This is a genomic window from Caenimonas aquaedulcis (assembly GCF_015831345.1).
In the GTDB taxonomy this organism is placed as follows: Bacteria; Pseudomonadota; Gammaproteobacteria; order Burkholderiales; family Burkholderiaceae_C; genus Ramlibacter; species Ramlibacter aquaedulcis.
Genome location: NZ_JADWYS010000001.1, coordinates 1,240,557 through 1,295,916, shown reverse-complemented (window position 1 = coordinate 1,295,916; position 55,360 = coordinate 1,240,557). Strand labels below are relative to the sequence as shown.

Genomic DNA, 55,360 nt, shown 5'->3' with positions numbered 1-55,360 from the left:
GCGGCGGCAACAACATCGGCACCGAGATGGTGGTGCGCGCGCCCGCGGACGGCTACACCATGCTGCTGGTCAACCCGGCGAATGCGATCAACGCGACGCTGTACCCCAACCTGGGCTTCAACGTCCTGAACGACCTCGCGCCGGTGGGCGGGATCATCCGCGTGCCGAACGTGATGACGGTGACGAAGAATTTCCCCGCGAAGACGGTGGCGGAGTTCATCGACTACGCGAAGAAGAACCCCGACAAGGTGAACATGGCGTCGTCCGGCTCGGGCACGTCGGTGCACCTCTCGGGCGAGATCTTCAAGTCGATGGCCGGCATCCAGATGAAGCACATCCCCTACAAGGGCGCGGGCCCGGCGACGGTGGACCTCATCGCCGGCCAGGTCGACGTGATCTTCGACAACATGCCGTCCATCATCGCGCACATCCGCTCGGGCGCGGTGCGCCCGCTGGGCGTGACCACGGCGCAGCGCTCGCCGACGCTGCCCGACGTGCCGGCGATCGCGGAGACCGTGCCCGGGTACGAAGCGAGCGCGTGGTTCGGCATCGCCATGCCCAAAGGCACGCCGCCGGCCGCGATCGCGCGCATGAACCGCGAGCTCAACGCCGCCCTCGCGGACCCGGAGATGAAGGTGAAGCTCGCGAACCTGGGCGGCGTGCCGATTCCCGGCACGCCCGAGGAGTTCTGGGCGCTGCACCGCATGGAGACCGACAAGTGGTCCAAGGCGGTGAAGGAATCGGGCGCCAAGGCGGAATAGTGGGCGGCCAATATCTCGCGCCGCGCGAGGTCCGGACGCAGCGGTTGCTGCTGCGTCCCTTCGTCCTCGCGGACCATGCGCGTTACGCGAGGTTCAGCGCCGACCCGGAGGTGATGCGCTACATGGGCACGGGCGTGGTGAGCACGCCCGAGATGGCGTGGCGCAGCATGTCGGCGCTGCTCGGCCACTGGGAGATGCTGGGCTACGGCATCTGGGCCATCGACCTGCCCGGCACGGGGGTGATCGGGCATGCGGGGTACATCGACGTACCGGGCTGGCCTGGCTTCGAACTGGGGTGGATGCTCGGGCGCGAGTATTGGGGGCAGGGTTATGCGCGCGAAGCGGCGGCCACCGCGCTGGAGATCGCGTACGCAACCCTGAAGCGCGATCGCGTGATCAGCCTCATCCGGCCGCCGAACGCAGCTTCGATCAAGTTGGCGCTGGCGCTGGGGGCGGTCGGGGAGGGGTCGACGGACTTGCTGGGGAGCCCGGCGGAGGTGTACGTGCATCAGCCATGAAAGCCATACATGCGTATGGTTGAAAATATGGGATTGCGTTAAACTCGAGGCATGAACTTTGAGTGGGACGACGGGAAGAATGCGGCGAACCTGGCCAAGCACCATGTCTCCTTCTTCGAAGCCCAGTTCGCATTCGCCGATCCGCATCGCGTCATCACCAAGGATCTGGATCACAGCAGGGTCGAAGAGCGCTTTTATTGCCTGGGGAAGGTCACAGGCGGTGTCCTCACTGTCCGCTTCACGTATCGAAAGGGTGTGATCCGAATCATCGGCGCCGGATTCTGGCGCAAAGGAAAGGCAGTTTATGAAAAAGAAAATCACTTACACCGATGAGCCGATGGGGGCCATGGAGGTCATTCCCGACTTCCTGCCGCCGCCCTCCGAGTTGGCGTTCCGGGAAGAGGGAGTCAAGGTGACTCTCGCGCTGAGCAGGAAGAGCGTGGATTTTTTCAAATATGAAGCCTCCAAACACCATACGCAGTACCAGCGAATGATTCGCCGGCTCCTTGACGCTTATGTGGAAGCACAGGAACGGCCAGCGAACGCGCGGCCGAGTCCAAAAACGCGCAAGCGCGCCGCGGCATAGCTGCGGTTTGAGTGGTGAATTAAGCGCCTGAATGAATTCAGGTGCCCCGGCGATTTCGTCGAAGTTAAGCACTGCCCATTGCGTGCTGGCCGCTTACTTTTGCGACGGCTGGAGCGGCCTGGCTAAAAGGTGATCGCCTTCAATGAGGTGAACTGCACCCGCCGATCAATGCTTTTCTTGCCTTCCATAAGACACCACATTCGGCGCGTGCGAGATTGAGCATCTTGATCAACAATATGAGCACAATCGTCGCGAGTCCGATGCTGGAGTTGCGGCTCGCTTGCCTACGCTCAGTGGTGAGTCTATTGCTCTACGTTGCTTAAAACGCACTTATACCGGCAAATGTTCAATTTTTTGGTTACGTCACTTGATGGAGCCTGGGAACAACCAGGTTACGAATATGAACGCGGTAGGTTCCTCGAGTTCACTAGCGACGACATTGCTGCAAGCTTTCGTGAGCTAAAGGCAGCGCAGCTTAAGGCATTATTGGATATGCCTTGCCTCTTCGCATATGAAGGTACAAGCGAAGCGATGCGAGTCGGCCGTTTGAAAAGCGTCAAGTTGAGAAACGATGGTCGGCTGCTTTTTGTGGTTCCTGAGATCGATCCCGCTGTTCCGCCGATCCCATTCGAAGCTATCAAGCCGCTACAAACTGCGCTCGACATTCGAAACTGGGAACTCAATCGTACGCATTGGGCAATCAAGGACGAAGACCTATATCAAGTATTGGCCGATGCGGGCATCGGCCAACCAGCCGTGGTTTCGCTAAGAGTTGTAAAGGCGGACTTGCCGCCGCCCGCTAAGGCTTCGTTCCAGGCCGATACAGTCGGGGCGTTCATTGGACACGTCCTAAGCCTGAATCACGGTGGAAGGGAGGTTTTTTATCGCGGTCACTCCAACCGGACCAAATACCGTCTCGAACCGTCGATCTTTCGGAGGGACGAGCATGGCAACTACATATACAGGGATGCCGAAGACCGCATGTATCGTGAGCTGTTAGTTTCCAATTCAATTGACTTTCAGGGGGATGTCTATACCTTGGACCGGCTTGTGAGAATGCAGCACTACTCGTTGCCGACGCGTTTGCTCGACATCACTTCAAACCCTCTGATTGCTTTGTACTTTGCCTGTAAGAGCAACCTCGACCAGGACGGCGAAGTCATAGTCTTCTCGATAGACCGCCAGAAGATCAAGTACTTTGATTCAGACACTGCCAGCTGCCTCGCGAACCTAACCAGGCTGCCCAAGACGTCGAAGGACGAATTAGATTTCAGTAGCTTAGAGGTTCGAAAATTTAATAAGCAGCAGTCCTTAAAACAACTCCTTCATTTCATCAAAGAAGAGAAACCGTTCTTTGAACCTCGTCTAGACCCAGGTCACCTCCGTTCTATCGTGTGTGTGAAGGGAAAGCACACTAACAACCGCATTGCCTTTCAGTCAGGCGCGTTTCTTCTATTCGGCTACGACGTCACCTTAGATGAGGGTGGTAATACCGAAATTGCTGTGCAACGCATCGCGGTGATGAACAAGAGCGGCGTATTAAAGCAGTTGGACCAACTAAATATCAACGAAAGCACTGTGTTCCCCTACATTGAGAACTCTGCGAAATACATCGCGCAGAAATTCGCATTTCAAGACCCCCAAAAACATGTTTAGGATTACCAACTGCGGGAAGCTGGACGCTCTCGCTTTCTTTAGAGGAGACGAAAAGGCCGATGTGCGCGCTGAATTCACATTCGGAGCGCACTACGATTCAGTACGTCCGACTGATACTTTGTTGTCTTGGAGGTGGAAAAGCATCTGATCCACCGGTCCGAGCCTCCTTTATACAGAACCGAACGGAATCACAGCCGGGGATTCCTCTGGCTTGTTCCGAAGGGCGGCAAGGAACGTGTCATACACGGCCCTAATTGCTTCTTCATTTCGGGATTTTGCGGGCACTTTCGACTTGAGGTGCACAATTGCGTCCGCCGCCGAACGCGTATTAAAGTTTGCGCTCTTTTGATGAAGAATTATGACGCTTGTGATCGCTGCCACCGCGGTAGCATTGGCCCGCACAACGTCAGTTAGAAATTCCTGCGCCGCCATGATCGCGGCTGACTGATCATTAGCCATGAGTTTCTCTCCAAAATGCGTCAGTATCACTCGGCCGCAGCGGGGGAGAGGCGCTGGTCGGGGTGGAAGGCGGCGGGTTCCGTCGTACGATCATTCTCATGACTGTCGAAATTCCCAAGGACCTTCGGCCGCAGGCCATCCAATCCATCGAACGCTACTTCCAGGAGAACATGGATGAACGCATCGGCAACATAGCCGCCGGGGCGCTGCTGAATTTCTTTGTCGAAGAGATCGGCCCCTTGATCTACAACCAGGCCGTCGCCGACGTCCAGGAGCGGCTGCAAGCGCGGGTGTCCGAGCTGGACATCGAGCACCACGAGGACCCGTTCCAGTATTGGCGCAAATTCGATGCCGGCAAGAAGGGCAGGAAGTGAACGCCGGCCTGCCCCTTAGCCCGGCGCGCCCGCGCCGGGGGAGGAACTCAAGGCGCGCAGTTCTTCTTCGCTGAATCCGGCCTGCTTGCGGGCGGCTTCGTTGAAGGGCGGGTAGAGTTTGGGCGCGTCGTAGCGCCGCGCCACGACGTCGTAGTGCGCGACAGGATCCAGCCCTTCGCGTTCGCACAGCCAGCGGTACCAGTGGTTGCCCACCGCGACATGGCCGATCTCGTCGCGCAGGATGATGTCCAGGATGTCGACCGCGCGATCGGCCTCCGGCGTCTTCACCCGGCGCAGCTTGTCCTGGATCTGGGGCGTGGCATCGAGGCCGCGCGCCTCCAGCGTGCGCGGCACCAGCGCCATGCGCGCGACAACATCGTCCTTCGTCTTCTCGCACATGCTCCAGAGGTTGTCGTGGGCCGCGAAGTCGCCGTAGGCGTGACCGAGCGTGGCGAGGTGCTCGCGCAGCAAGGTGAAGTGCAAGGCCTCTTCACCCGCGACGCGTATCCAGTCCAGGTAGTAGGCGTCCGGCATGCCGTCGAAGCGCCACACGGCGTCCAGCGCGAGGTTGATCGCGTTGAATTCGATGTGGGCGATCGCGTGCAGCAGGGCGGCCAATCCCTCGGCCTTGAAGGGCGAGCGGCGCGCGACCTGGGACGGATGGATGAGTTCGGGCCGGGAAGGGCGCCCCGGAATCGGCTCGCGCGGCTCGGCGGGCCGGTCGGATGCTATTGAAAACGAAGCGGCCGAGCCTTGCAGCTCGCGGGCTTGCAGTGCTTTCAGCTGAGGATCGGCAATGCAGAGCACCTGCAGCGCACGTTGGCGAAGCTCCATCCCTACAATTCTAGGTTGCACCCATTTCCTGAAAGCATTCGATGGCGATTTATGAACTCGAGGGCAAGGCGCCCAGGCTCGGCCCCGGCGCATGGATCGCGGACAGCGCCGAGGTGATCGGCGACGTGGAACTCGGCGAGAACGCCAGCGTCTGGTTCGGCACCGTGATCCGCGGCGACACCGACACCATCCGCATCGGCCGCAACACCAACATCCAGGACCAGTCCATGCTGCACGCCGACGAAGGCGTGCCGCTCACGCTGGGCGACAACGTGACGGTGGGCCACCAGGTGATGCTGCACGGCTGCACGATCGGGGACGGCTCGCTCATCGGAATCCAGGCGGTGGTCTTGAACAAGGCGAGGATCGGCCGCAACTGCATCGTGGGCGCGGGCAGCGTGGTGACGGAGAACAAGGAGTTCCCGGACAACTCGCTCATCGTGGGCAGCCCGGCCAAGGCGGTGAAGACGCTCACCGACGACCAGGTCAAGCTGCTCGTTCGCCTGTCCGAGCACTACGTGGGCAACGCGAAGCGCTACCAGAAATCCTTCAAGAAGATCGGCTGATGTCAGAGTTGCACAAGTTTTTGTTCGACGGGCTGCCCGTTCGGGGCTGCATCGTGCGCCTCACCGACGCGTGGCAGGAAATCCTCGCGCGGCGCGATTCCAACACGACCACCGGACCCTGGCCCGCGCCCGTCGCCGAACTGCTCGGCGAGATGGCCGCGGCCGGCGCGCTCATGCAGTCGAACATCAAGTTCAACGGCGCGCTCGTGCTGCAGATCTTCGGCGACGGGCCGGTGAAGGTCGCGGTGGCCGAGGTGCAGCATGACCTCGGCCTGCGCGTGACGGCCAAGGTCGTCGGGGACGTCGGCGTGGACGCGCGCCTCGCCGAAATGGTGAACGTGCACAACAAGGGCCGCTGCGCGATCACGCTCGACCCCAAGGACAAGTTCCCCGGGCAGCAGCCCTACCAGGGCGTGGTGCCCCTGCATGGCGACCACGGCGAGAAGATCGGCAAGCTGAGCGAGGTGCTGCAGCATTACATGCTGCAGTCCGAGCAGCTCGACACCACGCTCGTGCTGGCGGCGGACGGCAAGGTCGCGGCGGGTCTTCTCATCCAGCGGCTGCCGACGCAGGGCGAGGGCAACCTGGCCGGCAGCCTCGTGAGCAAGGCCAACGAGGACGAGATCGGCCTGAACGAGGACTACAACCGCATCTCCATCCTCGCATCCAGCCTGACGCGCGAGGAATTGCTGGAGCTGGACGTGGACACCATCCTGCAGCGGCTGTTCTGGGAGGAGAAGGTGCTGCGCTTCGAGCCCAGTACGCCGCGCTTCGAGTGCACCTGCAGCCGCGACCGCGTCGGCAACATGATCCGCGGGCTCGGCCGCGCGGAGGCGGACGGCATCGTCGAGGAACGCGGGGAGATCGAGGTGGCCTGCGATTTCTGCGGCCGGCAGTACCGCTTCGACGCCGTCGACGCGGCGCAGCTGTTCACCGCGGCCGGTGACCAGCCGCCGGTAAGTCCGACCGTCCAGTAGTCAGCGGCCCGTGAGCCCGGTGAAGAGCCGGTGCTCGCACTCCGGGTCGCCGCACTTCTCGCAGTTCCAGACCCAGGGCCGTGAGGGCTGCCCGCGATGGCCCCCCGCGGCCGACAGCGCGTCGATGGCGGCCAGCGCGTTCTCCACTCGCTGTGGCCCGCTGCCGTAAATCACCCGGTAAGGCACGCGCGCCGCGTTCAGGGCGTCGCGGATCAATGCGTCGACCGGTTCGCGCACATGCGGCCCGTCGCGCTGCAAGCCGTCGGCAACCCAGGCGATGTCCAGGCCGGTGAGCAGGGTCGCGTCGTAGCCGCGCAGCCGCTCCAGCGCGAAGCGGTAGAGCGTGCCGTCCTCGAAGAGCATCGCGCTGTAGATCGCGACCATCACGGCGGTGGTGTCGCTGATGACGACCTGCGCGCGCGCAGCCGCCTCGTCCACGCGCCGCTCCTGCTCCTGCGCGATCGGCAATTGCTCTTCCGGCCGCGGCGTGCGGCCCTCACGCGCGCACCATTCGCGCAACACCTCGCCCACCACCTCGACCGTGCGGTCCTGCGCCCGCAAGGCGAGCGCGAGCTCGCCGGACAGCTGCGTCTTGCCGGTGCTTTCCGCGCCGAGCAGGGCGATCCTCATGCCTTGCGCGCCCATTCGCGCCAGCCCACCACGCACAGCGCGATGAACACGGCGTAGAGCCCGACCGTGAGCCACAGGCCCTTGTAGAGGAACAGCCCGACGCTCACCGCGTCGACGACAAGCCACACCGCCCAGTTCTCGATGAACTTGCGCCCGAGCAGGTACTGGCCCACGAGGCTGGCCGCTGTGGGGAAGGCGTCCCACCACGGTACGTCCGTGTCGGTGTAGTGCGCGAGGAAGAGGCCGGTGACGGGCCAGAGCACGAGGCATGCCGCGACGGTCCAGGCGGTGCCGCGCGGACTCAATCGCGCGATGCGCAGCGGGCTGCCGTCGTCCCGCCGGCCACGCAGCCACTGGAACCAACCCCACAGCGCCACCACCGCGAAGAAGATCTGCAGCGATGCGTCGCCATACAGCCTGCTGCGCCAGAACAGCGCGAAGTACATGAGCGAGGTGACGATGGCGAGCGGCCAGCCCCAGTGGATTTCGCGGATGTTGCACCACACCATGGCGAGCGACAGCGCGACGGCCGCGATTTCCAGCCAGGTGGTGGGCGAGCCCCACAGCGTGAACGCGGGGACGAAGAGGAGATCGGTCATCGACCCGCTAGCAGCAAAGGCTCACTTGCCAACGTTCACGAAGATTTCGTTGGGCTTGACCATGCCGAGTTCCATGCGCGCGCGTTCCTCGACCATCTCCAGGCCTTCCTTCAGGTCGCGCACTTCGGAGGCGAGGCGGTCGTTGGCCTGTTGCGCCTGCAGGTTCGCGGAGCGCTGCGCGTCCAGCTTGCGCTGCAGCTCCGCGACATTGCCGACGCTCCCCCGACCGAACCACAGCTGCGCGTGCACGATGGCGAGCAGCGCGACGAGGATGGCGGGGATGAGCCGGTTGCCCAAGGTATCGGCTTACCTGAGGTTGTAGAAGGCCGAGCGGCCCGGGTAGGACGCGACGTCGCCGAGGTCTTCCTCGATGCGCAGCAGCTGGTTGTACTTGGCCATGCGGTCCGAGCGCGAGAGCGAGCCCGTCTTGATCTGGCCGGCGTTGGTGCCCACCGCGATGTCGGCGATGGTGCTGTCTTCCGTCTCGCCGGAGCGGTGGCTGATCACCGAGGTGTAGCCCGCGCGCTTGGCCATCTCGATCGCGGCGAAGGTCTCCGTCAGCGTGCCGATCTGGTTGATCTTGATGAGGATCGAGTTCGCGATGCGCTTTTCGATGCCTTCGCGCAGGATCTTCGTGTTGGTGACGAAGAGGTCGTCGCCCACGAGCTGCACCGACTTGCCCAGCTTGTCGGTGAGCAGCTTCCAGCCGTCCCAGTCGGATTCGCCCATGCCGTCCTCGATGCTGATGATCGGGTACCTGGTCGTCCACTCGCCCAGGATGTCGGCCCAGGCGCCGGCCTCCAGCGTCTTGCCTTCGGCTTCCAGGTGGTAGCGGCCGTCCTTGAAGAATTCGCTGGCGGCGCAGTCCAGGCCGAGCGCGATCTGCTCGCCGGGGCGGTAGCCCGCGGCTTCGATGGCCTGCAGGATGAGGCCGATGGCGGCTTCGTGGTTTTCGACGTTCGGCGCGAAGCCGCCCTCGTCGCCCACGGCCACGCTCATGCCCTTGCCGTCGATGATCTTCTTGAGCGCATGGAACACTTCCGCGCCGTAGCGCAGCGCTTCGCGAAAGCTCGGCGCGCCCACGGGGATGATCATGAGCTCCTGCAGGTCGAGGTTGTTGTTCGCGTGCGCGCCGCCGTTGACGACGTTCATCATCGGCACGGGCAGCTGCATGCCGCCCATGCCGCCGAAGTAGCGGTACAGCGGCAGGCCGGATTCCTCGGCGGCCGCGCGGGCCACCGCCATGGAGACGGCGAGGGTCGCGTTGGCGCCCAGGCGGCTCTTGAAGTCGGTTCCGTCGAGGTCGATGAGGGTCTTGTCGAGGAACGCCTGCTCGGAGGCGTCGAGGCCCAGCACGGCCTCGGAAATCTCGGTGTTGATGTGCTCGACGGCCTTGAGCACGCCCTTGCCGCCGTAGCGCGACTTGTCGCCGTCGCGCAGTTCGATGGCTTCGCGTGCGCCGGTGGAGGCGCCCGACGGGACCGCGGCACGGCCCATGGTGCCCGATTCCAGCAGCACGTCGCATTCGACGGTGGGGTTGCCGCGCGAGTCCAGGATCTCGCGGCCGACGATGTCAACGATAGCGCTCATGCAGGGTTCTCTTCTTCAAGGTTGTGGATGCGTTCAGGCCTGGAAGCTGTTTTCCAGGAAGCCGTTTTTCTTGGTGACGCGGTCGAGCGCGACGAGGGTTTCGAGCAGCGCCTTCATGTGCTTGAGCGGCACCGCGTTGGGGCCGTCGCTCAGGGCCTTGGCCGGGTCGGGGTGCGTTTCCATGAACACGCCCGCCACGCCGACGGCGATGGCCGCGCGCGCGAGCACCGGCACCATCTCGCGCTGGCCGCCGGAGCTCGTGCCCTGGCCGCCGGGCAATTGCACGGAATGGGTGGCGTCGAAGACGACCGGCGCGCCGGTCTCGCGCATGATCGCGAGCGAGCGCATGTCCGAGACGAGGTTGTTGTAGCCGAAGCTCGCACCGCGCTCGCACGCCATGAAGCTGTCTTCGGGCAGGCCCTTTTCCTTCGCGGCGGCACGGGCCTTGTCGATCACGTTCTTCATCTCGTGCGGCGCGAGGAACTGGCCCTTCTTGATGTTCACGGGACGGCCCGATTGGGCGACGGCGCGGATGAAGTCGGTCTGGCGGCACAGGAAGGCGGGCGTCTGCAAGACATCCACCACCTTGGACACTTCGGCGATCTCGGCTTCCGAGTGGACGTCGGTGAGGATGGGCAGGCCGAGATCCTTCTTCACCTTCGCGAGGATCTCCAGGCCCTTCTGCATGCCCGGGCCGCGAAAGCTGGAGCCCGAGGTGCGGTTGGCCTTGTCGTAGCTGCTCTTGAAGATGAAGGGGATGCCGAGCGACGCGGTGATTTCCTTGAGGGCGCCGGCGGTGTCCATCTGAAGCTGCTCGGACTCGACGACGCAGGGGCCGGCGATCAGGAAGAACGGCTTGTCCAGCCCGATGTCGAAGTGGCAGAGCTTCATGTCAGGCCACCGCCTTCAACGACTTGTTCCCCGCGGCCTGGTGATCCAGCGCCGCCTTGATGAACGAGTTGAAGAGCGGGTGGCCGTCCCAGGGGGTCGACTTGAACTCGGGGTGGAACTGCACGCCCATGAACCAGGGGTGGACGTCCTGGGGCAGCTCGACGATCTCGGTGAGCTGCTCGCGCTGCGTGAGCGCGGAGATCACGAGCCCCGCCTGGCGCAGCTTGTTGAGGTAATTGACGTTGGCTTCGTAGCGGTGGCGATGGCGCTCGGTCACCACGTCGCCATAGATCTTGTGCGCGAGCGTGCCCCGCGCGACGTCGGAGCTCTGCGCGCCCAGGCGCATGGTGCCGCCGAGGTCGGAGTTGGCGTCGCGCGTCTTGATGGTGCCGTCGGCGTCCTTCCACTCCGTGATCAGTGCGATCACCGGGTGGGGCGTGTCGGGTTCGAATTCGGTGCTGTTGGCGTCCTGCAGGCCCGCGACGTCGCGGGCGTATTCGATCGTGGCGACCTGCATGCCCAGGCAGATGCCCAGGTAGGGCACCTGGTGCTCGCGGGCGTAGCGGGCCGCGGCGATCTTGCCTTCGATGCCGCGCTTGCCGAAGCCGCCCGGGACCAGCACGGCGTCGTACTTGGCGAGCTTGGGCAGGGTTTCGGAGGTGATGGTTTCGGAATCGAGGTAGTCGATCTTCACGCGCACATGGTTCTTCATGCCCGCATGGCGCAGCGCTTCGTTGAGCGACTTGTAGCTGTCCGACAGGTCGACGTACTTGCCGACCATGGCGATGGTGACTTCGCCCTGCGGATGCTCGGTTTCGTACACGAGCTCGTCCCAGCGCTTGAGGTTGGCCGGCGGTGTGTTCAGGCGCAGCTTGTCGCAGATGAGGCCGTCGAGGCCCTGCTCGTGCAGCATGCGCGGGACCTTGTAGATCGTGTTCACGTCCCACATGGAGATCACGCCCCATTCGGCGACGTTGGTGAACAGGGAGATCTTCGCGCGCTCGTCCTCGGGGATGGCGCGGTCGGCGCGGCACAGCAGCGCGTCGGCGGAGATACCGATCTCGCGCAGCTTCTGCACCGTGTGCTGCGTCGGCTTGGTCTTGAGCTCGCCGGCGGCGGCAATCCAGGGGACGTAGGTGAGGTGCACGAAGGCCGTGTTGTTCGCGCCCATGCGCAGGCTCATCTGCCGCGCGGCTTCGAGGAAGGGCAGGGATTCGATGTCGCCCACCGTGCCGCCGATCTCCACGATCGCGACATCCGCCGCGCCGGGTTCGCCGAAGCGCGCGCCGCGCTTGATGAATTCCTGGATCTCGTTGGTGATGTGCGGGATGACCTGTACGGTCTTGCCGAGGTAGTCGCCGCGGCGCTCCTTCTCCAGCACCGACTGGTAGATCTTGCCGGTGGTGAAGTTGTTCACCTTGCCCATGCGGGTGGTGACGAAGCGCTCGTAGTGGCCCAGGTCGAGGTCCGTTTCGGCGCCGTCGTCGGTCACGAAGACCTCGCCGTGCTGGAAGGGGGACATGGTGCCCGGATCGACGTTGATGTACGGATCCAGCTTGATGAGAGTGACTTTGAGGCCGCGCGATTCAAGAATCGCTGCGAGGGAGGCTGAGGCGATCCCCTTGCCGAGGGAGCTCACCACACCGCCTGTGACGAAGACGAATTTGGTCATGTCATGCCGGAAGTCGAGCTTCCGGGAGGTGGTAAAGCGGAATTATACGTGGAGGGCCGGTGCCTGTCGCCTCACCTGCTACATTCCCGCCATGAACGACCTCGCAGGCAAGCACTTCGTCCTCGGCTTGAGTGGGGGCATCGCCTGCTACAAGGCGGCCGAGCTGTGCCGGGCCCTCATCAAGCAGGGCGCCACCGTGCAGGTCGTCATGACCGAGGCGGCGGAGCAGTTCATCACGCCGGTCACGATGCAGGCGCTGTCGGGCCGCCCGGTCTACGGCTCGCAGTGGGATGCGCGCGAGCCGAACAACATGCCGCACATCAACCTCTCGCGCGAAGCCGATGCGATCATCGTGGCGCCGTGCAGCGCGGACTTCATGGCCAAGCTCTTGCACGGCCGCTCCGACGAGCTGCTCTCGCTGATGTGCCTCGCGCGGCCCATCGCCACGGTGCCGCTGCTTCTCGCCCCCGCGATGAACCGCGAGATGTGGGCGCATCCGGCCACGCAGCGCAACTTGGCGCAACTCGCTGCCGACGGCGCGCACATCCTGGGCGTGGGCTCGGGCTTCCAGGCCTGCGGCGAGACCGGCGACGGCCGCATGCTGGAGCCGCCGGAACTGCTGGAGGACATCGTCGCGTTCTTCCAGCCCAAGCGGCTCGCCGGCAAACGCGTCCTCGTGACCGCCGGCCCCACGTTCGAGGCGATCGATCCCGTGCGCGGCATCACCAACCTGTCGAGCGGGAAGATGGGATTCGCGATCGCGCGCGCGGCGCGCGAAGCCGGGGCGAACGTGACGCTGGTCGCAGGGCCCGTGAGCCTCGCGACGCCGCGTGGCGTCACGCGCATCGACGTGCGGTCCGCGCAGGACATGCTGCAGGCGACGGTGCCCGCGGCGCAATCCGCCGACATCTTCATCGCGACCGCGGCCGTCGCCGATTGGCGGCCTTCCAGCGCGAGCGACCAGAAGATCAAGAAAGACGGCTCCGGCAAGACGCCGCAGCTCGAATTCACCGAGAACCCCGACATCCTCGCGACCCTCGCGAAGTCCGCGCGCGCGGAGTCCGGGGCGCTGTTCTGCGTGGGCTTCGCGGCCGAAAGCCACGACCTCGAATCCAATGCCCAGGCCAAGCGCGTGCGCAAGGGCGTGCCGCTGCTGGTGGGGAACATCGGCCCGGCCACGTTCGGGGCGGACGACAATGCCTTGCTCCTCGTGGACGCGAAGGGCACACGGGAAGTGCCGCGCGCCTCCAAACTCGAACTGGCCCGCCGCCTCGTGGCCGAAATCGCCGACCGACTATGAAAATCGACGTGAAGATCCTCGATCCGCGGATGACGGATCAGCTCCCTGCCTATGCGACGCCCGGCAGTGCCGGCCTCGACCTGCGCGCCTGCATGGACGGCCCCCTCACGCTCGAGCCGAATGCGTGGCGTCTCGTGCCGACCGGCATTTCCATCTGGATCCGGGACCCGGGCTACGCCGCGATGATCCTGCCGCGCTCGGGCCTGGGCCACAAGCACGGCATCGTGCTCGGCAACCTCGTCGGGCTCATCGACAGCGACTACCAGGGGCAGCTCATGGTGAGCGCCTGGAACCGCAGCGACGTCGAGTTCACGCTGCAGCCGATGGAGCGGCTCGCGCAGCTCATCATCGTTCCCGTGGTGCAGGCCGAGTTCAACGTGGTTGCCGAATTTCCGCCGTCGCAGCGCGGGGAGGGCGGATACGGCTCCACCGGAAAGGGCTGAGCAGCGCCGCTGCCCGGCTCATCCACGGCTTCCTACAACTGTAGGAAGTGCTTCCTACAGCCATGCGCGGCATTGCCTGCCGCCGAGGCATCGCGCGCGGATCCTCTAATGGTTCGACAAGGCCGGCGGCTGCGCTGCGCCACGAACCAGAAGCAAGGAGAAAACCCATGCGTTCCTACCGACTCGCAACGATCGCTTCGTGCGCCGCGCTGGCCGCGGTTCTCTCGGCCTGCACCTCGCGCCCGGTCGTCGTCAATTCGTATCCCCAGGTGGCCGCCCCGGCTGCTACCGTGGTCACCGTCCCCGTGGCAGCCGCGGAGTACGGCCGCATCACCAGCATCGAGTCGCCGGTAGCCGGCGCCTACCGCATCACCATCCAATCCGAAACCGCAGGCTGGCGCACGCTCGACCTGCCCGCGACCGGAGACCTGCGCATCGGCGACCGCGTGCGCATCGAAAACGGCACCATCACGCGCGCCTGATCCTCAACCATAACTTGAACCCCAAGGAGATCCACATGAAAAACATCCGTCTCGCCTCCATCGCCGGTGCCGTCGCACTGGCTGCCGGCCTGTCCGCCTGCGGCACGCCCGACCCGTACGGCCCGAACAACTATCCCGTGTCGTCGGCGAACCGCACCGAGGTCTACCAGACCTATCCGGCCGGCGCCTATCCGTACGGCCAGTATCCCGTCCAGCCGGTCGCCGGCGTGGAATGGGGCCGCGTGACCAACGTGTCGCTGATCAGCAATGGCCAGGGCAGCTACTCGCCCAACCGCAGCGCCGCGGGCACCGTGATCGGTGCGGTGGTGGGCGGCCTGCTGGGCAACACCATCGGCGGCGGCAGCGGCCGCGCCGCGGCCACGGTGCTCGGCGCCACGGCCGGTGCGGTGGTGGGCAACAACGTCGCGCGCAACAGCGACCGCGGCGGCTACAACGCCTCCTACCCCGTGTACCGCGTGACCGTGCAGACGGACAGCGGCGCCCTGCGCACGTACGACGTGAACGCCACCGGCGACCTGCGTGCCGGCGACCGCGTGCGCATCGAAAACGGCATGATCTACATGGGCTGATGCCCGGCGTGCTGGAAAAAGGGGCCTCGCGGCCCCTTTTTCATTTCACCTGGAAGAAGGCGGTGCCCGTCGTGCCGCGGCCGATTTCTTCCTCGGTCGCTTCGCGAACCGACTGGACTTTCAGCGCGAGCCGGATCGCGATCCCGGCGAGCGGATGGTTGCCATCGAGCACCACGTGCTCCGGATAGATTTCCGTCACCGTGTAGATGACGTCTGCGGGCGCCTGTGTCTTTGCGCCGGGCGGCATGCCCTCGAAGGTCATGCCTTCTTCCAGCAAGTCCGGGAAGATGTCGCGCGACTCGAGGAAGACGAGCTGTTCGTCGTAATCGCCGAAAGCTTCCTCGGGCTCCAGGTGCAGGTCGATCTTCGCCCCGGGGCCGTGGCCCTGCAACGCCTCCTCGATTTTCGGCAGGAGGTCGCTGCCGCCCACGAGGAATTCGACGGGGTCATCGAGCTGGTCGAGCACCTCGCCCAAGGTGTCCTTGAGCGTCCATGTCAGCGCGACGACGCATTGCGGTGTGATTTCCATAGGAGAATTGTCGCAGTTCTCCATGGATACGACACAACCCCTTCCCCTCCTGGGCGGCCTCACGGCCGGCCAGTTCATGAAACGGCACTGGCAGAAAAAGCCGCTGCTCGTGCGCGGCGCAGTGCCGCATTTCCAGCCACTGCTCGATCGCTCCGCGTTGTTCGAACTCGCGTCGCGCGAGGACGTGGAGTCGCGGCTGATCGCGCAGACCGCCAAGGGCTGGGCGATGCGGCGCGGGCCGCTCGCGCGGCGCTCCCTGCCGCCGCTGTCGCGCGCGGGCTGGACGATGCTGGTGCAAGGTGTGGACCTCCACCTCGATGCCGCCGACGAATTGCTGTCGCGTTTCCGCTTCGTGCCGCAGGCGCGGCTCGACGACCTGATGATCAGCTGGGCGTCCGACGGCGGCGGCGTGGGGCCGCACTTCGACAGCTACGACGTCTTCCTGCTGCAGGCGCAGGGGCGGCGCCGCTGGCGCATCGGACGCCAGAAGGACCTGTCCCTGCAGGAGGGCGCCCCGCTCAAGATCCTCGCGAACTTCGAGCCCGAGGAGGAGTACGTGCTCGAGCCCGGGGACATGCTCTACCTGCCGCCGCGCTATGCGCACGACGGCGTCGCGCAGGGGGAATGCCAGACCTACTCCATCGGCTTTCGAGCGCCCACACGCGCCGAGCTCGCGCGCGAGCTGCTGCAGCGCATCGCCGATGAGGCCGAGGACATGCCGGCCACGCTCTATGCCGACCGCACGCAGGACGCCACGGCGACGCCGGGGGAGATCCCGTCCGCACTGCAGGGCTTCGCGCGCGATGCCCTGCGTGCGGCGCTCGATGACCCGCTGTCCGCTGCGCGCGCCCTGGGCGAATACCTGACCGAGCCGAAGGCGAGCGTGTGGTTCGAACCGCGGGCGGCGCGCGGACGCATGCGGCGCGTGACGCTCGACCGCCGCACGCGCATGATGTACGACGCGAAGCACGTGTTCATCAACGGCGAGGGCTACCTCGCATCGGGGCGCGATGCGCAGCTGATGCGGCGCCTCGCCGACGAACGCCACCTGGCCGAACCCGACCTCGCGCGCGCGAGCGAAGGCGCGCTCGCGCTGCTCGCGTCGTGGCGCGAGTCGGGCTGGGTCCACTCCGGAGGTCGATCATGAATCCTGAAGATGGAAATGCAGCGGCCCTGCCGTCGGGCCGCTTCGAGGGGCGCAAGGACTTCCAGCAGCTCGTGCGCGACGCGCTCGCCTGCGCGGCGCGCGAAGGCTGGCGCGAGATCATCCTGTGCGACGCGACCTTCGCGGACTGGCCGCTAGGCGAGCGCGCCGTCGCCGAGTCGCTGCAGGCCTGGTCGGCCTCGGGCCGGCGCTGCACGCTTGTCGCCAAGAGCTGGGACGACGTGATCCGCCGGCACGCGCGCTTCGTGACCTGGCGCCGCACGTGGGCGCACATCATCGAGGCGCGCGCCTGCGCATCCGCGGACGCGCTCGACCTGCCGAGCGCGATCTGGAGCCCGGGTTGGGTGATGCAGCGCATCGACCCCGAACGCAGCAACGGCTACAGCGGCTCCGAGCCCGAGCGCCGCGTGCTCCTGCGGGAAAATTTGCAGGAGTGGCTGCAAAAGAGCAGCCCTTCGTTTCCGTCGACCACCCTCGGCCTCTAGTTGCGCTGAGCTCATCCGTCGCGGCGTCTGCTGCTATCAGGGTAAGCAGGGGCTTGATTTATTCGGCATATAATTTGCGGCTGATCAACAAGAGCTCGAGTCCTTGTTGCTCGGTCAAAGCCGCCATTCCGGCGGCACTGACAATTTCCGGAAATTGTTTTTTCTGTCCCCATAAAAGGAAACTTTGAAATGAAGAAATCGCTCGTCCTGGCGACCCTGATTGCAGCCGCAGCCCTGGCCGCCTGCGGCAAGAAGGAAGAGCCGGCGCCTGCCCCGGCTCCCGCTCCCGCTGCTGCCCCGGCACCCGCTCCCGCGCCTGCTCCGGCCGCCCCGGCTGCCGACGCCGCTTCGGGCGCTGCTGCTGCCGCTTCCGGCGCTGCCGCTGCTGCTTCCAGCTCGGCCGACGCCGCTGCCAAGGCTGCAACGGACGCCGCTACGTCTGCCGCTGCTGCTTCCGGCAAGAAGTAATCGATTTGTTCGGTTCGCAAAAAAGCCGCCCTCGGGCGGCTTTTTTGTTTTTGCGGGTCAGGCGTCCGTCAGCACGCGGCGGCACCGGGCCTGCTCAACAGGTGACCCACGCGCCGCCGCTCGGGCCGTCCGCCACGAGGACATCCGCGTCGCCGCAGCCCAGCGCCGCGGACAACGCACGCCGCGCGAGTTCCGGACGGTTGTTCTGCTCGCTCAGGTGCGCGGCCATCACCTGTTTCAGCCCCAATGGCAGCATCGCCTGCGCGATTTCCGCTGCCGCTTCGTTGGCGAGATGGCCCCATGCGCCACCCACGCGGCGCTTGAGGAAGGGCGGATAGCTCGAGGCCGCGAGCATCGCCGGATCGTGGTTGCACTCCAGCAGCAAGGTGCCGCAGCCCGACAGGTGCTGCAGCACATGGCTGCTCGCGTGGCCCAGGTCGGTGAGTACGCCCAGGCGCGTCGCGCCATCGGTGCAGCTGAGCTGCAAAGGCTCGCGCGCGTCGTGCGGCACGGTGAACGGAGTGATGCGCAGCGCGCCGATTTCCATCGCCTGCCCGTCGCAGGCGATACGCAACAAGCCCTGGAAGTCCGGCTCGCCGATGGCGGCGTAGGTGCCGTGGCTCATCCACACCGGGATGCGCTCGCGCAGCGCGAACTGGCGCGCGCAGCCGATGTGGTCGGCATGTTCATGCGTGATGAAGATGGCGTCGACCTGGTCGGGCAACATGCCCGCGGTGCCCAGCCGCTTTTCCAGCTGGCGGATACCGAGGCCGCAGTCGACGAGCACGTGCGTGAGCGACGTGCCGTCGCGTCCCTGGAGGACGGTAGCGTTGCCGGAGCTGCCGCTACCTAGGCTCTTGAAGCGCAGCACTCACTTGAGGTCATCGGCGATGACTTGCACGATGCGTTGCGCGTTGGCCGAAGCTTCCGGCGCGCCGCTGGCGTTCAGCACGGAGACCGTGGTGGACTCCCCCTGGCTCTTCACGCTGATGCGGTACTTGATCGGCGGCTCGCCCTTGTCGGAGCCGCTGAAGAGTTTCGCGAGGAAGCCCTTGTCCTTCTTGTCGGCGCTCGGCGCGACGTAGCGTACGAAGTACGTGCCCTGCGCGCGGTCGCGGTCTTCCACCGTGAAGCCCGTGCGGTCCAGCGACAGGCCGACACGGCGCCATGCGCGGTCGAAGCCGTCGTCGATCTGGATCACCGGCGTGCCGCCCACGTTCGCGATGCGCGACGTCGGCTTGGCGGGCGCGCTCGCCACGAGCGTCTTCGTCTGCTCCTGCGGCACGCCCAGCTTGATCATCAGGCGGCGCAGGAATTCGGCTTCCAGTTCCGGATCGTTCGGGCGCGGCTGCCAGACCGTCTGGTCCTTCTGGTTGTTGTTGTACACCTCGATCATGCCGCGGTGGCTCAGGTAGATCTCGGTGCCGCCGTTGGCGGTACGCTCCAGCCGCGTGCGGAAGCGGTCGCGCTCGGAGGTGGAATAGAGCGAGTCGAACAGCTTGCCGAGCGTGTTGCGGATGAAGTCCTGCGGGATCTTCGCGCGGTTCTCGGCCCAGTCGGTTTCCATGATGCCGAGGTTCGATTCGTCGAGCGCGAGAAGGAAGCCGCTTTCCTGCCAGAACTCGCGGATCGGGTTCCACAGCTGGTCGGCCGGGCGGTTGACCACGAGGAAGCGGGTGTTGCCCACGCGCTCGATGCGCACGTCGCCGAGCGTCGAGGCCGCGGTGGGCAGGCTCGGGGCGGCCTGGCCGACGGCGAAGCCGCTGGCCGTCACCGCGCCGCCGGGGATGTTGTAGCGCGAATCGCGAGAGAGCTGCGTCAGGTCGGGCGGCACCTCCAGCGAGCCCGCCTTGCCGGCGCTCTTGTAGTCGATCTTCTCGCTCTGGAAGACCGAGCAGGCCGAGAGCGCGGCACACAGGGCCAGCAGCCCGAATTTTCCGGATAGGTTCACGTCATCCCCTCGAGGGTAAGTATCGATTTGGGTCAGGCCAGCAGGCCGGCGGCGCGCAGCGCCGCTTCGACCACGGGTTCGTTGGAGGCCGACAGCGGCGTCATCGGCAGGCGCATCGCGCCCTGGATGAGGCCCATGCGCGCCATCGCCCATTTCAGCGGGATCGGGTTCGATTCCACGAAGAGGTGGCGGTGCACCGGCATCAGCTTGCGCTGGATTTCCATCGCGGCGCGCGCGTTCCCGGCGATCGCGGCCACGCAGAGTTCGTGCATGAGGCGCGGCGCAATGTTGGCCGTCACGCTCACGTTGCCCTGGCCGCCGCACAGCATCAGCGCCACGGCGGTCGGGTCGTCGCCGGAGTACACCGCGAAGCCCTTGGGCACGTCGCGGATCAGCCACTGCGCACGCTCGATGTTGCCGGTCGCTTCCTTGATGCCGACGATGCCGGGCACCTGCGCGAGGCGCAGCACGGTGTCGTGCAGCAGATCGGCCACGGTGCGGCCGGGAACGTTGTACAGGACGATGGGGAGGTCGCCCACGGCCTCGGCGATCGCCTTGAAGTGCTGGTATTGCCCTTCCTGCGTGGGCTTGTTGTAGTAGGGCACGACCTGCAGCTGGCAATCCGCGCCGACCTTCTTCGCGAACTTCGCGAGCTCGATCGCTTCGGCGGTGGAGTTGGCGCCGCAGCCGGCCATGATCGGCACGCGCCTGGCCGCCTGCTCCACGGAGACGCGGATGATCTCCTGGTGCTCTTCGACGTTGACGGTCGGCGATTCGCCGGTGGTGCCCACGACGCCGATGCAGTCCGTGCCTTCGGCGATGTGCCAGTCGATCAGCTTGCGCAGGGCCGGGTAGTCGACGCTGCCGTCGTCGTGCATCGGGGTGACCAGCGCCACGATGCTGCCAGTAATCGGTGTCATGTCCGGTGTATTTGAAATATGCGCTTGCGGAAATACGCTCGGCAAAGGGGGATTCTAACTAGAGCCGGTGACGGGCCATTGGTTCACCCGGCGCGGGCCGGACGGCGGCGATGCGCTGGATGAACCGGGGAGGCGTGTCCAGGAAGCCGTCTTCGTAGCCCACCACGCGCAGCGCGGCGCAGGCGTCGAGCAATTCACCCGGCCGCAGCAGGAAGTCGGGGCGGGACGGTTTGCCGACGGTCCCGTTGCCCGCCGCGAAGGTTTCGTAGATCAGCGCGCCGCCGGGCGCGACGCTTTCCAGGAGGGTGGGCATCAGTGGACGCCAGAGGTAATGGGTGACGACCACGCCGCCGAAGCTGCGCCCCGCGAAGGGCCAGGGGCCGTTTTCGATGTCGGCCAGAACCGCTTCACCGGCGGCGCCGGCCACCGCGATGGCCTCGGGCGAGTGGTCCACGCCCGTCACCGGATGGCCCAGGGCCGCGAAATGCCGCATGTGCCGTCCCGCACCGCATGCGACGTCGAGCACCGGCTGGCCCGCGGGCACGAGATGCGCCCAGCGCTTGACCCAATCGGATGCGGCTTGCGTGCCGTGCAGCGCGGCGGTCAATGCGGTTTGACCTCGTCTTTGAGGGCCGCCAGGGCCATGTTCTCGACCAGGCCGGGCGCGACCAGCTTGACGAAGCGTCCCAGCTTGCCCTTGCCCGTCATCACGACCTCGCGCTTGCGGCCGTTCATGCCGTCGATGATCAGGCGCGCGCATTCCTCGACCGGCATGGCGTCGTCTTCCTTCAGCCCGCTGGAGCCGGCGGGTTGTCCCTGCGCGTTGTAGCCGCGGTGGCGAATGGCGGTGGCCACGACCCCCGGGTACGCGGTGGTGACGCTGATGCCGGTGGACTTGAGTTCCGCCCGCAGCGCCTCGAAGAAACCGGTCATCGCGAACTTGGTCGCGCTGTACGCCGTCCGTCCGGGCACGCCGACCAGCCCGGCGAGCGACGACACCGCGACGATGTGCCCCCGACTTTCCTTCAGCGCGGGCAGCGCCGCATGCGTGCACCACACGCTGCCCCACAGGTTCACCTTCATCAGGTCTTCGTACCAGTGCAGGTCTTCAGCCGTCACGTCGGAGAACAGCGCCTGCGCCGAGATGCCCGCGTTGTTGATCAGCGCGTCGATGCGGTGGAACCTGTCCAGTGCCTGCTCGATGAGCGAGCGGCAACGCGTCTCGCTCGCGATGTCCAGGGCCACGGTGAGCGTCTGGGCCCCCTGCGATTCGCAGTCCTTCGCCACGGCGCGCAGCTTCGGGTCGCTGCGTGCCGCGAGGACCAGCGCCGCCTGCGCCCCGTGTTTCGCGGCGAGCTGGCGAGCGATTTCGGCGCCGATCCCGTCGGAGGCGCCGGTGATGACGAAGACTTTCATGTCAGTTGAAGCACGCCCAGAGTTGGTCGGCGAGTGTGACGAGGATCAGGGGGCGCGTGTACAGGGCAAACACTGCCAGGAGCACGGCGATGGCCGCGCCGTAACCCAGCAGCTTCTTGCCCCGCTGCGTCATGCCGCCTGCGGCGAACCGCGCACGATCGGTGTTTCGCGCACCGGCAGGTTGATGAGCGCCGCGAAGACGCCGAGGGCGATGGAGATGTACCAGACGATGTCGTAGCTGCCCGTGCGGTCGTACAGGAAGCCGCCCAGCCACACGCCCAGGAAAGAGCCGATCTGGTGGCTGAAGAACACGAAGCCGCCCAGCATGGACAGGTGGGCCACGCCGAAGATCTGCGCAACCGTCGCATTCGTCGGCGGGACGGTGGAGAGCCACAGCAGGCCCATCACGCTGGCGAACACGTACACGGTGAGCGGCGAGATCGGGACCCACAGGAAGAGGGCGATCGCCACGGCGCGCCCCAGGTAGATCGCGGCGAGGAGCTTGCGGCGCGCCAGCTTCTGGCCGAGCGTGCCCGCGATGTAGGTGCCGAACACGTTGAACAGGCCGATCAGCGCCAGCGCGTAGCTGGCCACTTGCGGCGACAGGCCCTTGTCCTTGAGGTAGCTGGGCATGTGCACGCCGATGAACACGACCTGGAAGCCGCAGACGAAGTAGCCCGCCATGAGCAGCTGGAAGCTCGGGTACTTGAAGGCTTCGCGCAGTGCCTGGCCGATGGACTGCTCGCGCGCCGGCGCGACGCCGCCGCTGAAGCCGGGCTCTCGCAAGCCGAAGGCGAGCGGGGCGATCAGCACCACGAACACCGCGAGCGTCAGCAGCGCCTGCTGCCAGCCGAAGCCCGAGATGAGGAAGCCTTCCACGGGCACCATCAGGAACTGGCCGAAGGAGCCTGCCGCCGCCGCGACGCCCATCGCCCAGGAGCGCTTGGCAGGGTCGATCTGGCGCCCGATGATCCCGTAGACCACCGCGTAGGTCGTGCCGGCCTGCGCCGCCCCGATGAGCACGCCGGTCGTCAGCATGAAGGTGAGCTTGTCCGTGGACAGGGCCATGCCGGCCAGGCCCAGCCCGTAGAGCACCGCGCCACCCACCAGCACCCGGAACGCGCCGAGCCGGTCGGCGAGCATGCCCGCGAAGATGCCGAAGATGCCCCAGGAGAGGTTCTGGATGGCGAGGGCCAGCGCGAAGGTGCCGCGGTCCCAGCCCTGCGCCTGCGTGATCGGCTGCAGCCAGAGGCCGAAGCCGTGCCGGATGCCCATGGAGAGCGTGACGATCATCGCGCCGCAGACCAGCACCTGCGACATGGAAAGCTTCTGGGGGACTGCGGTCGATTGCATCGGGCGACTTTATCCAAAGGCCGAATACTTCGCTGGCGCGGTCCCATTTCGCTCGATCTGTATGCGCATACAGTGTTGCTGCGCCGCCCGACTACAATCCCCCTCCCATGGCCACCAAACCCCCGTCCGACTATTCCGAAGGTTCGATCCGCGTGCTCAAGGGCCTCGAGCCCGTCAAGCAGCGGCCCGGCATGTACACGCGTACCGACAACCCGCTGCACGTCATCCAGGAAGTGATCGACAACGCGGCGGACGAAGCCCTGGCCGGCCACGGCAAGCGCATCAAGACGACGCTGCACACGGACGGTTCGATCAGCATCGAGGACGACGGCCGCGGCATCCCCTTCGGGCTCCACCCGGACGAAAAGGCCCCCGTCATCGAGCTCGTCTATACCCGCCTGCACGCCGGCGGCAAGTTCGACAAGGGCAAGGGCGGCGCCTACAGCTTCTCGGGCGGCCTGCACGGTGTCGGCGTCTCCGTGACGAACGCGCTGTCGAAACGGCTGGAAGTCACCACGCACCGCGAAGGCCAGGTCGCGCGCCTCGCCTTCTCCGGCGGCGACGTGATCGAGAAGCTGGAACTGCGCAAGATGCAGGAGGGCGACCGCCGCCAGGGCACGACGGTGCGCGCGTGGCCCGATGCGAAGTACTTCGAGTCCAGCCAGTTGCCGATGAACGAGCTCGCGCACCTGCTGCGCAGCAAGGCGGTGCTGATGCCCGGCGTCACCGTCTCCCTCGTCAACGAGAAGACGAAGGAAACGCAGAGCTGGCAGTACAAGGGCGGCCTGCGCGACTACCTCATGCAGACGCTCACCGGCGACCCGGTGATCCCGCTCTTCGAAGGCGAGGGCTTCGCGCAGAACAACGACAACTTCGCCGAGGGCGAGGGCGCGCAGTGGTGCGTGGCCTTCACCGAAGACGGCCAGCCGGTGCGCGAAAGCTACGTCAACCTGATCCCCACGAGCGCGGGCGGCACGCACGAATCGGGCCTGCGCGACGGCCTGTTCAACGCGGTGAAGAGCTTCGTCGACCTGCATTCGCTGCTGCCCAAGGGCGTCAAGCTGCTGCCGGAAGACGTGTTCGCGCGGGCCTCTTACGTGCTGTCCGCCAAGGTGCTGGACCCGCAGTTCCAGGGCCAGATCAAGGAACGGCTGAACTCGCGTGACGCCGTGCGCCTCGTGTCGAGCTTCGTGCGGCCGGCCATGGAGCTGTGGCTCAACCATCACGTGGAATACGGCCGCAAGCTCGCGGAGCTCGCGATCAAGGCCGCGCAAAGCCGCCAGCGCGCGGGCCAGAAGGTGGAAAAGCGCAAGGGCTCGGGCGTCGCGGTGCTTCCCGGCAAGCTCACCGATTGCGAGAGCAAGGACACGAGCCACAACGAGGTGTTCCTCGTCGAGGGCGACTCCGCCGGCGGCAGCGCCAAGATGGGCCGCGACAAGGAATGCCAGGCCATCCTGCCGCTGCGCGGCAAGGTGCTCAACACCTGGGAGGTCGAGCGCGACCGCCTCTTCGCGAACACCGAGATCCACGACATCGCGGTCGCCATCGGCGTGGACCCGCACGGCCCCGACGACACACCCGACCTTTCGGGCCTGCGCTACGGCAAGATCTGCATCCTGTCGGACGCCGACGTGGATGGCTCGCACATCCAGGTGCTGCTGCTGACCTTGTTCTTCCGCCACTTTCCCAAGCTCATCGAATCGGGCAATGTGTATGTGGCCCGGCCGCCGCTCTTCCGTGTGGATGCACCGGCCCGTGGGAAAAAGCCCGCTTCCAAGACATATGCCCTTGACGAAGGCGAATTGACCGCTATCTTGGACAAACTGCGCAAGGAAGGGGTGCGCGAAGGGGCGTGGAGCATCAGCCGGTTCAAGGGGCTGGGCGAGATGAGCGCGGAGCAGCTGTGGGACACCACGCTGAACCCGGACACCCGCCGCCTGCTTCCCGTTCACCTGGGCGCGATGGATTTCGCGGCCACCGAGAACCTCATCACCAAGCTCATGGGCAAGGGCGAAGCCGCCGCCCGCCGCGAATTGATGGAACTCCACGGCGATGCGGTGGACATAGATATCTGACCTTGCCCAAAACGAACCTGACATGACCGCCGCCAACTTCGCCGCCAGCTCCCCCGACCGCACCACGGCGCGCGTGCGCCTGCGGCCGACGATGAGCAGCGACCTGCAGTTCGTCGTCTCGCTCGAACAGGACCCCGAAAACCTCGCGCACATCACGCCCTGGGAGCAGACCCAGCACGAGGCCGCCATCCGCTTCCCGGACTTTCGCCACTTCATCATCGAAGGCGGCCCGGACCTCGAGGCCGTGGGCTTCCTGATCCTCATCGGGTGCCGCAGCCAGAACCAGTCGCTCGAGCTCAAGCGCATGGTCGTGCGCGCGAAGGGCGCAGGGTTCGGCCGTGCCGCGCTGCGCGTGGCCAAGCGCGTCGCGTTCGACGACCTGGGCGCGCACCGCCTCTTCCTGGACGTGAAAGCCGGCAACTCCCGCGCGAAAGCGCTCTACGATAGCGAAGGCTTCGTGGTCGAAGGCCAACTGCGCGATGCCGTCAAGGTGCAGGGCGGCTATGAAACGCTGATCGTGATGTCGATGCTGCAACCCGAATTCGTCGGCCGCCGCGGTCTGGGGCTGGAGCTGCGCGCATGAAGGCATCGTTGCGTCTCAAATTCTGGTGCGCGGGAGCCTTGCTCGCGGCGGCGATGGCGCCGGCAGCACATGCCGAGGTGTGGGGATGGGTGGACGGGAAGGGCGTCGCGCACTTCGCGGCGGACAAGGTCGACGAACGTTATGAACTCTTCTTTCGCGGCGGCGAAAGTTTCGACACCGCGCGCGGCCTCAAGACGCCGCGCGAAGTCGCGGTGCCCACGGCGGCGCCCAAGCTGATCGCGTTCTTCGAGGTGTCGCAGGGCTTCAAGCAGGTGCAGCACCACTTGCGCGAGGCCTCGCGCGACCAGGGCATCGACTACGAGCTGCTGAAGGCCTTGATCGCGACGGAATCGGGCTTCGACTCCAGCGCGGTCTCCCCCAAGGGCGCCGTCGGCCTGATGCAGGTCATGCCCGCCACCGCGCAGCGCTACGGCGTGACTTCGGACAAGAAGTCGCCCGTCGAGAAGAAGCTGCACGATCCGCGCACCAACATCAAGGCCGGCACGCGTTACCTGCGCTACCTGCTCGACCTCTTCCCCGGCCAGGTGGAGCTCGCGCTCGCCGCGTACAACGCGGGCGAGGGCGCCGTGCAGCGCGCGGGCAACAAGATCCCGAACTACCGCGAAACGCAGAACTACGTGAAGACGGTGATGCAGCTGTACACGATGCTCAAGCCGCCGTCGGTCGTGGGCAACGGGCGCGTGCCCCATCGCGTGCATGTGGAACTGCCCGCGGGCGGCGCCGTCGGCCGGGGCAACCTGCCGCCGCCGGGCGTCCCCGCCATGGCCTATCCGGTGCCGGTCGCGCCGTCGCCATCCAGCGTGCCGGTCGCGGCAGCAGGGCAGGCCGACTTCCAGTGATCACCCAGCTGCCCGCCGACTCGGAAGAACTGGTCGCGCTGGGCGCGTTCGCCGGCATGCAGGTGCTGACCGTGTGCCTGAGCGTGGTGATCGCCAACGCTTACCGCGAGCGGGCCCTGCTGGTCCATGGCGCGACGGTCGCCATCGGCGTCCTGGCGCTGCAGACACTCGTCGGGGGGCATGCATTCCTCGCCGAGGCCGCCTTGCTGCTGCTGCTGGCCGTGGACGGCATGCAGCTGCGCGAACTCGTGAACCACGCCGGCGCGTTGCGCGCGCCGCGCCGCGGCTTGGTCGGCATCAGCCTGGGCCTGCTGCCCGTGCTGGCCCTGGCCTGCGCGATTTTCGAGTGGCACCTGCTGCTCGCGGGCGTGGCCGCGTGGTTTGCGGTGACAGCCGTCGTGATGCTTCGCGCGTGGCCGCAAAGCCAGCCCTGGGCGCGCTGGCTTGTCGCCGGGCAGCTATCCCTGGCCATCGCGGTGGCGTGGCTCGGGTGGCGCTCCCTCGACCCGCAGCCCGATCCGCCATTGCCGCTCGCGGCGCTGCTCAGCGTGTGGGCGGTATGCGTGTTCCTGGGGACGGCCTGGCGCAATCGGATCTTCGCGGAAACGCGCGTGCGCATCGACGCGCGCAACACTATCGACCCGCTCACCGGCCTCGCGATGCCGATGATCTTCTACGAACGCGTGGCGGGGGTGCGCAACCTCATGCGCCGCTACGGCCACCCGAGCGTGATGATGCTCGTGCACGTGGAAAACCTCGACCGGCTGGCACGCGAGTTCGGCCCCGAAACCGCGGAATCCGCCCTGGCGGTCGCCGCCCAGCGCGTGCGCGAGACCTTGCGCGACGGCGACGTGGCGGCGCGCCTGTCGCACTCGCGCATCGGCGTGCTGGCCGAGGGCATGTCGCTGCCCGAGGGCGCCGCGAACATCGCGAGCCGCATCCTCGTCGCGGGCCTGCGCGAACCGCTGCCCGAGGCGCCGACCGAGTTCCTGCATTTCCGCATCGTGATGGCCACCGTGCCCGTCAACGAGACCGCGCCCAAGGCCTTGCTGCAACGCATGGCGACCCGCATGGACGGGCACTTGTCCGAACCGTCGGAGCGGCGCATCCTCTCGCTGTCGGCGAGCGACCTGGAAGACTAGTTCCCCGCTTTCCCTTTCCGCTTTTCCTTTTCCTGACCTTTTCGAACACGGCGATCCATGGAGCAAGACCTCATCACCCCCACCGGCGACGGCGGGGACGACAGCGAACTCGATCTCGCATCCTATGCGCAGCGCGCCTACCTGGAATACGCACTGAGCGTCGTCAAGGGCCGTGCGCTGCCCGACGTGGCGGACGGCCAGAAGCCGGTGCAGCGCCGCATCCTCTATTCGATGGTGCGCATGGGCCTGGGCTTTGCCGGCGCGGGCGGCGCGCGGCCCGTCAAGAGCGCGCGCGTCGTGGGCGACGTGCTCGGCCGCTTCCATCCGCACGGCGACCAGGCGGCGTACGACGCGCTGGTGCGCATGGCGCAGGACTTTTCGCAGCGCTACCCGCTGATCGACGGCCAGGGCAATTTCGGCAGCCGTGACGGCGACGGCGCGGCGGCGATGCGCTACACGGAAGCGCGGCTCGCGCGCATCAGCAACCTGCTGCTCGACGAGATCGACGAAGGCACCGTCACCTTCATCCCCAACTACGACGGCAGCACCGAGGAGCCGCAGCAGCTGCCCGCGCGGCTGCCCTTCACGCTGCTCAATGGCGCGAGCGGCATCGCCGTGGGCCTCGCGACGGAAATCCCGAGCCACAACTTGCGCGAGATCGCCGATGCCTGCGTCGCGCTGATCAAGACGCCCAAGCTCGCGGACGACGAGCTGTTCGCGATGGTGCCCGGACCCGACTATCCGGGCGGCGGCCAGATCATCAGCCCCGCGGCCGACATCGCCGACGCGTATCGCACCGGGCGCGGCTCGCTCAAGGTGCGCGCCCGCTGGAAGATCGAGGAGCTCGCGCGCGGCCAGTGGCAGCTGGTGGTCAACGAGCTGCCGCCGGGCGTGAGCTCGCAGCGCGTGCTGGAGGAGATCGAGGAGCTTACCAATCCGAAGGTCAAGGCCGGCAAGAAGGCCCTGAGCCAGGACCAGGTGCAGCTCAAGCAGACGGTGCTCGCGGTGCTGGATGCGGTGCGCGACGAATCGAGCAAGGACGCCGCGGTGCGCCTCGTGTTCGAGCCGAAGACGAGCCGCATCGAGCAGGGCGAGTTGATCACCACGCTGCTGGCCCACACCAGCCTCGAAACCTCCGCACCCATCAACCTCACGATGGTGGGGCTGGACGGCAAGCCCGTGCAGAAGTCGCTGCGGCTGATGCTCACGGAGTGGATCGAATTCCGCCATGCCACGATCGAGCGCCGCTCGCGCCATCGGCTCGGCAAGGTGCTGGATCGCATCCACATCCTCGAAGGCCGGCAGCTCGTGCTGCTGAACATCGACGAGGTGATCCGCATCATCCGGGGCAGCGACGAGCCGAAGGCCGCGTTGATCGAGCGCTTCAAGCTGTCGGAACGCCAGGCCGAGGACATACTGGAAATCCGCCTGCGCCAGCTGGCGCGGCTGGAAGCGATCAAGATCGAGCAGGAACTGAAGAACCTGCGCGACGAACAGAAGAAGCTGGAGGAAATCCTCGGCAGCCCCGCCGCGCTGCGCCGCCTGATGGTCAAGGAGATCGAGCAGGACGCGAAGCAGTTCGAAGACGCGCGCCGCACGCTGATCCAGGCCGAGAAGAAGGCCGTCGCGGAGATCAAGGTCATCGACGAGCCTGTGACCGTCGTCGTCTCGCAGAAGGGCTGGGTGCGTGCGCGGCAGGGCCACGGGCACGAGGTGGGCGGCTTCGCCTTCAAGGCAGGGGACGGTTTGTACGCGACCTTCGAATGCCGCACCGTCGACACGCTGCTGGCCTTCGGCAGCAACGGCCGGGTGTACACCGTGCCGGTGTCGCTGCTGCCGGGCGCGCGCGGGGACGGCCAGCCCGTCACGACCCTAATCGACCTCGAAGCGGGCACGCAGCTGATGCACTACTTCGCGGGCGCTCCCAGTGCGTGGCTGCTGCTGTCCGGCACCGGCGGCTACGGCTTCCTCGCGACGGTGGAGAACATGATGTCGCGCCAGCGCGGCGGCAAGACCTTCATCAGCGTCGGCGAGGGCGAGACGATCTGCCGGCCGTCCCCCGCCAATGTGCCGCCGCAGCCGACCGCCACGCACGTGGCGTGCGCGTCCACGGGTGGCCGCATCCTGACCTTCGAGATCGGCGAATTGAAGCCGATGGAGAAGGGCGGCCGGGGGCTGATGCTGATCGACCTGGAAGCGAAGGACCAGCTCGCGGGCGCGGCGGCGTACACGCGCAGCGTGAAGATCACCGGCATCGGCCGCGGCGGCAAGGAGCGCGACGAGACCCTGGAGATCCGCTCGCTCAACAACGCGAAGGCGGGCCGCGGCCGCAAGGGCAAGGCGGCGGATCTCGGCTTCAAGCCGACGGGCATCGAGAGGGTCGAGTGAAGCAGGCCGCCGCGACCGCAGCGCCGCTGCCCTTCCGGGCGATCGCGGACCTCGTTCGCGAACATGCGGCGGCCCGCCCGTTCCGGCGCGCGCTGGTGCAGGGCGAACGCAGCGTCACCTGGGCGCAGCTGGACGCGATGATGGATCGCGTGGCGGCGTCGCTGCAACGCGACGGCGTGAAGCCACGGGAGACCATCGCGATCTGCGGCGCCAATTCGCTGGAGTACGCGGCGGTGTTCCTCGGTGCGCTGCGCGCGGGCGTCGCCGTCGCGCCGCTGGCGATCCAGTCGTCCGCGCAGCAACTCGCGGACATGGCGGCCGATTGCGGCGCGCGGCATTTCTTCGTGGACGGATCGGTCCCGGCATTCGCGACGGCGGCGCGTCGCATCCACATGGACGGATCCTCGCAGCCTTCGCTGGAGGGCTGGCTCGCGCCCGCGGGCGCCAAGCCCAGGCCCGTGCAGGTGCAGCCCGGCTGGCCGTTCAACATCATCTATTCGTCGGGCACCACCGGCACGCCCAAGGGCATCGTGCAGCCGCACCTGATGCGCTGGCAGCACGTGGCGCGCGCGGAGAACTATGGCTACGGTCCGCAGTCCGTGACGCAGATCGCGACCTCGCTGTGCTCCAACACCACGCTCGTCAGCTTCTTCCCCGCGATCGCCAAGGGCGGGTGCGTGGTGTTCGCGCCCCCGAAGTTCGACGCCGCGACCTGGCTTGCGCTGGCGGAGCAGGAGCGCGTCACGCACGCGATGCTGGTTCCCGTGCAATACCGGCGCATCATGGCGCTGCCGGAATTCGACGGCTTCGACCTCTCGTCCTTCGTCATGAAGTTCTGCACCAGCGCGCCTTTCCATGCGGAGCTGAAGGCCGATATCCTGCAGCGCTGGCCCGGCGGGCTGGTGGAGTTGTACGGCATGACCGAAGGCGGCGGCACCTGCATGCTGGAGGCGCACAACTTCCCGGACAAGCTCGGCACCGTGGGCAGACCCGCCGAGGGCCATGACATCCGCGTGATCGACGAGGACGAGCGCGAGTTACCCGCAGGGGAGATCGGCGAGGTCGTCGGCCTGTCCCTGTCGATGATGACGGCGTATCACAACCAGCCGGCCAAGACCCGCGAGGCCGAGTGGTACGACGGTGCGGGCCGGCGCTTCATCCGCACCGGCGACGTCGGGCGCTTCGACGAAGACGGGTTCCTGACGCTCATGGACAGGCGCAAGGACATGATCATCTCCGGCGGGTTCAACGTCTACCCGAGCGATCTCGAATCGGTGCTGCGCGGGCACGAGGGTGTGGCCGATGCCGCGGTCGTGGGCGTGCCTTCCGAGGAGTGGGGCGAAACGCCGGTGGCCTTCGTCGTGCCGGGCGAAGCCGCGCCGCCGGAGGAGGAACTTCGCGCGTGGGCCAATACGCAGCTCGGCAAGGTGCAGCGCATCTCCGCCATCCGCTACCTGCCGGAGCTGCCGCGCAGCGACATCGGCAAGGTGCTCAAGCGCCAGCTGCGCGCACAGTTCGCAGCCTGAGCGTCAGCAGCCCCGCGCTGCCGTCTCCGCCACCCGTGCCAGGTCGGGTGTGACGCCGATGCCCGGCGCGTCGCCCAGCGTGCAGGCGCCTCCGTCGATCACCGACAGCCGCGGCGACAGCAGCGTGCGCAACGGGTTGGGGTTCGCGTCGATCTCCAGCATGCCGTCGCCTCCCGCGGCCGCCAGCACGTGCGCGGACGCAAGCAAGCCGATCCCGCCGCCCAGGAAGTGCGGGCAATACCGCAGGCCCGCGTCGCGCGCCTTCACGACCACGGGCCAGCATCCGGAAATGCCGCCCCACTTGGCGAGGTCCGGCTGCATCACCGCAAGCGGTGACTGGGCGATCGCGGTCGCGAAGGCTTCCTCGCCCAGCAGGTTTTCCCCGCCCGCCAGCGGAATGCGCGTTGCGGTGGCGAGCTGCTTCCACTCGGACCACGGACGGTCCGCGCGCAGCGGTTCCTCCAGCCATCCCAGCCGGAAGTCGTGCAGCAGCGGCGCCATGCGCGTGGCCTCCGCGAGGTCCCATCCCTGGTTCGCGTCCACCATCAGCGGCGCCTCGTCGCCCAGCAGCGAGCGCAGCGCGCGAAGGTTCGCGAGATCCCGCGCCTCGCCGAACCCCACCTTGAGCTTGAAGGCGCGGTAGCCCTCCTGGCGCTTCGCCGCCGCGAGGACTTCCGGCTGGTCCGGATTGATGCCGCTGGCGTAGACCGGGATGCGATCGCGCGTGCCGCCCAGGAAGCGCCAGAGGGGTTGTCCCGCACGGCGCGCGCACAGGTCCCACAGCGCGAGGTCGATGCCCGCGATCACCTGCGCCATCGGCCCCGGTTCGCCGGACTGGATCGCGAGCACGGCGGTCTTGTCCGAGAGGAAGCGAAACGCTTCGGCGGGACTCGCATACGCCCGCGACAGCAGCAGCGGCGCCATCACGGTATCGAGGAGCCGCGCGCGGTGCTCCGCGCCGCAGGACGGGAAGTTGCACCACACCTCGCCCCAGCCCACGGCGCCGTCTTCGTCCTGCGCGCGCACGAAGAGCGCGGGCCGGTCGTGCATGGTGCCGAAGGAGGTTTTGACCGGGGTCGAGATGGGGCAGCGAAAGACGAAAGCCTCCAGCTTCACCGGGTGGATGGCGGCGGGAGGCAGGGCGGGCAGGGTCACGGCTTCAGGTCCATTTCGAGTCGGATGGCGTCGCCGCGATAGGTGACGTCCGCCAGGTAGATCACGGTGCCGGCGCCATCCTTGAAGATGCGGCGCACTTCGGCGACGGGCGAGTTGACGGGCACCTCCAGCAGCTGCGCGACTTCCATGTCGGCCGTGGCGAGCGTCATCACCTGGTGCGCGGTGCTGATGCGCACCTCCTTCATCGCGGTGAGGAGGGGGATGACGGTCTTCGTGCGGAAGGCCTGCGGCGCCAGCCGGAAGATGCGCTCGTCCAGGTAGATGTTGATCACGCAGTACGGGCGGCCGTCGCGCGAGTGCACGCGGCGCATGAAGGCGTAGCTCGGCGCCGGTGCGCCCTCGGCCATGTCCAGCGGGGCGCTGCTCACCGATTCGTCGATGTTGACGATCTTGGGCTGCGTGTCTTCGTACACGCGCGCAAGTTCGTCGAGCGTCGTGAAGACGTTGATGATCCGCTCGCGCGAGGGGGTGCCGGTGACGAAGGTGCCGCGGCCCTGTTGCGGCGAGAGCAGGCCTTCGCGCGAAAGAACATCCACGGCCTGCCGCACCGTCACGCGAGCCACGCCGAATTCCTCCATCAGCGTCTCCAGCGAGGGCAGGCGGTGCTCGCGCGGCCAGGTCCCGCGCGCGATGCGCTGGCGCATCAGGTCGGCCAGCTGGGCGTAGCGTGGGATGGGGCTGTCCTGGAAGCGCGCGGACATATGCTTATGGCTAGGGAAAGACCCGGGAATCGTGCACAGGACCGATGGTACTATCGATAGGATGTTCGGTAAACACAATTGGATCGCGAGGGTCGCGCTGGTGCTCGCGCCCTGGGTGCTCATCGTCGCGATCTGGTACGGCATCCGCGCGAGCGGCCTCATCAACCCGGCGCTCGTCCCGGCCCCGCACCAGGTCCTCGAGAAATTCATCGAGCTGTCCAAGGGCAGGCTCTGGCAGGACATCTACATGTCCACGCAGCGCGTGTTCCTGGGCGTCACGCTCGGCGTGCTGCTGGCGGTGCCGGTGGGCTTTTGCCTCGGCTGGTACAAGGGACTGCGTTCGTTCATCGACCCGGTGATCAACTTCTTCCGCGCGTTGCCGCCCATCGCGCTGATTCCGCTGGTCATCGTGTACTTCGGCATCGGCGAGGCCGCCAAGACGGCCATCCTCTTCTACGCCTCCTTCTTCGCGGGCGTGATCGTCATGTACGAAGGCATCGCGCAGATCAGCCCGATCTTCATCAAGGTCGCGCGCACGCTCGGCGCGAGCGACCTCGAAATTTTCGGCAAGGTCATCGTGCCGCTCACCATCCCGCACATCCTCACCGCCGTGCGCGTCGCGCTCGGGGTCGCCTGGGCCACGCTCGTCGCATCCGAGCTGATCGCCGCGCAGCAAGGGCTGGGCGCGCTGATCCAGAACGCCTCGTCCTTCTTCCAGCTGGACATCATCTACGTGGGCATCATCTGCATCGGCTTCATCGCGCTGGCGATGGATGTCGCGCTGCGCATCGCCACGCGCCGGCTCGTGGCCTGGCAGGACCGCATCGCATGAGCGCCATGATCGACTCCACCGGCGCGCAGCCGGTGCGCATCCGCTTCGACCAGGTGTCCGTCGACTTCCCGACGGACCACGGCCCCATGCGCGTGCTGGACAAGGTCTCCTTCGACATCCGCCAGGGCGAATTCGTCTCCATCATCGGCCCCTCGGGCTGCGGCAAGACCACGATGATGAATATCGTCGGCGGCTTCGTGCAGCCGACGCAGGGCCAGGTGCTGCTCGACGGCAAGCCCGTGTCCGCGCCCGGTCCCGACCGCGGCGTGATCTTCCAGGAATACGGCGTCTTTCCCTGGCTCACCGTGCGGCAGAACATCGAGTTCGGCCTCAAGCTCGCATCGAGCAGGGTGGGCGCACAGGAACGCGCGGAGATCACCCAGCGCTACATGGGCCTCATGGGCCTCACCGATTTCGCGAACCACTTTCCCAAGCACCTGTCCGGCGGCATGCGCCAGCGCCTGGCGATCGCGCGCGCCTACGCGGTGCGGCCGCAGTTCCTGCTGATGGACGAGCCCTTCGGCGCGCTCGACGCGCAGACCCGCTCCGCGATGCAGGACCTGCTCCTGCAGGTGCTCGAGCGCGAAGGCAAGACGGTGATGCTCATCACGCACTCGGTGGAAGAGGCGATCTACCTCTCGTCGCGCATCGTCGTCGTGACGGCGCGCCCCGCGCGCATCCGCACGATCATCGACGTGCCTTTCGGCTACCCGCGCGCGGAGAACGTCCACGAGGACCCGCGCTTCGCGGAATTGCGCGCGCACATCCGCGAGCTGGTGATGCAGGAATACGAAGCGCAGGCCCGCCAGGCCGTGCGCATGTCCGATTGACCCGACCGACCACGACCACCCCCAGGAGAAAACCATGGCCATCCAACGCAGACAACTGATCCAGGCGGCCGCCGCCGCCTCCATCGCCTCGGCGGCGCTTCCGGTGTTCGCGCAGCAGCGCACCAAGGTGAAGGTGGGCTACCTGCACACGCCCGCCGTGGACGGCCACATCTGGATCGGCCAGCAGAACGGGGCTTTCGCCAAGCAGGGGCTGGACCTGGAATTGATCCAGTTCACCACGGGCCTGGAGCTCTTCCAGGCCATGATCGGCGGCAGCCTGGACATGCTGGCGACCGGCGCCGTGCTGTCGAACTTCCCCGCGCGCGGCCAAGGCAAGGCCTTCCTGATGAACAACATCGAGTACGCCACCGCGCAGCTTTGGGTGCGCGACGACATCAAGTCGGTCGCGGACCTGAAAGGCAAGCAGATCTCCACGACCACCGGCACCACGGCCCACGTGTTCCTGGACCGCGCGCTGCGCGCAGGCAACCTGGACCCGGCCAAGGACGTGCAGCTGGTCAACCAGCGCATGACGGAAGCCGTCACGTCGTTCATCTCCGGCGCGGTCCCCGCCGTCGCGCTGTGGGTTCCCTTCGACACCACCGTCAAGCAGAAGATGCCCAATGCGCGCAAGCTGGTGGACGCGTCCGCGTTCTTCCCGCAGGCCGCGATCATGGGCGGCTGGGCCGCGCGCAACGACTGGTACGACAAGAACCATCCGGTGATCAACAAGGTGATCGCGGCCTGGGCCGAAGTCAACGCGATGATCACGTCGCAGCCCGACGCCGCCGCCGAGATGCTGCAGAAGACGCAGTACAAGGAAATCGCGCTGCCGGACTTCAAGGAGCAATTCAAGGCGTCCAAGTACTTCACCAATGCCGAGTGGCGCACGCGCTACCAGGACGGCACGGTCACCAAGTGGCTGCAGCAGGTGACGGACTTCTTCGTCGCCAACGCGAACATCCAGGGCGCGCTCAAGGCCGACCAGTATTTCGACGCGAAGCCCTTCCTCGACACCGTGAAGGCATGACGGGCGGCGCGCGGCAGCAGGCCGGGGGCTACGACTACATCGTCGTGGGCGCCGGCTCCGCCGGCTGCGTGCTGGCCAACCGCCTGACAGCCGACCCGGCGTGCCGGGTGCTGCTGCTCGAAGCGGGTGGGGAGGGCGGCAACTTCTGGCTGCGCCTGCCCATCGGCTATTTCCGCACCATCTACGACCCGCGCTTTTCCTGGCAGTTTCCGCTGGAGCCGCAGGAGGCCACCGGCATGCGCGCCATTTCGTGGCCGCGCGGCAAGGTGCTCGGCGGCTCCAGCGCGATCAACGGGCTGCTCTACATCCGCGGGCAGCAGGCGGACTTCGACGACTGGGCGCGCCTGGGCGCCACGGGCTGGAGCTATCGCGACGTCCTGCCGTACTTCAAGCGGTCGGAACGCTATGAAGGCGGCGAGAGCGAATTCCATGGCGCCTCGGGCGAGTTGTGCGTCTCCGACCTGCGCAACGATCACCCGTATTGCCAGGCCTGGATCGATGCGGGCGTGGAGGCGGGCTTCGGGCTCAACCCGGACTTCAACGGGCCGCGCACGGAGGGGCTCGGCGCCTACCAGCTCACGCTGAAGGGCCATTGGCGCTGCGATGCCGCAACGGCATTTCTCGCGCCGGTGCGCGCGAGGCCCAACCTCACGGTGATGACGGGCGTGCATGTCACGCGCGTGTTGATCGAGTCGGGACGCGCCGTGGGCGTGGAGTGGCTGCAGGACGGGGCGCGGCAGGAGGCACGCGCCGACGCCGAGGTGCTGCTGGCGGCGGGTGCGCTGCAATCGCCCCAACTGCTGCAGCTGTCCGGTGTCGGCCCCGCCGGGCTCCTGCGCGAACACGGCATCGACGTGAAGGCCGATTCACCCGACGTGGGCGCGAACCTGCAGGACCACTACCAGGCGCGCGTCATCGTCAAGCTGCGCGACCGCATGTCGCTCAACGACCAGGTGCGCAACCCGCTCTCCCTGGCGGGCATGGGACTGCAGTGGCTGCTCAAGCAGCGCGGACCGCTGACGGTGGGGGCGGGGCAGGTGGGCGGCATGGTCTGCAGCGAATACGCGCAGGACGGCCGGCCCGACGTGCTGTTCAACGTGATGCCGCTGTCCGTGGACAAGCCCGGCGATCCGCTGCACGGCTTCTCCGGCTTTTCCGCGTCGGCGACGCAATGCCGGCCGCTCTCGCGCGGCACGGTGACGCTGCGTTCGGCCGACCCGCTGCAGCCGCCGCGCATCGTGTCCAACTACCTCACCGATCCGCACGATGCCCGGGTGCTCGTGGCGGGCCTGAAGATGCTGCGCAGGATCTACCGGCAACCGTCCTTTCGCGATCTCGTGTCCGAGGAGTACATGCCCGGCGGGCAGGCCGCCGGGGACGCGTCGCTGGAGGCCTTCGCGCGCAACAAGGGCGGCACGGTGTTCCATCCCGCCGGCACCTGTCGCATGGGCGGGGACGACCGCGCGGTGCTCGACGCGCAGTTGCGCGTGCGCGGCGTGGACCGGCTGCGCGTGATCGATGCGTCGGCCATGCCGACGATGGTGTCCACCAACACCAACGCGGCCGCGATCATGATCGGCGAGAAGGGCGCGGCGCTCGTGCGGCAGGCTCAACCGTAACAAGCCATTGCCCCGGGAGCGCGGGTTAACCGCGCTTCACAATTGATGCGGCTTTGCCGCTGCGCCAGCCGCTACGCTGGCAGCCATGAGATACGGCATTTCCCCCTTCGCGGTCGGCTTCGGCGTCTTGCTGTGGGCCGGCGCCATCGCGGGCACGGCCGAAGCGCCTTCGGGGCTGATCGGCCAGTGGCGCTCTCCGGCCAAGCGTGTGTGCGTTTCCGATGCGCGCACCGGGCGGCCCGCCTGTTCGCGCATCAGCGACGCCGTGTCGATCGAGCGCACGAGCTTCGGCGGCGCGCGCGACGTGAAGGTGCAGGGCGAATTCACGCTGCCCAATGCGCAGCTGTGCCAGTTCGAAGGCCTCGGGTACTGGGACGCCCGCTCGCGGCGGCTCGAAGCGCTCGATCGCAACACAGGCTGCGAAATCGCGCTGGCGCCCGTGGGGCGGGAATTGCGCGGCACGGTGTCCAACCCCCACCAGTGCCGCTCGCCTTGCGCGGGCACCAGCTGGCTGGAGGGTGTGGCGTTGCGCAGGCGCTGATCAGACTTCCGCGATCAGCTCGATTTCGACGCACGCGCCGGTGGGAATCTGCGCCACGCCGAAGGCGCTGCGCGCGTGCGCGCCCTTGTCGCCGAACACCTGCCCGAACAATTCGCTGGCGCCGTTGGTGACCAGGTGCTGCTCGGTGAAGTCGCCCGTCGAGTTGACGAGGCTCATCACCTTCACGATGCGCTTGACCTGGTTCAGGTCGCCCACGGCGGCGTGCAAGGTGCCCATCAGGTCGACTGCGATGGCGCGGGCCGCGGCCTTGCCTTCCTCGGTCGTCATGTTCTTGCCGAGCTGGCCGACCCAGGACTTGCCGTCCTTCTTGGCGATGTGCCCGGAGAGGAACACCAGGTTGCCGGTGCGCACGAAGGGCACGTACGCCGCGGCCGGGGTGGCGACGGGGGGAAGGGTGATGCCGAGTTCTTTCAGCTTGTCGTAGACGCTCATGATGGGCTGCCTGTTGCGGGAATGGGGCTCGAATTGTAGGTCTTGGCACCGCGCGTGCGGGTTGTGGGAACATGGGGCCCTTCGCGCAAGGAGACTTCGATGGCACGACGATTCCTCTTCCTCGCGGCGCTGCTCGCCGCTTCGTGGTCCGCCCAGGCCCAACCCAACGACTCGCCCAACATGGTCCCGGGCAACGAGGCCTACTACATCGAGCATCCGTGGGAGCGCTATGGCGGGCCCTATGACAACCGCTGGTACCAGCAGCGGGAGCAGGATTACCGCAACGGGATCCGCGGCGCCGGGCCGGGGCGTGACTTGCGCATCGGCCAGCGCTATCCGCGCGAGCTGATCAATCGCCAGTACTCGGTCGACAACCTCCGCGCGCACAACCTGTTCGTACCGCCGCAGGGATACCGGTGGTATCAGGTGGGGGCGGACTATGTGCTGGTGGAGATGGCGACCGGGAGGATCGCGCAGACGCGGTACGGGCGCTGAACCCGCGTGTTGTGTCGTCGCTCGCGGGTCGCGGCAGGCGGTGCCCGGTGGAGGCTCATACTGCGGCGGTTTTGCTTCGCAAAACTTCCCTGGGATTTGCGGTTCGGGACCGGTGCCGCAACCCTCACTGCGCTGGCGCTCCGTTCAAACACTTGCGGCAAGTCAGAGACGAAGCGCGCAAGCGCGCCCGGTCCCGAACCGCAAATCCCAGGCGCCGCAGAAATCGCCCCCACCGGGCACCGCCTGCCGCGACCCGGAGAGTGGCACTCGGGGTTTCAAAGCAGCAGGCACGCCGCTTCCCGGGTCGTGGCAGGCGGTAGGCGGTAGGGGCGATTTCTGTGGCGAGCTGTTTTCGCTGGTGCGGCGACGGGCGCGCTTGCGCGCTTCGTGAACTGACTCACCGCAAGTGTTTGAGCGGAGCGTCAGCGCAGCGAGGGTTTCGGTGCCGTCGTCGCACCGGCGAAAACAGCGGTGTTTTTGCGAAGCAAAAACCGCCACAGCATGAGCCCCTGCCGCCTACCGCCTGGCGCGACCCGCGCGCTTCAGCAACGCAGGCTAGTCCGCAGAAGTAGCCCGAACCGCCACCGGCGCCACCGTCACGGCGACGCGCAGCTTGTGGTTCGCGCCGCCATGCAGCACGCCGCGCACCGGCGCCACGTCGGAATAGTCGCGGCCCGTCGCCACGGTGACGTAGTCTTCGCCCGGCGCACGATTGTTCGTCGGATCCAGGTCCGCCCATTCGCCCTTGCCGCTTTCCGAGGGCAGGTACACCGACACCCACGCATGCGACGCGTCGCTGCCCACCAGCCGCGGCCGGCCGGGCGGCGGCTCCGTCAACAGGTAGCCGCTCACGTAGCGGCCCGGCAGCCCCAGGCTGCGCAGGCAGCCCAGCATGATGTGCGCGAAATCCTGGCAGACGCCCTGGCGCATCTCCAGCGCCCTCAGCGCGGGCGTGCTGACGTCCGTCGCGTCCGTCTCGTAGGTGAAGTCTTCATAAATGCGCTCCATCAGGTCGCGCGCGGCGGCGATGTAGGAGCGGCCCTCGATGAAGCTCGGACGCGCGTACTCGATGAAGTTCTCGTGGCGCGGCACATAGGAGGACGGGAACACGAACTCCGACGCGGGGTCGTAGGCCGCGCCGCGGTGGTAGCGCAGCCGCTCGCGCACTTCCTCCCATGCCATCTCCTCGCGGGGCAGGGGCGGGGCCGAGGTCTGTACGGTGCTTTCGGCGACGACCTCCAGCTGCGCATGCGCCGACTGCAGGCTGAAGAACGCGCGCGTGTTGCCGTAGACGTCGATCGCCTCGGTCTGCCGCGCGGGCGCGGGATGCACCGCGAGCTCGTGGCTGAGCAACTGCTGCTGCGCGTTGTGCACGGGCTTGAGGTGCGCCATGTGCTGTGCGGTGCGCACGGGCGGCGAGTAGTCGTAGTGCGTTTCGTGGACGACGTGGAGCAACATGTTCAGTCGGCGCCGGGCCGCCCCAAGCCGACGACGGCCCCCTCGGGGGGCAGCGCCGTACACGAAGTGACAAGCGTGGGGGTCATCCTAGGCCCCTACGCTGCGGCGCGAATCGCCGGAGTGGGTGAAGTAGCGCGCGCCCAGGTCGTCCGACAGCTTGTATGCGGCGTCCGTGCACTGCTGCAGCAGATCGAGCAGGGCGGTGTACCTGCCGTTCTCGTCGCGCTCGCACATCGCCTGCAGGGACCAGCGCTGCGGGTCGGGCACGACCAGCGCGATCTCGGGCAATTCGCCGGGCGCGCTGCCCGCGAGCTTGGCGAGGCGTCCGCGCAAGGTCTGCGCGACCCAGCCGAGCGAGCGCGGGTTGTCGCGGTCGAGCACGAGCAGGTCCAGCAGCGCCGGGATGTCGTGCCGCTGCTGGTATTGCGCGTGGAAGGTGATGGTGCTGTCGAAGAGGGCGACGACGGCTTCGAAGCCGCCTTCGTCGGACAACGCATCGGTTTCGATGGCCCAGCCCAGCGCGGACGACAGGAAGGCGAGACGCTCCAGGTGCCGCCCGCTCGACAGCAGGCGCCAGCCGTCGTCGCGGGTCATGCGGTCGGTCTGCGCGCCCGTCATGGCGGCGGTGTGGCCGGAGAGGGTTTCCAGCACACGCAAGGCCTCGACGGAGGAGTAATCGCTGTCCACCTCGCTCATGGCGCAGCCTTCGATGAATTCGCGCTCCGCCCGCACGATCACGTTCCACTGCTCCTGCGACAGGCGTTCGCGTACGGCGGACGCGGCCAGGCGCAGCGACGCGAGGTTGTAGCCCACGCTCGCGGAATCGTCCGATTCGGCGAGGGACGCGATGAGCGAGCGCTCGAACACGCGGCGGCCCTGCGTGGGCGGCGGCACGGCCGGCAGCACGAGCGCATTGGCCACGGCCATCTCGCCGAGCCAGGCGAGCAAGGGCTGCGAGGTCTGGTCTTCGCCGTTGAGGGATTCGAGTGCGAGGCGGGCGAGGCGCGTGGTGTTCTCGGTGCGCTCCGTGTAGCGCCCCAGCCAGAAGAGGTTCTCGCCTGCGCGGCTCGTCACGCTGCGGCTGCGGTGCGCGATGTCGACGGCGGGCTGGTCGTGGTGCAGCAGGCTGGTCGGGTCGACTTCGCCGTCGGTCAGGACCCAGGTGTCCGCGCTGCTGCCGCCGCGTTGCATGGAGGTGATCTCCAGCTCGGTGCTCGCGATGCGGCACAGCCCGCCGGGCAGCACACGCCAGGATTGCGGGCCGTCCGACACCGCGAACACGCGCAGCATCAGCGACCGCGGCACGATGTGGTCGCCCTGCGGGGATTGCTTCCAGGTCGGCATCTGCGACAGCGGCAGGTAGGCCTGGATGGTGTGCTCCTCCGCCTCGCGGACGATGCGGCCGGCCCATTCGTCGAGCTCGCGCCGCGAGAGGGACCGGCCGAGCGTCGCGCCGGCGCCGGGGCCGGCGTAGGTGGGCTTGATCACGCTCGTGGCGAGCTGCGGCAGCACGGCCTGCATCGCGGCGCGCTCGCCGCACCACCAGGTGGCCAGCGACGGCAGCTTCAACTCCTCGCCGAGCAGGTGACGCGACAGCGCGGGCAGGAAGCCGAGCATCGCGGTCGATTCGAGGAAGGCCGAGCCGGGCGCGTTCGCCACGAGCACGTTGCCCGCGCGGATCGCCTGCAGCAGGCCGGGCACGCCCAGGCGCGAGTCGGAACGCAATTCGAGCGGGTCGAGGAATTCATCGTCCAGGCGCTTGAGCAGGCCGTGCACCGGCTCCAGCCCTTGCAGCGTCTTGAGGTAGAGCCGCTCGTCGCGCACCGTGAGGTCGCTGCCTTCGACCAGGGTCAGGCCCAGGTAGCGGGCGAGGTAGGCGTGCTCGAAGTAAGTCTCGTTGTACGGGCCCGGCGTGAGCAGCACGATGCGCGGGTCGGACTGCGCCGGGCACATCGCGCGCATGCCGTCGACCAGCGCGCGGTAGGTGGCCGCGAGACGCTGCACCTTCAGGTCGCGGAAGGCTTCCGGGAAGGAGCGCGAGATGATGAGGCGGTTCTCCAGCAGGTAGCCGAGGCCAGAGGGCGCCTGCGTCCGCTGCGAGACCACCCACCAGTCGCCCGCCGGGTCGCGCGCCATGTCGAACGCCGCGATGTGCAGGTGCATGCCCGAGGCGGGCTTCACGCCATGCATCGGCCGCAGGTAGCCCGGATGGCCCTGGACCAGCGCGGGCGGCAGCAGGTTCCCCGCGAGGAGCTGCTGCGGGCCGTAGACGTCGGCCATCACGCGATCGAGCAGCTTCACGCGCTGGAGCACGCCGGCTTCGAGCTTCGCCCAGCTTTGCGGCGAGATGATCAGCGGGAAGAGGTCCAGCGACCAGGGGCGTTGCGGGCCGTCGGCGTCGGCATAGACGTTGTAGGTGATGCCGTTGTCGCGAACCTGCCGCTCGAGGTTGGTGGTGCGTCGGTTCAGGTCCGCGAAGCCGTCGCGGCCCAGCGTCTCGAAGAAATGCGACCACTCGGGGGCGGGGGCGCCGCCGGGGACGCCGCCGCGCAGTTCGTCGTAATGCCCGGCGGCCGCGGGCGGCGCCAATGCGGCGGCGAGTGCCGTCGGGGATTCCTGGGCATCGGCCCCGAAGAGCGAAGGTGACGGATCGGTGTGTTTGTCCACGTACACGTATTGTCCCATTGCCGTGCTGTGCAGCTCACATTGCGTGGCAATGCAGCGCGAATTGTTGCAGCACGGCGACGCCGCCGCCATGGGCCTTAAGGACGCCCTAAGGCCGCCCGCCACATAATCCGCACCATGCGAGTTCTGCTGGTCGAGGACGACGCGATGATCGGCGAGGCCGTGCTGGATGCCCTGCGCGCGGACCGTTATGCCGTCGACTGGGTGCGCGACGGCGTCATGGCGGACACGGCGCTGCGCACCGAAACCTATGACCTGGTGCTGCTGGACCTCGGCCTGCCCAAGCGCGACGGCCTGCAGGTGCTGCGCGACCTGCGGGGCCGGCACGTCACTGTCCCCGTGCTGATCGCCACCGCGCGCGACGCCGTGGGGGATCGCATCGCCGGGCTGGACGCCGGCGCCGACGATTACGTCGTGAAGCCCTTCGACACCGACGAACTGCTCGCGCGCATCCGCGCGCTCATCCGCCGCAGCGCGGGGCGGGGCGAGCCCGTCTTCAGCCACAAGGGCGTGACGCTCAACCCCGCGACGCGCGAGGCCTCCGTGCACGGGGAGCCCGTGTCGCTCTCCGCGCGCGAGTGGGCGGTGCTCGAGCCGATGCTCGCGCGTCCCGGCGTCGTCTTCTCGCGCAGCCAGCTCGAAGAAAAACTCTATGGCTGGAAGGACGACATCAGCAGCAACGCCATCGAGGTCTACGTGCACGGCCTGCGCAAGAAGCTGGGCAGCGACATGATCCAGACCGTGCGCGGCCTGGGCTATCTCGTTCCGCGCTTATGAGCGAGGTGCCCGCGCCCACGCCCCATTCGCTCCGGCGGCGGCTGCTCTGGCTGGTGCTGGCCGCCATCGCGCTCGTGTCGACGCTGCAGGCCAGCACGGCGTATCGCACGGCGCTCCAGCAGGCCGACACGATGTTCGACTACCACCTGCAGGAGCTCGCGCGCTCCGTGCATGGCGGTGTGCCGTTCACGCGCGGCGATGGTTCCGACGACCACGATTTCCAGGTGCAGATCTGGGGCCCGGACGGTGCGCAGATCTTCCGCTCCGCGGGCACGGCGCTGCCGTCGCAGGCCGTGCTGGGCTTCTCCGACGTGTCGGTGCAGGGCGTGCGGTTTCGCGTCTATTCGCTTCAGACGCCGGAGCACACGATCCAGATCGCGCAGGACCTCGATGCGCGGCAGGCGCGCGCGCGGGCCCTGGCGGCGCGCGCCGTCCTGCCGATCGCGCTGCTCGCGCCGCTGCTGATGATGGCGGTGTGGTGGCTCATCAGCCGCTCGCTCGCGCCTGTCGAGCGCATGCGCCGGCAGGTCGCCGGCCGCGCGGCCGATGATCTCGCCCCGCTGCCCGACGCCGGGTTGCCGCAGGAAGTGCTGCCGCTCGTGCAGGAGATCAACCTGCTGTTCGCGCGGGTGCGCGGCGCGTTCGAGGCGCAGCAGCACTTCGTGGCCGATGCGGCGCACGAACTGCGCTCGCCGCTCACCGCGCTCAAGCTGCAGGCGCAGGCGCTGCGCCGCGCGCAGGACGAGCCGGCGCGAGAAGCAGCCGTCGCGCGGCTCAACGAGGGCATCGACCGCGCGATCCAGCTGGTGAGCCAGCTCCTGGTGCTGGCGCGCGAAGAGGGCGAAGACGCCGGCAGCGAGCCGCAGCGCATCGGCCTGCAGGACCTCGTGCGGCAGGTGGTCGCGGACGTGCTGCCGCAGGCGCAGGCGAGGCGCGTGGACATCGGGATGACCACGCATGAAGAGGCCATCGTGCGCGGCCAGCGCGAGCCGCTGCACATCCTCCTGCGCAACCTGCTCGACAACGCGGTCAAGTACGCGCCGGAAGGCGGGCAGGTCGACATCGCGCTGTCCAACGACGACGCCGGTGCGCTCCTGGTGGTCGAAGACAACGGGCCCGGCATCCCGCCGGACGAGCGCGAACGCGTGTTCGACCGCTTCTATCGGACGCAGGATGCGCAGGCGACGGGCAGCGGCCTGGGGCTCGCCATCGTGCGCACCATTGCCGCGCGGCACGGCGCGTCGGTGTCGCTGCTGAGTTCGCCGCGCCTGGGCGGCCTGCGCGTGGAAGTGCGATTTCCGCCTGCTTAAGGCTGTCCTAAGCGCGCGTCCCCACAGTTGGAAGCAGTCCAACTTCTCCATCGCAAGGATTTCCCATGGCACAAGCTCAAATCAAGGCGGCCCCGCTGGTCCTGGCATTGCTCGGCGCAGGCCTCGTCGGCGGCGCGGGCGTCGAAGCCCTGCACCGCAGCAACGTCAACGCGCAACCGGCGCCCGTGGTCGCGGCCGCCACGCCGGCGGTGGTGAATGCGCCCGCGCCCGTCGCGCCCGCGCTCGCCGCCTCCACGCTTCCCGACTTCCCCCGCATCACCGAGCGCTACGGCCCGGCGGTGGTGAACATCAGCGTGACCGGCACCCGCAAGACCGCGGCTTCCGCGGACGGCGAAGACATGAGCGATCCGTTCGAGTTCTTCCGCCGCTTCCAGCAGGGCCCGCGGGGGCGCCAGCCGCAGCGCGACGTGCCGATGCACGGCCTGGGCTCGGGCTTCATCGTGAGCGCCGACGGCATCATCCTCACCAACGCGCACGTCGTGAAGGACGCGAGCGAAGTGACGGTGAAGCTCACCGACCGCCGCGAATACCGCGCGAAGGTGCTCGGCAGCGACCCGAAGACCGACGTCGCCGTACTGAAGATCGAGGCGAAGAACCTGCCCGTCGTCACGCTCGGCAACACCAAGGACCTGCGCGTGGGGGAATGGGTGCTGGCCATCGGCTCGCCCTTCGGCTTCGAGAACACCGTGACGGCCGGCGTCGTGAGCGCCAAGGGCCGTTCGCTACCCGACGACAGCTCCGTGCCCTTCATCCAGACCGACGTCGCGGTGAACCCCGGCAACTCGGGCGGCCCGCTCTTCAACGGCCGCGGTGAAGTCGTGGGCATCAACTCGCAGATCTACAGCCAGTCGGGCGGCTACCAGGGGGTGTCCTTCGCGATCCCGATCGACGTCGCCTCGCGCATCCGCGACCAGATCGTCGCCACAGGCAAGGTGGAACATGCGCGGCTGGGCGTCACGGTGCAGGAAGTGAACCAGACGCTGGCCGATTCGTTCAAGCTCGACCGCCCCGAAGGCGCGCTGGTGTCGAGCATCGAGAAGGGCGGCCCCGCGGAGCGCGCGGGCCTGCAGCCCGGCGACGTGATCCGCAACGTGAACGGCCAGGCCATCATCGCGTCCGGCGACCTGCCCGCGATCCTCGGCCTGAAGTCGCCCGGCGACCGCGTGCAGATGGAAGTCTGGCGCCAGGGCCGCAAGGTGGACGTGACCGCGCAACTCGCGGGCGCGGGCGAGAAGGTCGCGAAGGCGGAGAACAAGCCCGATGCGGCGACGGGCGGCAAGCTCGGCCTCGCGCTGCGGCCGCTGCAGGAAGCCGAGAAGCGTCAGTCGGGCATCGCCGAGGGTCTCCTGGTGGAAGACGTCGGCGGCGCGGCAGCGCGTGCGGGCGTCGAAGCCGGCGACGTGATCCTCGCGGTGAACGGCACGCCCGCGAAGAGCGTCGAGCAGGTGCGCTCGGTGGTCGCGAAATCCGACAAGTCGGTGGCGCTCCTGATCCAGCGCGGCGACGACAAGATCTTCGTGCCGGTGCGGATCGGCTAAAAGAAAAGGCTTGACATTCGCGGATGCGGGATCGATCACCGTACCGCGGATGTCATGCCCGTTTCGCGGGCATCCTTGTGACGCCCGCATGAATACAGCGCCTTTCGCGCGTCCCCGGGACTAACCAACAGGGTTATCCACAGCGGCGGTGGATATCACTGCGGCGGCTGGCGAAGATCCAGTGTGAAGGGAAACTCTTTACTCCCCGCCACATTGATGGTAGCGGGCGGCACCTGCATCGCACCGGGCGTGTGGCCCATCCGGAAGAAGCGCGCGAGCCGGCGGCTCTCGGCTTCGTAGCTGTTCACCGGGAACGTGTCGTAGTTGCGGCCGCCCGGGTGCGCGACGTGGTATTGGCAACCGCCGAGCGAGCGCTTCATCCACGTGTCCACGATGTCGAACACCAGCGGCACATGCACGCCGATCGTCGGGTGCAAAGCCGAGGGCGGCGCCCACGCCTTGTAGCGCACGCCCGAGACGTATTCACCGGCGATGCCTGTCGGCTGCAGCGGCAGCGCCTTGCCGTTCACGGTGACCGTGTAGCGGCTCTGGTTGAGGCCCGTCACGCGCACCTCGATGCGTTCGAGCGACGAGTCGACATAGCGCACCGTGCCGCCGGGCGAGCCTTCCTCGCCCATCACATGCCAAGGCTCCAGCGCATTGCGCAGCGTGAGCTCCATGCCCGTCGAGCGCACCTCGCCCACCAGGGGGAAGCGGAACTCGAAGTGCGGCGCGAACCAGTCCGCTTCGAACGCATAGCCGGCCTGCTTCATCTCGGCGATGACGTCGTCGAGGTCCAACTTCACGAAGGTCGGCAGCAGGAAGCGGTCGTGCAGCTCGGTGCCCCAGCGGGTGGCAGGCGCGCGGTACGGCTCCTTCCAGAAACGCGCGACCAGCGCGCGGATCAGGAGCTGCTGCACGATGCTCATGCGCGCATGCGGCGGCATCTCGAACGCCCGCAGCTCCAGCAGGCCGAGGCGGCCCGTCGCCGAATCGGGCGAATAGAGCTTGTCGATACAGAACTCGCTGCGGTGCGTGTTGCCGGTGACGTCCACCAGGATGTTGCGCAGCGTGCGGTCCACGAGCCACGGCGGCATGTCCTGCCCGTGGATCTTGCGGTTGCGCTCGATCTGGCGCAGGGCGATTTCCAGCTCGTAGAGCTGGTCGTTGCGCGCTTCATCCACGCGCGGCGCCTGGCTCGTCGGCCCGATGAACATGCCGGAGAACAGGTACGACAGGGAGGGATGGTTGTGCCAGTAGAGCAGCAGGCTCGCGAGCACCTCCGGCTTGCGCAGGAAGGGCGAGTCCGCGGGCGTGGCGCCGCCCATCACGAAGTGGTTGCCGCCGCCGGTGCCGGTGTGGCGGCCGTCGGTCATGAATTTCTCGGCCGACAGGCGCGTCTCGAAAGCAGCCTGGTAGAGGAACTCCGTGTGGGCCACGAGTTCCTTCCAGTTGCTGGCCGGATGGATGTTCACTTCGATCACGCCCGGGTCCGGAGTGACCTGCAGGAGCTTCAGGCGCGCATCGCGCGGCGGCGGATAGCCCTCGATCACGATCTTCACGCCGAGGGACGTGGCGGTCGCCTCGACGGCGGCGAGCAGGTCGAGGTAGTCCTCCAGGCGCGCGAGCGGCGGCATGAAGACATAGATCACGCCGCTCTTCGTCCCTACGCCTTCGGCCTTCGGTCCGTTCGCGCGACGCGGGTCGCGCACTTCGACGCACAGCGCGGTGCGCATCAGGCCCGCGGCGGATTTAAACCGGGCGGGCGCCGCGCTGAAACCCTCGGGCTCGGGCTGCCCCGGTGTCGTCGCGGCGCGGCCGATCGCGGCACCGCCCGCGGCGCCGGCGGCCTGCGTGCGATGCGGCGCTTCGCCTGCCGGCCCGCGGCCCGACAGGTAAGGCACGGCACTTCGCTGCGCATCGCCATCGGCGATCTCGTATCGACGGCGTACCTGGTCCGCATTCGGCAGCGTGCCGGTGAAGTCCGTCGGGTCCTGCTCGACGAGGTAGGGATAGTCGCCCTTGCTCACCCACGGCAGGCTGTCCAGCGGCAGGCGATAGCCCATCGGCGAATCACCGGGAATGAGGTACATGCGGTCGTCGCGCAGATACCAGGGGCCCGTCGTCCAGCGCGTGCCGGCCAGGCGCGGCGCGTTCTCGTCGGGCGCAAGGGGGATCACGTAGCCGATGACCGCGTCGAGCTTCTGCTCGAACACGCGGCGCAGGCGTGTGCGCTCCATCTCGTCGTCCAGTCGCGAGTCGAAGGGATCGACGTTGACCGGCAAGCGACGCTCGCGCCAGAGGTAGTAGTAGACGTCCTCATAGCCCGGCAGCACGAACTGGTTCGTGACGGCGAGGCGGCCGGCGAGTGCGTCGATGAAGCGCTTGCCGTCGGCGGCGGTGTAGCTGGACGGCTGGCGTTCGTCGGCGAAGAGATCGGGGTTCTTCCACGCGGCCTGGCCGTCGGCCCGCCAGTAGATCGAGAGCGCCCAGCGCGGCAGCTGCTCGCCCGGGTACCACTTCCCCTGGCCGAAATGCAGGAAGCCTCCGCGGCCGTACTCGTCGCGCAGCTTCTGCACGAGTTCGGTCGCGAAGCCGCGTTTCGTCGGGCCGAGCGCGTCGGTGTTCCATTCGGGCGCATCGCGATCGCTCACCGCGACGAAGGTCGGCTCTCCGCCCATGGTGAGGCGCACGTCGCCAGCCTGCAACTGCCGGTCGACCGATTCGCCGAGCGCGAGCACGCGGCTCCACTGGTCTTCGGTATAGGGCTTGGTCACGCGCGGCGATTCGTGGATGCGCGTGACCTGCATGTGGTGGCTGAACTCGACTTCGGCGTCGTCCACGAGGCCTTCGATCGGCGCCGCGCCCGAGGGCTGCGGCGTGCAGGCGAGCGGGATGTGGCCTTCGCCTGCAAGCAGGCCCGAGGTCGGGTCCAGCCCGATCCAGCCCGCGCCGGGCAGGTAGACCTCGCACCAGGCATGCAGGTCGGTGAAGTCGACCGTGGTGCCGCTCGGGCCGTCCAGTGCCTTCACGTCCGGCGTGAGCTGGATGAGGTAGCCGGAGACGAAGCGCGCGGCGAGCCCGCAGCGCCGCAGCAGTTGCACCAGCAGCCAGCCGGTGTCGCGGCAGGAGCCGCTCGCATTGGCAAGCGTCTCTTCCGGCGTTTGCACGCCGGGCTCCATGCGGATGAGGTAGCGGATGTCGTGCTGCAGCTGCTGGTTGATGCCCACGAGGAAGTCGATGGTGCGCTGCTTCTTGCGGTTCACCTTCTCCAGGTACGCGGCCACGAGCGGGGTGAGGGGCTCGGGTTCGAGGTAGGGCGCGAGTTCCTGCGCGACCTCCGGCTCGTACTTGAACGGGAACTCCTCGGCGCCGGGCTCGAGGAAGAAGTCGAAAGGGTTGTACACCGCCATCTCGACCACGATGTCCACGGTGACCTTGAACTCGGTCGTCTTCTCGGGGAACACCAGGCGCGCCTGGTAGTTGGCGAAGGGGTCCTGCTGCCAGTTGATGAAGTGCTTGGGCTCGACCTTGAGCGAGTAGGAAACGATGTTGCTGCGGGAGTGGGGAGCAGGGCGCAGGCGCACCACCTGGGGGCCGAGTTGAACCGGGCGGTCGTATTTGTAGTGGGTGACGTGGTTCAGGGCTGCATGGATCGACATGCGGGCAATACTAGCAAGTCCGGGGCCGGGAGTTGGTGGGCCGCTGCAGGACTTGGCACCCACGGTCAGCGCAGCGATCACGCACCCTCACGCGATGCCGCAAATGCAAAGCGTCTACCGAGCGCACGTATACCGCAACATGTCAGAGTTCGGCGCCGAGCTATCATTGTGAATATTTCCCATTAAATTTCACCTAATGCAAGACTTATGAACTATATTCACCGGCCAATGAACAGTTTGCGACAGTCGCTATCGGAGGAGGTTCTGATGACGATTGGCCTGACGAATCGTGTCACTCCGGGGTTTGATTATCTATGTGCGTTCTGTTTTTCGGCTTTCTTCTTCTTATCGCGGCTTTGTTCCCTGTCGGCGAATTCATTTGGCCCTGGGTTCGTGCTCTGATATTCGAGCCACGCGCAAAGGGCGCGTCCCCGATGCTTATCCATGGCGCATTCTTGTTGTCCACCTACCTTCCGGCGGCCCTGGTCGCTTGGTGGTTCTTGTCGGTATCGCGCCTCAAGAGCCGTTTGCCCATTCCGTACCCGGGCGGCCGCCTGATTCTCGCAGGCGTGGCTCTCACTTTCGTTCATTTAGGTGCCAGAGTTTTGGCGTCGACGGTGGAGGGAGGTGGCGCAAGCTATGTTGTCGCGGTTATCTCGCCATTCGTCATTTTTCCGGCGAGAGTTATTTTGGTGACAGGCATCGTGAATCTCATGCTCGCAGCCGTGCCCAAGAACATGTCGAACGATGCTGACACCCGACCGCAGGCTATAGAACTCACGAAGCATGGCTGACCTACATAAGGAATTGCGCGATACCGGCCCGCGCTTTGCTACGCAGCGTTTAGTTGGATTTAATCTGAATCATAAGGGCAGTCCTTTCGACCGGGTTCAGTGGAAATACATGAGCAGCCCCTTGTGGATATGAAGAGAGTTAGTGATGGGACTTTATCTACTTTTATTGAGCGCCATTTGGCTAGTTGCGGCGTTCTTCGTAAGTCTGCTCGTCACAAAGCCGCTCGCCGGTACGCCTTGGCGTATGTCAGTCGCCATCATTCTTTACCCGGCACTCTTGTTATTGCCCCTAATTGACGAGTTCATCGGGGGTTGGCAGTTCGAGCAGCTTTGCAAGAAAAACACGGCCGTCAGCGTTGATCGGACGAAGGCTGCGGGGCGGACAGTCTATTTGGCAGAGGCAGCTGAGACCGAGATTCATGGACCTTGGGTCCGTGTCGTACGCAAACCTTGGGTATTCGCCGATGTGAAAAACGCTGAACCGCTTGTGAGTTATGTAACGCTGGTTGCAGATGGTGGCCGTCTTTCGCGTTTGGTTTCAGAGGGGGGTACTCCGTTAACTTTCAAAGGCTCATGCGAGCCGGGCGGAAGGGTCGATCCTGTCGCCCTGCTAAGCCAACTCCAACTTACTCAAGTGCAAAGATCAGCATTGAATCTCGGCGATAAGAAATGACAACAGTCAAAGAAACCTTCATCAACGCTATTTTGGCGGACTCGTCTTATGTCAACGAACTTACGCCAAATCTGTCAGGTGACAACTTAGCTCAGAGATTGACGGGGCGTATGACGCCAGCTCTGGCCTCGTTCATTGGCGAATGCTTCACCGTCTTAACTCAATTTAGCGGCTCGGACTCAAGCTTTGATGCGACGGTGTGGCGTGGCAACATCGGCACGCCTTACGCCGGAAAGATCTACGTCTCGATGCGGGGAACCCAGGAGCTGCCCGGTGACGTCTTGGCCGACGGAGATCTCGCGTCTTCAGGTCTTGCGCACAGACAATTGGTTGACATGGTCAATTGGTGGCTACGCGAAACAACGCCCGCGAGCTATCCAGACGGGGACCCTAGATTTGTCACCCAGATCGCGTTGAATGCAGACAACAATTTTGTGAACGGATCGCTAACTGTTGCTACGGGGACGCTGGCCGGAATTGGCGCTATTGAGTCGGTAAACGGTCACAGTTTGGGGGGGTATTTGGCCAGTTCGTTCGTGCGCTTGTTTGGCAACATGTGGTCAGCCCCCACCACCATTAACACGTTCAATAGCGCTGGCTTCAGCAGGCAGGCGGCGTCGAATATCGAAAACGGTTTCGGTCAGATCGCGCAGCTGATCGGCCCCGCGCTCGGTATAAATGGGTTTACCAACCCGCAAAACAACTTCTTTGCCCAGAACGGCATTAACTTCACCACCAACACATGGGACATTGGATTCCAGCAGTACGGCGTCCGGATTGGCTTGTTCCAGGAAGACCTGACGCCGACGGCCGTTGACAATCATTTCATGTACAAGCTTACGGACTTGCTGTCGCTCGGCAACGCGTTAGCCCAATTAGACCCGACTCTAGATTTCGCCAGACTTTCTACGCTGGTTCGTGCTGGCAGCAACGAGATGGTGGCGTCATATGAAGGCGTGCTCGATGGGCTCAGAAGAATTTTCATTGATGCGGGTGTATCACCTACCCTCGCTGGCGACGCCAACGCAAATAACGCTGGGCCGCAGCCGGTTCCTCGCATCAAACTTGAGGCCAACATCAAGGCTCTAATTGACTCACAGCCCTTCCAGTCCGTGGCAGGCAAAGTCGCGATTGACAGCGCTTTCCCTGCTTTCGCGAGCACCGCGCATAATGATTTCGCCGCCCTCGTCAGCCTGACTGCCGGCGCCACTTTTAGGTTGCGCAGTGTGGATGCGGCCGCGGTGGAAGCTGCTTTGAAGCTCGTGAACGCCGCTGTATACGCCGACTGGGAGGCTGATCAAAAGGCGGTGGCGGCTGGCGCCGCGCCGGACACCCTGAACTTCACGGACAACTATCTGAACGATCGCTCTGCCCTGCTGAACTGGCGCGTTGTAGCGAACAATGTCGATCAGGCATTTGTCAACAGTCCCAAGGCGCCGTCTGATCGCACCTACGAATTCCATTGGAAGGACGGCAGTGGCCCCCAGGACAACATTCTGCTAGTTGCGCAGGGCCAGAGCGGCGCGCCTGTGCAGATTATTGCCTTCGGCGGCGATGGCGCAGAGACCCTTACTGGTAACGCGAACGCAAAAATCGGTGACCGCCTTTATGGGGGTGGCTCCGACGATCTATTGCTGGGCTTAGCCGGCAACGATTACCTCGAAGGCAATGCTGGCGGCGATGTGCTAATAGGCGGAGATGGACAAGACAAGCTCGTAGGGGGCGCTGGGTTTGACAGCTACAGGTTCATCGGAAGGGCCGGCAATGACAGCATTGTGGACAACGATGGGCAAGGCGAGATCATGGTTGGTGACGACACACTCACAGGCGGAGCGCAGGTGTCGAATAACGTCTGGCAGTCCGACGATAAGAAGGTTGTTTACACGCGGATGGGTGAAAACCTCGTTATTGGGGAGCGGACCAGTGCGGGCAGTTCGACCGTCATAGCAACCATTCTCGTCAAGGGCTGGCAGAACTCCCAATTGGGAGTTTCGCTATCCGACGAGGCCGCCGCCGCGCCGGAAGTGGCACAGACGTTGATTGGAGATTTCAAGAAGAAGGTCTCTTCGAACGACCCGAATAAGTACGCTTTCGACGACCACGGCAACTACATCAGCGACGGAGCCGAATCCGATGCGAGAGACCTGATCACGGGCACCGCCGATGCGGACCTGATCAAAGGTCTGGGTGGCAACGACGCGCTCCTTGGCCGCGCGGGCGATGATTCCATCGAAGGCGGCCCCGGGATCGACGTGCTCCAAGGCGGAACCGGCACCGACACGCTCGATGGCGGCGATGGGGACGACATACTGTACGGCTCCTCCATGGGCAACCTGACCTATCCGGCTACGGTCGATTTCCAGCCTCCGCCGCCCGACTTTCGGACGGTGCTGGCACAAGGCTTCGGTTGGTGGCTCACGACCAATGGCTCAGCCGACGTGGATGGCATCCCTAAGCGATTCCTCAATGCGACGGTGCAGCGCGACGCGCAGATGGACGATTCGGGCAACGTGATCGATGGCGGAATTGGCAACGACCTGATCATCTCCGGCCCCGGAGCGGATCAGGCCGAGGGCGGCGAAGGCCAGGACTTGATTTACGGAATGGGCGCGACCGACGTCCTGTGGGGCGATGCAGGCGACGACGTGATCTACGGGGACGGCCCGACGAACAATCCCGATGGATCGCTGTTGACCTGGGCACCCGCCGATACGCACGCGACCGACTTCATCGACGGCGGCGAGGGCAATGACACGATGCTGGGCCAAGGCGGCGACGACGAAGTGTGGGGCGATGACGGCAACGACATGATCTACGGGGACGACCGCGACACCATCGTCACGCCAGTGGCCCTGCACGGCAGCGACTACATCGACGGAGAGGCGGGAGACGATACCCTGTTCGGCGGCGGTACGGACGATGAGCTGTACGGTGGCAGCGGCAGCGATGTGATGTACGGGGACGATTCGTTGGCCG

The 55,360-nt window shown here is 66.5% G+C and carries 56 protein-coding genes and 1 pseudogene (2 of these 57 only partly in view); 34 read left to right on the top strand and 23 right to left on the bottom strand.

What is annotated here, in order from left to right:
- The 5 genes from I5803_RS06165 to I5803_RS06145 all read left to right on the top strand — a co-directional run.
- A protein-coding gene (locus I5803_RS06165; protein WP_231402346.1) for a Bug family tripartite tricarboxylate transporter substrate binding protein crosses the window boundary here: on the top strand, window positions 1–761 show its 3' portion. The gene continues 199 nt to the left of window position 1, outside the view; the window shows 761 of its 960 coding nt (coding positions 200–960); its start codon lies off the left edge, out of view; it ends in the stop codon at window positions 759–761.
- Entirely contained in the window at window positions 761–1,279 is a 519-nt protein-coding gene (locus tag I5803_RS06160; RefSeq protein ID WP_196985506.1) for a GNAT family N-acetyltransferase, read from the top strand. The genes I5803_RS06165 and I5803_RS06160 overlap by 1 nt, the downstream gene beginning before the upstream one ends.
- A 51-nt stretch (window positions 1,280–1,330) precedes the next feature.
- Window positions 1,331–1,612, top strand: a complete 282-nt coding sequence (locus tag I5803_RS06155) for a BrnT family toxin (protein WP_196985505.1) — start codon at window positions 1,331–1,333, stop codon at window positions 1,610–1,612.
- Window positions 1,584–1,865 carry a hypothetical protein gene (locus tag I5803_RS06150; protein ID WP_196985504.1) on the top strand — a complete coding sequence of 94 codons (282 nt, stop codon included), beginning with the start codon at window positions 1,584–1,586 and terminating at the stop codon, window positions 1,863–1,865. The genes I5803_RS06155 and I5803_RS06150 overlap by 29 nt, the downstream gene beginning before the upstream one ends.
- A gap of 342 nt (window positions 1,866–2,207) precedes the next feature.
- Entirely contained in the window at window positions 2,208–3,521 is a 1,314-nt protein-coding gene (locus tag I5803_RS06145) for an FRG domain-containing protein (RefSeq protein WP_196985503.1), read from the top strand.
- Between the two features lie 168 nt (window positions 3,522–3,689).
- Here the strand turns inward: I5803_RS06145 and I5803_RS06140 are convergent, their stop codons facing one another.
- A complete protein-coding gene (locus I5803_RS06140; protein WP_196985502.1) occupies window positions 3,690–3,980 on the bottom strand; it encodes a hypothetical protein in 291 nt (96 codons plus the stop codon).
- A 98-nt stretch (window positions 3,981–4,078) separates the two neighbouring features.
- On the opposite strand from I5803_RS06140, the gene I5803_RS06135 reads away from it, so the two are divergent.
- The gene (locus tag I5803_RS06135; RefSeq protein WP_196985501.1) at window positions 4,079–4,354 is read left to right on the top strand and encodes a DUF2164 domain-containing protein; all 276 of its coding nucleotides are present in this window, start codon (window positions 4,079–4,081) and stop codon (window positions 4,352–4,354) included.
- 15 nt (window positions 4,355–4,369) lie between these two features.
- Here I5803_RS06135 and I5803_RS06130 read toward each other — a convergent pair whose 3' ends face one another.
- Window positions 4,370–5,188, bottom strand: a complete 819-nt coding sequence (locus tag I5803_RS06130) for a ferritin-like domain-containing protein (protein ID WP_196985500.1) — start codon at window positions 5,186–5,188, stop codon at window positions 4,370–4,372.
- A gap of 41 nt (window positions 5,189–5,229) precedes the next feature.
- Here I5803_RS06130 and I5803_RS06125 point away from each other — a divergent pair, with 41 nt between their 5' ends.
- Window positions 5,230–5,754 carry a gamma carbonic anhydrase family protein gene (locus I5803_RS06125; protein ID WP_196985499.1) on the top strand — a complete coding sequence of 175 codons (525 nt, stop codon included), beginning with the start codon at window positions 5,230–5,232 and terminating at the stop codon, window positions 5,752–5,754.
- The gene (gene hslO, locus I5803_RS06120) at window positions 5,754–6,731 is read left to right on the top strand and encodes an Hsp33 family molecular chaperone HslO (RefSeq protein WP_196985498.1); all 978 of its coding nucleotides are present in this window, start codon (window positions 5,754–5,756) and stop codon (window positions 6,729–6,731) included. The genes I5803_RS06125 and hslO overlap by 1 nt, the downstream gene beginning before the upstream one ends.
- On the opposite strand, the gene I5803_RS06115 is transcribed toward hslO, so the two are convergent.
- Genes I5803_RS06115 through pyrG form a run of 6 tightly spaced genes read right to left on the bottom strand, consistent with a single transcriptional unit; the run spans window position 6,732 to window position 12,113 of the window.
- The gene (locus I5803_RS06115; protein ID WP_196985497.1) at window positions 6,732–7,361 is read right to left on the bottom strand and encodes an AAA family ATPase; all 630 of its coding nucleotides are present in this window, start codon (window positions 7,359–7,361) and stop codon (window positions 6,732–6,734) included.
- Window positions 7,358–7,960: a nicotinamide riboside transporter PnuC gene (gene pnuC, locus I5803_RS06110; protein WP_196985496.1), complete on the bottom strand. Its 603-nt coding sequence runs from the start codon at window positions 7,958–7,960 to the stop codon at window positions 7,358–7,360. The genes I5803_RS06115 and pnuC overlap by 4 nt, the downstream gene beginning before the upstream one ends.
- Before the next feature lie 21 nt (window positions 7,961–7,981).
- Complete coding sequence (locus I5803_RS06105) at window positions 7,982–8,257, bottom strand: septum formation initiator family protein (RefSeq protein WP_196985495.1); 276 nt, start codon at window positions 8,255–8,257, stop codon at window positions 7,982–7,984.
- A gap of 9 nt (window positions 8,258–8,266) precedes the next feature.
- Window positions 8,267–9,550, bottom strand: a complete 1,284-nt coding sequence (gene eno / locus I5803_RS06100) for a phosphopyruvate hydratase (RefSeq protein ID WP_196985494.1) — start codon at window positions 9,548–9,550, stop codon at window positions 8,267–8,269.
- Window positions 9,551–9,583: 33 nt separating this feature from the next.
- Window positions 9,584–10,441 (bottom strand): 3-deoxy-8-phosphooctulonate synthase, encoded by an 858-nt coding sequence (kdsA, locus tag I5803_RS06095; RefSeq protein WP_196985493.1) that lies wholly within the window; start codon window positions 10,439–10,441, stop codon window positions 9,584–9,586.
- Window position 10,442: 1 nt separating this feature from the next.
- Window positions 10,443–12,113, bottom strand: coding sequence for a CTP synthase (gene pyrG, locus I5803_RS06090; protein ID WP_196985492.1), 1,671 nt, complete (start codon window positions 12,111–12,113; stop codon window positions 10,443–10,445).
- Window positions 12,114–12,204: 91 nt separating this feature from the next.
- On the opposite strand from pyrG, the gene coaBC reads away from it, so the two are divergent.
- From coaBC to I5803_RS22320, 4 genes are all read left to right on the top strand, one after another.
- Window positions 12,205–13,413 (top strand): bifunctional phosphopantothenoylcysteine decarboxylase/phosphopantothenate--cysteine ligase CoaBC, encoded by a 1,209-nt coding sequence (gene coaBC / locus I5803_RS06085; protein WP_196985491.1) that lies wholly within the window; start codon window positions 12,205–12,207, stop codon window positions 13,411–13,413.
- Window positions 13,410–13,856: a dUTP diphosphatase gene (gene dut, locus I5803_RS06080; RefSeq protein ID WP_196985490.1), complete on the top strand. Its 447-nt coding sequence runs from the start codon at window positions 13,410–13,412 to the stop codon at window positions 13,854–13,856. The genes coaBC and dut overlap by 4 nt, the downstream gene beginning before the upstream one ends.
- A 167-nt stretch (window positions 13,857–14,023) precedes the next feature.
- The gene (locus I5803_RS06075; protein WP_196985489.1) at window positions 14,024–14,338 is read left to right on the top strand and encodes a hypothetical protein; all 315 of its coding nucleotides are present in this window, start codon (window positions 14,024–14,026) and stop codon (window positions 14,336–14,338) included.
- A 35-nt stretch (window positions 14,339–14,373) separates the two neighbouring features.
- A complete protein-coding gene (locus I5803_RS22320; RefSeq protein ID WP_196985488.1) occupies window positions 14,374–14,928 on the top strand; it encodes an outer membrane lipoprotein in 555 nt (184 codons plus the stop codon).
- 40 nt (window positions 14,929–14,968) lie between these two features.
- Here I5803_RS22320 and I5803_RS06065 read toward each other — a convergent pair whose 3' ends face one another.
- A complete protein-coding gene (locus I5803_RS06065) occupies window positions 14,969–15,457 on the bottom strand; it encodes an FKBP-type peptidyl-prolyl cis-trans isomerase (RefSeq protein ID WP_196985487.1) in 489 nt (162 codons plus the stop codon).
- A gap of 22 nt (window positions 15,458–15,479) precedes the next feature.
- Here I5803_RS06065 and I5803_RS06060 point away from each other — a divergent pair, with 22 nt between their 5' ends.
- The 3 genes from I5803_RS06060 to I5803_RS06050 all read left to right on the top strand — a co-directional run bounded on the left by I5803_RS06060 (window position 15,480) and on the right by I5803_RS06050 (window position 17,575).
- A complete protein-coding gene (locus tag I5803_RS06060; protein ID WP_196985486.1) occupies window positions 15,480–16,604 on the top strand; it encodes a JmjC domain-containing protein in 1,125 nt (374 codons plus the stop codon).
- Window positions 16,601–17,107, top strand: a complete 507-nt coding sequence (locus I5803_RS06055; RefSeq protein WP_196985485.1) for a hypothetical protein — start codon at window positions 16,601–16,603, stop codon at window positions 17,105–17,107. Before I5803_RS06060 ends, I5803_RS06055 begins: the two co-directional genes overlap by 4 nt.
- Window positions 17,108–17,296: 189 nt before the next feature.
- Entirely contained in the window at window positions 17,297–17,575 is a 279-nt protein-coding gene (locus tag I5803_RS06050; RefSeq protein WP_196985484.1) for a hypothetical protein, read from the top strand.
- Window positions 17,576–17,669: 94 nt separating this feature from the next.
- Here I5803_RS06050 and I5803_RS06045 read toward each other — a convergent pair whose 3' ends face one another.
- From I5803_RS06045 to I5803_RS06020, 7 genes are read right to left on the bottom strand one after another with little or no spacing between them, the layout of a single operon-like run.
- On the bottom strand, window positions 17,670–18,446 hold the full coding sequence (locus tag I5803_RS06045) for an MBL fold metallo-hydrolase (RefSeq protein WP_196985483.1): 777 nt from the start codon (window positions 18,444–18,446) through the stop codon (window positions 17,670–17,672).
- Window positions 18,447–19,526, bottom strand: a complete 1,080-nt coding sequence (gene bamC, locus I5803_RS06040; RefSeq protein ID WP_196988653.1) for an NlpB/DapX family lipoprotein — start codon at window positions 19,524–19,526, stop codon at window positions 18,447–18,449.
- 32 nt (window positions 19,527–19,558) lie between these two features.
- Window positions 19,559–20,446 carry a 4-hydroxy-tetrahydrodipicolinate synthase gene (gene dapA / locus I5803_RS06035; protein WP_196985482.1) on the bottom strand — a complete coding sequence of 296 codons (888 nt, stop codon included), beginning with the start codon at window positions 20,444–20,446 and terminating at the stop codon, window positions 19,559–19,561.
- Between the two features lie 58 nt (window positions 20,447–20,504).
- On the bottom strand, window positions 20,505–21,053 hold the full coding sequence (locus I5803_RS06030) for a class I SAM-dependent methyltransferase (RefSeq protein WP_435520844.1): 549 nt from the start codon (window positions 21,051–21,053) through the stop codon (window positions 20,505–20,507).
- Window positions 21,050–21,862 (bottom strand): SDR family oxidoreductase, encoded by an 813-nt coding sequence (locus I5803_RS06025; RefSeq protein ID WP_196985481.1) that lies wholly within the window; start codon window positions 21,860–21,862, stop codon window positions 21,050–21,052. Before I5803_RS06025 ends, I5803_RS06030 begins: the two co-directional genes overlap by 4 nt.
- Window position 21,863: 1 nt before the next feature.
- Window positions 21,864–21,995 (bottom strand): hypothetical protein, encoded by a 132-nt coding sequence (locus tag I5803_RS22210; protein ID WP_255553365.1) that lies wholly within the window; start codon window positions 21,993–21,995, stop codon window positions 21,864–21,866.
- Window positions 21,992–23,215 carry an MFS transporter gene (locus I5803_RS06020; RefSeq protein WP_196985480.1) on the bottom strand — a complete coding sequence of 408 codons (1,224 nt, stop codon included), beginning with the start codon at window positions 23,213–23,215 and terminating at the stop codon, window positions 21,992–21,994. Before I5803_RS06020 ends, I5803_RS22210 begins: the two co-directional genes overlap by 4 nt.
- 107 nt (window positions 23,216–23,322) lie before the next feature.
- Between I5803_RS06020 and I5803_RS06015 the strand changes: the two genes are divergently transcribed.
- From I5803_RS06015 to I5803_RS05990, 6 genes are read left to right on the top strand one after another with little or no spacing between them, the layout of a single operon-like run.
- Window positions 23,323–25,290: a DNA topoisomerase IV subunit B gene (locus I5803_RS06015; RefSeq protein ID WP_196985479.1), complete on the top strand. Its 1,968-nt coding sequence runs from the start codon at window positions 23,323–23,325 to the stop codon at window positions 25,288–25,290.
- Between the two features lie 22 nt (window positions 25,291–25,312).
- Window positions 25,313–25,873: a GNAT family N-acetyltransferase gene (locus tag I5803_RS06010; protein ID WP_196985478.1), complete on the top strand. Its 561-nt coding sequence runs from the start codon at window positions 25,313–25,315 to the stop codon at window positions 25,871–25,873.
- Window positions 25,870–26,733: a lytic transglycosylase domain-containing protein gene (locus tag I5803_RS06005; RefSeq protein ID WP_196985477.1), complete on the top strand. Its 864-nt coding sequence runs from the start codon at window positions 25,870–25,872 to the stop codon at window positions 26,731–26,733. Before I5803_RS06010 ends, I5803_RS06005 begins: the two co-directional genes overlap by 4 nt.
- Window positions 26,730–27,875 carry a GGDEF domain-containing protein gene (locus tag I5803_RS22385; protein WP_196985476.1) on the top strand — a complete coding sequence of 382 codons (1,146 nt, stop codon included), beginning with the start codon at window positions 26,730–26,732 and terminating at the stop codon, window positions 27,873–27,875. The genes I5803_RS06005 and I5803_RS22385 overlap by 4 nt, the downstream gene beginning before the upstream one ends.
- Before the next feature lie 57 nt (window positions 27,876–27,932).
- A complete protein-coding gene (parC, locus tag I5803_RS05995; RefSeq protein ID WP_196985475.1) occupies window positions 27,933–30,263 on the top strand; it encodes a DNA topoisomerase IV subunit A in 2,331 nt (776 codons plus the stop codon).
- The gene (locus I5803_RS05990; protein ID WP_196985474.1) at window positions 30,260–31,789 is read left to right on the top strand and encodes a class I adenylate-forming enzyme family protein; all 1,530 of its coding nucleotides are present in this window, start codon (window positions 30,260–30,262) and stop codon (window positions 31,787–31,789) included. Before parC ends, I5803_RS05990 begins: the two co-directional genes overlap by 4 nt.
- Before the next feature lie 3 nt (window positions 31,790–31,792).
- Here the strand turns inward: I5803_RS05990 and I5803_RS05985 are convergent, their stop codons facing one another.
- Window positions 31,793–32,944, bottom strand: coding sequence for a mandelate racemase/muconate lactonizing enzyme family protein (locus I5803_RS05985; RefSeq protein ID WP_354001627.1), 1,152 nt, complete (start codon window positions 32,942–32,944; stop codon window positions 31,793–31,795).
- Window positions 32,941–33,666: a GntR family transcriptional regulator gene (locus I5803_RS05980; RefSeq protein ID WP_196985473.1), complete on the bottom strand. Its 726-nt coding sequence runs from the start codon at window positions 33,664–33,666 to the stop codon at window positions 32,941–32,943. Before I5803_RS05980 ends, I5803_RS05985 begins: the two co-directional genes overlap by 4 nt.
- 61 nt (window positions 33,667–33,727) lie before the next feature.
- Between I5803_RS05980 and I5803_RS05975 the strand changes: the two genes are divergently transcribed.
- From I5803_RS05975 to I5803_RS05955, 5 genes are all read left to right on the top strand, one after another.
- Window positions 33,728–34,498, top strand: coding sequence for an ABC transporter permease (locus tag I5803_RS05975; protein ID WP_196985472.1), 771 nt, complete (start codon window positions 33,728–33,730; stop codon window positions 34,496–34,498).
- Window positions 34,495–35,328 (top strand): ABC transporter ATP-binding protein, encoded by an 834-nt coding sequence (locus I5803_RS05970; RefSeq protein ID WP_231402345.1) that lies wholly within the window; start codon window positions 34,495–34,497, stop codon window positions 35,326–35,328. The genes I5803_RS05975 and I5803_RS05970 overlap by 4 nt, the downstream gene beginning before the upstream one ends.
- A gap of 34 nt (window positions 35,329–35,362) precedes the next feature.
- Window positions 35,363–36,358, top strand: a complete 996-nt coding sequence (locus I5803_RS05965) for an ABC transporter substrate-binding protein (protein ID WP_196985471.1) — start codon at window positions 35,363–35,365, stop codon at window positions 36,356–36,358.
- Window positions 36,355–37,977, top strand: coding sequence for a GMC family oxidoreductase (locus I5803_RS05960; protein ID WP_196985470.1), 1,623 nt, complete (start codon window positions 36,355–36,357; stop codon window positions 37,975–37,977). Before I5803_RS05965 ends, I5803_RS05960 begins: the two co-directional genes overlap by 4 nt.
- Window positions 37,978–38,062: 85 nt before the next feature.
- Complete coding sequence (locus tag I5803_RS05955; protein ID WP_196985469.1) at window positions 38,063–38,518, top strand: hypothetical protein; 456 nt, start codon at window positions 38,063–38,065, stop codon at window positions 38,516–38,518.
- On the opposite strand, the gene I5803_RS05950 is transcribed toward I5803_RS05955, so the two are convergent.
- Entirely contained in the window at window positions 38,519–38,971 is a 453-nt protein-coding gene (locus I5803_RS05950) for a RidA family protein (RefSeq protein WP_196985468.1), read from the bottom strand. It lies immediately after the preceding gene.
- Window positions 38,972–39,070: 99 nt separating this feature from the next.
- Between I5803_RS05950 and I5803_RS05945 the strand changes: the two genes are divergently transcribed.
- On the top strand, window positions 39,071–39,466 hold the full coding sequence (locus I5803_RS05945) for an RcnB family protein (RefSeq protein WP_196985467.1): 396 nt from the start codon (window positions 39,071–39,073) through the stop codon (window positions 39,464–39,466).
- Window positions 39,467–40,021: 555 nt separating this feature from the next.
- Here the strand turns inward: I5803_RS05945 and I5803_RS05940 are convergent.
- Entirely contained in the window at window positions 40,022–40,924 is a 903-nt protein-coding gene (locus I5803_RS05940) for a transglutaminase family protein (RefSeq protein ID WP_196985466.1), read from the bottom strand.
- 87 nt (window positions 40,925–41,011) lie between these two features.
- Window positions 41,012–43,591: a circularly permuted type 2 ATP-grasp protein gene (locus I5803_RS05935; protein WP_435520843.1), complete on the bottom strand. Its 2,580-nt coding sequence runs from the start codon at window positions 43,589–43,591 to the stop codon at window positions 41,012–41,014.
- Window positions 43,592–43,726: 135 nt separating this feature from the next.
- Between I5803_RS05935 and I5803_RS05930 the strand changes: the two genes are divergently transcribed.
- From I5803_RS05930 to I5803_RS05920, 3 genes are all read left to right on the top strand, one after another.
- The gene (locus I5803_RS05930) at window positions 43,727–44,386 is read left to right on the top strand and encodes a response regulator (RefSeq protein WP_196985464.1); all 660 of its coding nucleotides are present in this window, start codon (window positions 43,727–43,729) and stop codon (window positions 44,384–44,386) included.
- A complete protein-coding gene (locus tag I5803_RS05925; RefSeq protein WP_196985463.1) occupies window positions 44,383–45,696 on the top strand; it encodes an ATP-binding protein in 1,314 nt (437 codons plus the stop codon). The genes I5803_RS05930 and I5803_RS05925 overlap by 4 nt, the downstream gene beginning before the upstream one ends.
- 65 nt (window positions 45,697–45,761) lie before the next feature.
- On the top strand, window positions 45,762–47,255 hold the full coding sequence (locus tag I5803_RS05920; protein ID WP_196985462.1) for a DegQ family serine endoprotease: 1,494 nt from the start codon (window positions 45,762–45,764) through the stop codon (window positions 47,253–47,255).
- A gap of 155 nt (window positions 47,256–47,410) precedes the next feature.
- On the opposite strand, the gene I5803_RS05915 is transcribed toward I5803_RS05920, so the two are convergent.
- Window positions 47,411–50,917, bottom strand: a complete 3,507-nt coding sequence (locus tag I5803_RS05915) for a transglutaminase family protein (protein WP_196985461.1) — start codon at window positions 50,915–50,917, stop codon at window positions 47,411–47,413.
- Window positions 50,918–51,375: 458 nt separating this feature from the next.
- Between I5803_RS05915 and I5803_RS05910 the strand changes: the two genes are divergently transcribed.
- On the top strand, window positions 51,376–51,711 hold the full coding sequence (locus I5803_RS05910; RefSeq protein ID WP_196985460.1) for a hypothetical protein: 336 nt from the start codon (window positions 51,376–51,378) through the stop codon (window positions 51,709–51,711).
- A 145-nt stretch (window positions 51,712–51,856) separates the two neighbouring features.
- Entirely contained in the window at window positions 51,857–52,384 is a 528-nt protein-coding gene (locus I5803_RS05905; RefSeq protein WP_196985459.1) for a hypothetical protein, read from the top strand.
- A gap of 560 nt (window positions 52,385–52,944) precedes the next feature.
- Here I5803_RS05905 and I5803_RS05900 read toward each other — a convergent pair.
- Entirely contained in the window at window positions 52,945–53,208 is a 264-nt protein-coding gene (locus I5803_RS05900) for a hypothetical protein (RefSeq protein WP_196985458.1), read from the bottom strand.
- 3 nt (window positions 53,209–53,211) lie between these two features.
- On the opposite strand from I5803_RS05900, the pseudogene I5803_RS22380 reads away from it, so the two are divergent.
- Together I5803_RS22380 and I5803_RS22315 are read left to right on the top strand one after the other, a co-directional pair.
- Window positions 53,212–54,111: pseudogene (locus I5803_RS22380) on the top strand (calcium-binding protein); the annotation flags it as partial.
- Between the two features lie 255 nt (window positions 54,112–54,366).
- On the top strand, window positions 54,367–55,360 hold the 5' end (the start) of the coding sequence (locus tag I5803_RS22315) for a calcium-binding protein (RefSeq protein WP_290429084.1). The gene runs 6,842 nt beyond the window's last position; 994 of the gene's 7,836 nt are visible here — the first part of the coding sequence; its start codon is at window positions 54,367–54,369; its stop codon lies beyond the right edge, outside the window.

What these genes read in the sequence shown, in the direction of transcription:
- I5803_RS05920 (WP_196985462.1), top strand. Translation starts at nt 45,762, where the DNA reads ATGGCACAAGCTCAAATCAAGGCGGCCCCGCTGGTCCTGGCATTGCTC.
- I5803_RS06155 (WP_196985505.1), top strand. Translation starts at nt 1,331, where the DNA reads ATGAACTTTGAGTGGGACGACGGGAAGAATGCGGCGAACCTGGCCAAG.
- I5803_RS06065 (WP_196985487.1), bottom strand. Translation starts at nt 15,457, where the DNA reads ATGGAAATCACACCGCAATGCGTCGTCGCGCTGACATGGACGCTCAAG.
- dapA (WP_196985482.1), bottom strand. Translation starts at nt 20,446, where the DNA reads ATGACACCGATTACTGGCAGCATCGTGGCGCTGGTCACCCCGATGCAC.
- coaBC (WP_196985491.1), top strand. Translation starts at nt 12,205, where the DNA reads ATGAACGACCTCGCAGGCAAGCACTTCGTCCTCGGCTTGAGTGGGGGC.
- I5803_RS05965 (WP_196985471.1), top strand. Translation starts at nt 35,363, where the DNA reads ATGGCCATCCAACGCAGACAACTGATCCAGGCGGCCGCCGCCGCCTCC.
- I5803_RS05960 (WP_196985470.1), top strand. Translation starts at nt 36,355, where the DNA reads ATGACGGGCGGCGCGCGGCAGCAGGCCGGGGGCTACGACTACATCGTC.
- I5803_RS05945 (WP_196985467.1), top strand. Translation starts at nt 39,071, where the DNA reads ATGGCACGACGATTCCTCTTCCTCGCGGCGCTGCTCGCCGCTTCGTGG.
- I5803_RS05975 (WP_196985472.1), top strand. Translation starts at nt 33,728, where the DNA reads ATGTTCGGTAAACACAATTGGATCGCGAGGGTCGCGCTGGTGCTCGCG.
- I5803_RS05915 (WP_196985461.1), bottom strand. Translation starts at nt 50,917, where the DNA reads ATGTCGATCCATGCAGCCCTGAACCACGTCACCCACTACAAATACGAC.
- I5803_RS05925 (WP_196985463.1), top strand. Translation starts at nt 44,383, where the DNA reads ATGAGCGAGGTGCCCGCGCCCACGCCCCATTCGCTCCGGCGGCGGCTG.
- I5803_RS22320 (WP_196985488.1), top strand. Translation starts at nt 14,374, where the DNA reads ATGAAAAACATCCGTCTCGCCTCCATCGCCGGTGCCGTCGCACTGGCT.
- I5803_RS06075 (WP_196985489.1), top strand. Translation starts at nt 14,024, where the DNA reads ATGCGTTCCTACCGACTCGCAACGATCGCTTCGTGCGCCGCGCTGGCC.
- I5803_RS06150 (WP_196985504.1), top strand. Translation starts at nt 1,584, where the DNA reads ATGAAAAAGAAAATCACTTACACCGATGAGCCGATGGGGGCCATGGAG.
- I5803_RS05900 (WP_196985458.1), bottom strand. Translation starts at nt 53,208, where the DNA reads ATGATTGTCAACGGCCGTCGGCGTCAGGTCTTCCTGGAACAAGCCAAT.
- eno (WP_196985494.1), bottom strand. Translation starts at nt 9,550, where the DNA reads ATGAGCGCTATCGTTGACATCGTCGGCCGCGAGATCCTGGACTCGCGC.
- I5803_RS05980 (WP_196985473.1), bottom strand. Translation starts at nt 33,666, where the DNA reads ATGTCCGCGCGCTTCCAGGACAGCCCCATCCCACGCTACGCCCAGCTG.
- I5803_RS06015 (WP_196985479.1), top strand. Translation starts at nt 23,323, where the DNA reads ATGGCCACCAAACCCCCGTCCGACTATTCCGAAGGTTCGATCCGCGTG.
- parC (WP_196985475.1), top strand. Translation starts at nt 27,933, where the DNA reads ATGGAGCAAGACCTCATCACCCCCACCGGCGACGGCGGGGACGACAGC.
- I5803_RS06050 (WP_196985484.1), top strand. Translation starts at nt 17,297, where the DNA reads ATGAAGAAATCGCTCGTCCTGGCGACCCTGATTGCAGCCGCAGCCCTG.
- dut (WP_196985490.1), top strand. Translation starts at nt 13,410, where the DNA reads ATGAAAATCGACGTGAAGATCCTCGATCCGCGGATGACGGATCAGCTC.
- I5803_RS05950 (WP_196985468.1), bottom strand. Translation starts at nt 38,971, where the DNA reads ATGAGCGTCTACGACAAGCTGAAAGAACTCGGCATCACCCTTCCCCCC.
- I5803_RS06115 (WP_196985497.1), bottom strand. Translation starts at nt 7,361, where the DNA reads ATGAGGATCGCCCTGCTCGGCGCGGAAAGCACCGGCAAGACGCAGCTG.
- I5803_RS06005 (WP_196985477.1), top strand. Translation starts at nt 25,870, where the DNA reads ATGAAGGCATCGTTGCGTCTCAAATTCTGGTGCGCGGGAGCCTTGCTC.
- pyrG (WP_196985492.1), bottom strand. Translation starts at nt 12,113, where the DNA reads ATGACCAAATTCGTCTTCGTCACAGGCGGTGTGGTGAGCTCCCTCGGC.
- I5803_RS06140 (WP_196985502.1), bottom strand. Translation starts at nt 3,980, where the DNA reads ATGGCTAATGATCAGTCAGCCGCGATCATGGCGGCGCAGGAATTTCTA.
- I5803_RS06025 (WP_196985481.1), bottom strand. Translation starts at nt 21,862, where the DNA reads ATGAAAGTCTTCGTCATCACCGGCGCCTCCGACGGGATCGGCGCCGAA.
- I5803_RS05955 (WP_196985469.1), top strand. Translation starts at nt 38,063, where the DNA reads ATGAGATACGGCATTTCCCCCTTCGCGGTCGGCTTCGGCGTCTTGCTG.
- I5803_RS06125 (WP_196985499.1), top strand. Translation starts at nt 5,230, where the DNA reads ATGGCGATTTATGAACTCGAGGGCAAGGCGCCCAGGCTCGGCCCCGGC.
- I5803_RS06020 (WP_196985480.1), bottom strand. Translation starts at nt 23,215, where the DNA reads ATGCAATCGACCGCAGTCCCCCAGAAGCTTTCCATGTCGCAGGTGCTG.
- I5803_RS06145 (WP_196985503.1), top strand. Translation starts at nt 2,208, where the DNA reads ATGTTCAATTTTTTGGTTACGTCACTTGATGGAGCCTGGGAACAACCA.
- kdsA (WP_196985493.1), bottom strand. Translation starts at nt 10,441, where the DNA reads ATGAAGCTCTGCCACTTCGACATCGGGCTGGACAAGCCGTTCTTCCTG.
- I5803_RS05930 (WP_196985464.1), top strand. Translation starts at nt 43,727, where the DNA reads ATGCGAGTTCTGCTGGTCGAGGACGACGCGATGATCGGCGAGGCCGTG.
- I5803_RS06130 (WP_196985500.1), bottom strand. Translation starts at nt 5,188, where the DNA reads ATGGAGCTTCGCCAACGTGCGCTGCAGGTGCTCTGCATTGCCGATCCT.
- I5803_RS06060 (WP_196985486.1), top strand. Translation starts at nt 15,480, where the DNA reads ATGGATACGACACAACCCCTTCCCCTCCTGGGCGGCCTCACGGCCGGC.
- I5803_RS22210 (WP_255553365.1), bottom strand. Translation starts at nt 21,995, where the DNA reads ATGACGCAGCGGGGCAAGAAGCTGCTGGGTTACGGCGCGGCCATCGCC.
- I5803_RS06010 (WP_196985478.1), top strand. Translation starts at nt 25,313, where the DNA reads ATGACCGCCGCCAACTTCGCCGCCAGCTCCCCCGACCGCACCACGGCG.
- hslO (WP_196985498.1), top strand. Translation starts at nt 5,754, where the DNA reads ATGTCAGAGTTGCACAAGTTTTTGTTCGACGGGCTGCCCGTTCGGGGC.
- I5803_RS05905 (WP_196985459.1), top strand. Translation starts at nt 51,857, where the DNA reads ATGGGACTTTATCTACTTTTATTGAGCGCCATTTGGCTAGTTGCGGCG.
- I5803_RS06055 (WP_196985485.1), top strand. Translation starts at nt 16,601, where the DNA reads ATGAATCCTGAAGATGGAAATGCAGCGGCCCTGCCGTCGGGCCGCTTC.
- I5803_RS06135 (WP_196985501.1), top strand. Translation starts at nt 4,079, where the DNA reads ATGACTGTCGAAATTCCCAAGGACCTTCGGCCGCAGGCCATCCAATCC.
- I5803_RS05940 (WP_196985466.1), bottom strand. Translation starts at nt 40,924, where the DNA reads ATGTTGCTCCACGTCGTCCACGAAACGCACTACGACTACTCGCCGCCC.
- I5803_RS05970 (WP_231402345.1), top strand. Translation starts at nt 34,495, where the DNA reads ATGAGCGCCATGATCGACTCCACCGGCGCGCAGCCGGTGCGCATCCGC.
- pnuC (WP_196985496.1), bottom strand. Translation starts at nt 7,960, where the DNA reads ATGACCGATCTCCTCTTCGTCCCCGCGTTCACGCTGTGGGGCTCGCCC.